Source organism: Halobacillus sp. H74 (genome assembly GCF_052246715.1).
GTDB lineage: Bacteria > Bacillota > Bacilli > Bacillales > Halobacillaceae > Halobacillus > Halobacillus litoralis_A.
Genome location: NZ_JBQQCI010000003.1, coordinates 519043 through 574706 on the forward strand (window position 1 = coordinate 519043; position 55664 = coordinate 574706).

Annotated in this window: 62 protein-coding genes, 1 tRNA gene, 1 riboswitch and 1 other annotated feature (2 of these 65 only partly in view); of the genes, 36 read left to right on the forward strand and 27 right to left on the reverse strand. The window is 42.2% G+C overall.

Annotated features, from left to right (window positions below; all coding sequences use genetic code 11):
• Window positions 1-1123, forward strand: the 3' portion of a protein-coding gene (locus tag ACTWPX_RS08930) for a M3 family oligoendopeptidase (RefSeq protein ID WP_443119422.1). Its footprint begins 653 nt before the window's first position; the window shows 1123 of its 1776 coding nt (coding positions 654-1776); its start codon lies beyond the left edge, outside the window; its stop codon occupies window positions 1121-1123.
• Window positions 1124-1164: 41 nt separating this feature from the next.
• Window positions 1165-1470 carry a 4a-hydroxytetrahydrobiopterin dehydratase gene (locus tag ACTWPX_RS08935; RefSeq protein ID WP_443119423.1) on the forward strand — a complete coding sequence of 102 codons (306 nt, stop codon included), beginning with the start codon at window positions 1165-1167 and terminating at the stop codon, window positions 1468-1470.
• A 360-nt stretch (window positions 1471-1830) separates the two neighbouring features.
• On the opposite strand, the gene ACTWPX_RS08940 is transcribed toward ACTWPX_RS08935, so the two are convergent.
• Window positions 1831-2775 (reverse strand): RluA family pseudouridine synthase, encoded by a 945-nt coding sequence (locus ACTWPX_RS08940; protein WP_443119424.1) that lies wholly within the window; start codon window positions 2773-2775, stop codon window positions 1831-1833.
• A gap of 207 nt (window positions 2776-2982) precedes the next feature.
• Between ACTWPX_RS08940 and typA the strand changes: the two genes are divergently transcribed.
• Complete coding sequence (typA, locus tag ACTWPX_RS08945) at window positions 2983-4824, forward strand: translational GTPase TypA (RefSeq protein ID WP_128524061.1); 1842 nt, start codon at window positions 2983-2985, stop codon at window positions 4822-4824.
• A 39-nt stretch (window positions 4825-4863) separates the two neighbouring features.
• On the opposite strand, the gene ACTWPX_RS08950 is transcribed toward typA, so the two are convergent.
• The 3 genes from ACTWPX_RS08950 to ACTWPX_RS08960 all read right to left on the reverse strand — a co-directional run bounded on the left by ACTWPX_RS08950 (window position 4864) and on the right by ACTWPX_RS08960 (window position 7554).
• Entirely contained in the window at window positions 4864-5625 is a 762-nt protein-coding gene (locus tag ACTWPX_RS08950) for a FixH family protein (protein ID WP_443119425.1), read from the reverse strand.
• A gap of 162 nt (window positions 5626-5787) precedes the next feature.
• Window positions 5788-6474 (reverse strand): bacillithiol biosynthesis deacetylase BshB2, encoded by a 687-nt coding sequence (gene bshB2, locus ACTWPX_RS08955; RefSeq protein ID WP_443119426.1) that lies wholly within the window; start codon window positions 6472-6474, stop codon window positions 5788-5790.
• Between the two features lie 87 nt (window positions 6475-6561).
• The gene (locus ACTWPX_RS08960) at window positions 6562-7554 is read right to left on the reverse strand and encodes a potassium channel family protein (protein ID WP_443119427.1); all 993 of its coding nucleotides are present in this window, start codon (window positions 7552-7554) and stop codon (window positions 6562-6564) included.
• Between the two features lie 132 nt (window positions 7555-7686).
• Between ACTWPX_RS08960 and nadE the strand changes: the two genes are divergently transcribed.
• The 3 genes from nadE to msrA all read left to right on the forward strand — a co-directional run bounded on the left by nadE (window position 7687) and on the right by msrA (window position 10004).
• Window positions 7687-8436, forward strand: a complete 750-nt coding sequence (nadE, locus tag ACTWPX_RS08965; protein ID WP_443119428.1) for an NAD(+) synthase — start codon at window positions 7687-7689, stop codon at window positions 8434-8436.
• A 9-nt stretch (window positions 8437-8445) separates the two neighbouring features.
• Window positions 8446-9003, forward strand: coding sequence for a cysteine hydrolase family protein (locus ACTWPX_RS08970; protein ID WP_443119429.1), 558 nt, complete (start codon window positions 8446-8448; stop codon window positions 9001-9003).
• Window positions 9004-9311: 308 nt separating this feature from the next.
• Entirely contained in the window at window positions 9312-10004 is a 693-nt protein-coding gene (gene msrA, locus ACTWPX_RS08975) for a peptide-methionine (S)-S-oxide reductase MsrA (RefSeq protein WP_443119430.1), read from the forward strand.
• Between the two features lie 309 nt (window positions 10005-10313).
• On the opposite strand, the gene ACTWPX_RS08980 is transcribed toward msrA, so the two are convergent.
• From ACTWPX_RS08980 to ACTWPX_RS08990, 3 genes are read right to left on the reverse strand one after another with little or no spacing between them, the layout of a single operon-like run.
• On the reverse strand, window positions 10314-10628 hold the full coding sequence (locus ACTWPX_RS08980; protein WP_443119431.1) for a DMT family transporter: 315 nt from the start codon (window positions 10626-10628) through the stop codon (window positions 10314-10316).
• A gap of 2 nt (window positions 10629-10630) precedes the next feature.
• Entirely contained in the window at window positions 10631-10975 is a 345-nt protein-coding gene (locus ACTWPX_RS08985) for a DMT family transporter (protein ID WP_128524051.1), read from the reverse strand.
• A gap of 3 nt (window positions 10976-10978) precedes the next feature.
• Window positions 10979-11569 carry a TetR/AcrR family transcriptional regulator gene (locus ACTWPX_RS08990; RefSeq protein ID WP_281974868.1) on the reverse strand — a complete coding sequence of 197 codons (591 nt, stop codon included), beginning with the start codon at window positions 11567-11569 and terminating at the stop codon, window positions 10979-10981.
• Between the two features lie 202 nt (window positions 11570-11771).
• Between ACTWPX_RS08990 and ACTWPX_RS08995 the strand changes: the two genes are divergently transcribed.
• A complete protein-coding gene (locus tag ACTWPX_RS08995) occupies window positions 11772-11969 on the forward strand; it encodes a hypothetical protein (protein ID WP_443119432.1) in 198 nt (65 codons plus the stop codon).
• Window positions 11970-12075: 106 nt separating this feature from the next.
• Here the strand turns inward: ACTWPX_RS08995 and ACTWPX_RS09000 are convergent, their stop codons facing one another.
• Genes ACTWPX_RS09000 through ACTWPX_RS09015 form a run of 4 tightly spaced genes read right to left on the reverse strand, consistent with a single transcriptional unit; the run spans window position 12076 to window position 16319 of the window.
• On the reverse strand, window positions 12076-12309 hold the full coding sequence (locus ACTWPX_RS09000; RefSeq protein WP_443119433.1) for a twin-arginine translocase TatA/TatE family subunit: 234 nt from the start codon (window positions 12307-12309) through the stop codon (window positions 12076-12078).
• 23 nt (window positions 12310-12332) lie between these two features.
• Window positions 12333-13766 carry an alkaline phosphatase PhoX gene (locus ACTWPX_RS09005; protein WP_443119434.1) on the reverse strand — a complete coding sequence of 478 codons (1434 nt, stop codon included), beginning with the start codon at window positions 13764-13766 and terminating at the stop codon, window positions 12333-12335.
• A gap of 36 nt (window positions 13767-13802) precedes the next feature.
• Window positions 13803-14537, reverse strand: a complete 735-nt coding sequence (gene tatC, locus ACTWPX_RS09010) for a twin-arginine translocase subunit TatC (RefSeq protein WP_443119435.1) — start codon at window positions 14535-14537, stop codon at window positions 13803-13805.
• Between the two features lie 27 nt (window positions 14538-14564).
• Window positions 14565-16319: an alkaline phosphatase D family protein gene (locus tag ACTWPX_RS09015; protein ID WP_443119436.1), complete on the reverse strand. Its 1755-nt coding sequence runs from the start codon at window positions 16317-16319 to the stop codon at window positions 14565-14567.
• Window positions 16320-16881: 562 nt separating this feature from the next.
• On the opposite strand from ACTWPX_RS09015, the gene ACTWPX_RS09020 reads away from it, so the two are divergent.
• The gene (locus ACTWPX_RS09020) at window positions 16882-17625 is read left to right on the forward strand and encodes a PAS domain-containing protein (protein ID WP_443119437.1); all 744 of its coding nucleotides are present in this window, start codon (window positions 16882-16884) and stop codon (window positions 17623-17625) included.
• A gap of 115 nt (window positions 17626-17740) precedes the next feature.
• On the opposite strand, the gene ACTWPX_RS09025 is transcribed toward ACTWPX_RS09020, so the two are convergent.
• On the reverse strand, window positions 17741-18859 hold the full coding sequence (locus ACTWPX_RS09025) for an oxidoreductase (RefSeq protein WP_443119438.1): 1119 nt from the start codon (window positions 18857-18859) through the stop codon (window positions 17741-17743).
• Between the two features lie 120 nt (window positions 18860-18979).
• Between ACTWPX_RS09025 and ACTWPX_RS09030 the strand changes: the two genes are divergently transcribed.
• Window positions 18980-21133 (forward strand): ATP-dependent helicase, encoded by a 2154-nt coding sequence (locus ACTWPX_RS09030; RefSeq protein WP_443119439.1) that lies wholly within the window; start codon window positions 18980-18982, stop codon window positions 21131-21133.
• 34 nt (window positions 21134-21167) lie between these two features.
• On the opposite strand, the gene ACTWPX_RS09035 is transcribed toward ACTWPX_RS09030, so the two are convergent.
• The gene (locus ACTWPX_RS09035; protein WP_443119440.1) at window positions 21168-21635 is read right to left on the reverse strand and encodes a hypothetical protein; all 468 of its coding nucleotides are present in this window, start codon (window positions 21633-21635) and stop codon (window positions 21168-21170) included.
• Window positions 21636-21913: 278 nt separating this feature from the next.
• On the opposite strand from ACTWPX_RS09035, the gene ACTWPX_RS09040 reads away from it, so the two are divergent.
• Entirely contained in the window at window positions 21914-22312 is a 399-nt protein-coding gene (locus ACTWPX_RS09040) for a GNAT family N-acetyltransferase (protein ID WP_443119441.1), read from the forward strand.
• Between the two features lie 89 nt (window positions 22313-22401).
• Here ACTWPX_RS09040 and ACTWPX_RS09045 read toward each other — a convergent pair whose 3' ends face one another.
• The 7 genes from ACTWPX_RS09045 to sigY form a co-directional block, all read right to left on the reverse strand.
• Window positions 22402-23172, reverse strand: a complete 771-nt coding sequence (locus ACTWPX_RS09045; RefSeq protein ID WP_443119442.1) for an SDR family NAD(P)-dependent oxidoreductase — start codon at window positions 23170-23172, stop codon at window positions 22402-22404.
• Between the two features lie 118 nt (window positions 23173-23290).
• Window positions 23291-24064 carry an ABC transporter permease gene (locus tag ACTWPX_RS09050; protein ID WP_443119443.1) on the reverse strand — a complete coding sequence of 258 codons (774 nt, stop codon included), beginning with the start codon at window positions 24062-24064 and terminating at the stop codon, window positions 23291-23293.
• Window positions 24039-24962, reverse strand: a complete 924-nt coding sequence (locus ACTWPX_RS09055) for an ABC transporter ATP-binding protein (protein ID WP_443119444.1) — start codon at window positions 24960-24962, stop codon at window positions 24039-24041. The genes ACTWPX_RS09050 and ACTWPX_RS09055 overlap by 26 nt, the downstream gene beginning before the upstream one ends.
• Complete coding sequence (locus tag ACTWPX_RS09060) at window positions 24959-25177, reverse strand: PLD nuclease N-terminal domain-containing protein (RefSeq protein WP_443119523.1); 219 nt, start codon at window positions 25175-25177, stop codon at window positions 24959-24961. Before ACTWPX_RS09060 ends, ACTWPX_RS09055 begins: the two co-directional genes overlap by 4 nt.
• Before the next feature lie 71 nt (window positions 25178-25248).
• Entirely contained in the window at window positions 25249-25458 is a 210-nt protein-coding gene (locus tag ACTWPX_RS09065) for a sigma-Y antisigma factor component (protein ID WP_443119445.1), read from the reverse strand.
• Window positions 25455-25775 carry a YxlC family protein gene (locus tag ACTWPX_RS09070; RefSeq protein ID WP_443119446.1) on the reverse strand — a complete coding sequence of 107 codons (321 nt, stop codon included), beginning with the start codon at window positions 25773-25775 and terminating at the stop codon, window positions 25455-25457. The genes ACTWPX_RS09065 and ACTWPX_RS09070 overlap by 4 nt, the downstream gene beginning before the upstream one ends.
• Window positions 25762-26289, reverse strand: a complete 528-nt coding sequence (gene sigY / locus ACTWPX_RS09075; protein ID WP_443119447.1) for an RNA polymerase sigma factor SigY — start codon at window positions 26287-26289, stop codon at window positions 25762-25764. The genes ACTWPX_RS09070 and sigY overlap by 14 nt, the downstream gene beginning before the upstream one ends.
• 366 nt (window positions 26290-26655) lie before the next feature.
• Here sigY and trpE point away from each other — a divergent pair, with 366 nt between their 5' ends.
• The 8 genes from trpE (at window position 26656) to ACTWPX_RS09115 (ending at window position 34965) form a co-directional block, all read left to right on the forward strand.
• Complete coding sequence (trpE, locus tag ACTWPX_RS09080; protein ID WP_443119448.1) at window positions 26656-28164, forward strand: anthranilate synthase component I; 1509 nt, start codon at window positions 26656-26658, stop codon at window positions 28162-28164.
• Window positions 28161-29183: an anthranilate phosphoribosyltransferase gene (gene trpD / locus ACTWPX_RS09085; RefSeq protein ID WP_443119449.1), complete on the forward strand. Its 1023-nt coding sequence runs from the start codon at window positions 28161-28163 to the stop codon at window positions 29181-29183. The genes trpE and trpD overlap by 4 nt, the downstream gene beginning before the upstream one ends.
• Window positions 29176-29940 (forward strand): indole-3-glycerol phosphate synthase TrpC, encoded by a 765-nt coding sequence (gene trpC / locus ACTWPX_RS09090; RefSeq protein WP_443119450.1) that lies wholly within the window; start codon window positions 29176-29178, stop codon window positions 29938-29940. The genes trpD and trpC overlap by 8 nt, the downstream gene beginning before the upstream one ends.
• Complete coding sequence (locus ACTWPX_RS09095) at window positions 29937-30593, forward strand: phosphoribosylanthranilate isomerase (protein ID WP_443119451.1); 657 nt, start codon at window positions 29937-29939, stop codon at window positions 30591-30593. The genes trpC and ACTWPX_RS09095 overlap by 4 nt, the downstream gene beginning before the upstream one ends.
• A complete protein-coding gene (gene trpB, locus ACTWPX_RS09100) occupies window positions 30577-31767 on the forward strand; it encodes a tryptophan synthase subunit beta (protein ID WP_443119524.1) in 1191 nt (396 codons plus the stop codon). The genes ACTWPX_RS09095 and trpB overlap by 17 nt, the downstream gene beginning before the upstream one ends.
• Before the next feature lies 1 nt (window position 31768).
• Window positions 31769-32569 (forward strand): tryptophan synthase subunit alpha, encoded by an 801-nt coding sequence (trpA, locus tag ACTWPX_RS09105; protein ID WP_443119452.1) that lies wholly within the window; start codon window positions 31769-31771, stop codon window positions 32567-32569.
• Between the two features lie 36 nt (window positions 32570-32605).
• Window positions 32606-33187, forward strand: coding sequence for an anthranilate synthase component II (locus ACTWPX_RS09110; protein ID WP_443119453.1), 582 nt, complete (start codon window positions 32606-32608; stop codon window positions 33185-33187).
• A gap of 362 nt (window positions 33188-33549) precedes the next feature.
• Window positions 33550-34965: a sodium:solute symporter family protein gene (locus ACTWPX_RS09115; protein ID WP_443119454.1), complete on the forward strand. Its 1416-nt coding sequence runs from the start codon at window positions 33550-33552 to the stop codon at window positions 34963-34965.
• 198 nt (window positions 34966-35163) lie between these two features.
• Here ACTWPX_RS09115 and ACTWPX_RS09120 read toward each other — a convergent pair.
• Window positions 35164-35236 (reverse strand) — tRNA-Ala (locus ACTWPX_RS09120).
• Between the two features lie 219 nt (window positions 35237-35455).
• Here ACTWPX_RS09120 and ACTWPX_RS09125 point away from each other — a divergent pair.
• The 5 genes from ACTWPX_RS09125 (at window position 35456) to ACTWPX_RS09145 (ending at window position 39615) form a co-directional block, all read left to right on the forward strand.
• A complete protein-coding gene (locus tag ACTWPX_RS09125) occupies window positions 35456-36496 on the forward strand; it encodes an SDR family NAD(P)-dependent oxidoreductase (protein WP_443119455.1) in 1041 nt (346 codons plus the stop codon).
• Between the two features lie 30 nt (window positions 36497-36526).
• Window positions 36527-37375 carry an alpha/beta fold hydrolase gene (locus ACTWPX_RS09130; RefSeq protein WP_443119456.1) on the forward strand — a complete coding sequence of 283 codons (849 nt, stop codon included), beginning with the start codon at window positions 36527-36529 and terminating at the stop codon, window positions 37373-37375.
• Window positions 37376-37993: 618 nt separating this feature from the next.
• Entirely contained in the window at window positions 37994-38689 is a 696-nt protein-coding gene (locus ACTWPX_RS09135; RefSeq protein WP_443119457.1) for a phosphatase PAP2 family protein, read from the forward strand.
• A gap of 55 nt (window positions 38690-38744) precedes the next feature.
• On the forward strand, window positions 38745-38912 hold the full coding sequence (locus ACTWPX_RS09140; RefSeq protein ID WP_128524000.1) for a YqaE/Pmp3 family membrane protein: 168 nt from the start codon (window positions 38745-38747) through the stop codon (window positions 38910-38912).
• Window positions 38913-39027: 115 nt separating this feature from the next.
• Entirely contained in the window at window positions 39028-39615 is a 588-nt protein-coding gene (locus ACTWPX_RS09145; RefSeq protein WP_443119458.1) for a class I SAM-dependent methyltransferase, read from the forward strand.
• 43 nt (window positions 39616-39658) lie between these two features.
• Here ACTWPX_RS09145 and queE read toward each other — a convergent pair whose 3' ends face one another.
• From queE to queC, 3 genes are read right to left on the reverse strand one after another with little or no spacing between them, the layout of a single operon-like run.
• On the reverse strand, window positions 39659-40387 hold the full coding sequence (queE, locus tag ACTWPX_RS09150; protein WP_443119459.1) for a 7-carboxy-7-deazaguanine synthase QueE: 729 nt from the start codon (window positions 40385-40387) through the stop codon (window positions 39659-39661).
• A complete protein-coding gene (gene queD, locus ACTWPX_RS09155; RefSeq protein ID WP_443119460.1) occupies window positions 40380-40847 on the reverse strand; it encodes a 6-carboxytetrahydropterin synthase QueD in 468 nt (155 codons plus the stop codon). The genes queE and queD overlap by 8 nt, the downstream gene beginning before the upstream one ends.
• Complete coding sequence (gene queC, locus ACTWPX_RS09160; RefSeq protein ID WP_443119461.1) at window positions 40847-41512, reverse strand: 7-cyano-7-deazaguanine synthase QueC; 666 nt, start codon at window positions 41510-41512, stop codon at window positions 40847-40849. The genes queD and queC overlap by 1 nt, the downstream gene beginning before the upstream one ends.
• An 82-nt stretch (window positions 41513-41594) precedes the next feature.
• Window positions 41595-41639: riboswitch (PreQ1 riboswitch) on the reverse strand.
• Between the two features lie 268 nt (window positions 41640-41907).
• Window positions 41908-42125: a binding site (T-box leader), on the forward strand.
• Window positions 42126-42177: 52 nt separating this feature from the next.
• On the opposite strand from queC, the gene ACTWPX_RS09165 reads away from it, so the two are divergent.
• The 4 genes from ACTWPX_RS09165 (at window position 42178) to ACTWPX_RS09180 (ending at window position 45570) form a co-directional block, all read left to right on the forward strand.
• Window positions 42178-43413, forward strand: a complete 1236-nt coding sequence (locus ACTWPX_RS09165) for an argininosuccinate synthase (protein ID WP_128523992.1) — start codon at window positions 42178-42180, stop codon at window positions 43411-43413.
• Window positions 43406-44779 carry an argininosuccinate lyase gene (argH, locus tag ACTWPX_RS09170; protein WP_443119462.1) on the forward strand — a complete coding sequence of 458 codons (1374 nt, stop codon included), beginning with the start codon at window positions 43406-43408 and terminating at the stop codon, window positions 44777-44779. Before ACTWPX_RS09165 ends, argH begins: the two co-directional genes overlap by 8 nt.
• Before the next feature lie 262 nt (window positions 44780-45041).
• Window positions 45042-45383: a hypothetical protein gene (locus ACTWPX_RS09175; protein WP_443119463.1), complete on the forward strand. Its 342-nt coding sequence runs from the start codon at window positions 45042-45044 to the stop codon at window positions 45381-45383.
• 22 nt (window positions 45384-45405) lie between these two features.
• Window positions 45406-45570 carry a hypothetical protein gene (locus tag ACTWPX_RS09180; RefSeq protein ID WP_443119464.1) on the forward strand — a complete coding sequence of 55 codons (165 nt, stop codon included), beginning with the start codon at window positions 45406-45408 and terminating at the stop codon, window positions 45568-45570.
• Between the two features lie 2 nt (window positions 45571-45572).
• Here ACTWPX_RS09180 and ACTWPX_RS09185 read toward each other — a convergent pair whose 3' ends face one another.
• Window positions 45573-46760 (reverse strand): M14 family metallopeptidase, encoded by a 1188-nt coding sequence (locus ACTWPX_RS09185; protein WP_443119465.1) that lies wholly within the window; start codon window positions 46758-46760, stop codon window positions 45573-45575.
• A 172-nt stretch (window positions 46761-46932) separates the two neighbouring features.
• Between ACTWPX_RS09185 and ACTWPX_RS09190 the strand changes: the two genes are divergently transcribed.
• The 6 genes from ACTWPX_RS09190 (at window position 46933) to ACTWPX_RS09215 (ending at window position 52400) form a co-directional block, all read left to right on the forward strand.
• Window positions 46933-48111 carry a DEAD/DEAH box helicase gene (locus ACTWPX_RS09190; protein WP_443119466.1) on the forward strand — a complete coding sequence of 393 codons (1179 nt, stop codon included), beginning with the start codon at window positions 46933-46935 and terminating at the stop codon, window positions 48109-48111.
• Window positions 48112-48305: 194 nt separating this feature from the next.
• Window positions 48306-48947: a class I SAM-dependent DNA methyltransferase gene (locus ACTWPX_RS09195; protein ID WP_443119467.1), complete on the forward strand. Its 642-nt coding sequence runs from the start codon at window positions 48306-48308 to the stop codon at window positions 48945-48947.
• A 4-nt stretch (window positions 48948-48951) separates the two neighbouring features.
• Window positions 48952-49413 carry an S-ribosylhomocysteine lyase gene (locus ACTWPX_RS09200; protein ID WP_443119468.1) on the forward strand — a complete coding sequence of 154 codons (462 nt, stop codon included), beginning with the start codon at window positions 48952-48954 and terminating at the stop codon, window positions 49411-49413.
• Window positions 49414-49431: 18 nt separating this feature from the next.
• Window positions 49432-50349 carry a PLP-dependent cysteine synthase family protein gene (locus ACTWPX_RS09205; protein ID WP_443119469.1) on the forward strand — a complete coding sequence of 306 codons (918 nt, stop codon included), beginning with the start codon at window positions 49432-49434 and terminating at the stop codon, window positions 50347-50349.
• Window positions 50350-50353: 4 nt separating this feature from the next.
• On the forward strand, window positions 50354-51490 hold the full coding sequence (locus ACTWPX_RS09210; RefSeq protein ID WP_443119470.1) for a bifunctional cystathionine gamma-lyase/homocysteine desulfhydrase: 1137 nt from the start codon (window positions 50354-50356) through the stop codon (window positions 51488-51490).
• Window positions 51491-51716: 226 nt separating this feature from the next.
• Complete coding sequence (locus ACTWPX_RS09215) at window positions 51717-52400, forward strand: TraR/DksA C4-type zinc finger protein (RefSeq protein ID WP_443119471.1); 684 nt, start codon at window positions 51717-51719, stop codon at window positions 52398-52400.
• Between the two features lie 45 nt (window positions 52401-52445).
• On the opposite strand, the gene ACTWPX_RS09220 is transcribed toward ACTWPX_RS09215, so the two are convergent.
• Both ACTWPX_RS09220 and ACTWPX_RS09225 read right to left on the reverse strand, forming a co-directional pair.
• Complete coding sequence (locus ACTWPX_RS09220) at window positions 52446-52805, reverse strand: Lin0512 family protein (RefSeq protein WP_443119472.1); 360 nt, start codon at window positions 52803-52805, stop codon at window positions 52446-52448.
• A gap of 72 nt (window positions 52806-52877) precedes the next feature.
• Window positions 52878-53237: a Lin0512 family protein gene (locus ACTWPX_RS09225; protein WP_443119473.1), complete on the reverse strand. Its 360-nt coding sequence runs from the start codon at window positions 53235-53237 to the stop codon at window positions 52878-52880.
• 195 nt (window positions 53238-53432) lie between these two features.
• Here ACTWPX_RS09225 and ACTWPX_RS09230 point away from each other — a divergent pair, with 195 nt between their 5' ends.
• The 3 genes in view from ACTWPX_RS09230 to ACTWPX_RS09240 are tightly spaced (at most 18 nt apart) and all read left to right on the forward strand, a layout consistent with a single transcriptional unit that may run on beyond the window.
• A complete protein-coding gene (locus ACTWPX_RS09230) occupies window positions 53433-54221 on the forward strand; it encodes an ABC transporter ATP-binding protein (RefSeq protein ID WP_443119474.1) in 789 nt (262 codons plus the stop codon).
• On the forward strand, window positions 54205-54963 hold the full coding sequence (locus ACTWPX_RS09235; protein ID WP_443119475.1) for an ABC transporter permease: 759 nt from the start codon (window positions 54205-54207) through the stop codon (window positions 54961-54963). Before ACTWPX_RS09230 ends, ACTWPX_RS09235 begins: the two co-directional genes overlap by 17 nt.
• Window positions 54964-54981: 18 nt before the next feature.
• On the forward strand, window positions 54982-55664 hold the 5' portion of the coding sequence (locus ACTWPX_RS09240; RefSeq protein ID WP_443119476.1) for an aliphatic sulfonate ABC transporter substrate-binding protein. The gene runs 319 nt beyond the window's last position; the window shows 683 of its 1002 coding nt (coding positions 1-683); it begins with the start codon at window positions 54982-54984; the stop codon falls past the right edge of the window.

Genomic DNA, 55664 nt, shown 5'->3' on the forward strand with positions numbered 1-55664 from the left:
AGGAGAAGCGGATCTTTTCAGTGAAACGTTGAATCATTTATCCGGCTTCCGTCTTCAGACGTATAAGCATCGAAATTGGGAGAATATATTGAAAGAGCCACTCGACTATAATCGTATGAGTGAACAGACATTGAATGCAATGTGGGACACGATTACAGATTACAAAAAACATTACATTCCTTATATGAAGAAGAAAGCTCAGAAGCTTGGTTTGAATCAATTAAGCTTTTATGATGTAGAAGCACCTTTGGGAGACACAGAAAATACGATGAGCTTCCAAGAGGGAGCAGAATTCATCATTAAACAGTTCCGGCAGTTCAGTCCTAAAATGGCCGATTTTGCAGAAATGGCATTTGAAAAGAGTTGGATTGAAGCTGAAGACCGGCCGGGAAAGCAGCCCGGTGGTTTCTGTACAAGCTTTCCGGATAGTGGAGAGACTCGCATTTTCATGACTTATTCCGGAAGCCCTTCTAGTGTTGCTACTCTAGCGCATGAACTGGGACATGCTTATCATCAGCACGTGATGACCCAGCTTCCTGTTTTGAATCAGGGGTATGCAATGAATGTGGCGGAAACAGCCTCCACTTTTGCAGAAATGATTGTTGCTGATGCAGCAGTCAAACATGCAGCAAATGAGGCGGAAAAAATGAGCTTACTGGAAGATAAAGTACAGCGAAGTGTAGCTTTCTTTATGAATATACATGCCCGCTTCTTATTTGAATCTCGCTTTTATGAAGAGCGTGAGGAGGGTGTGGTTTCTGCGGAGCGGCTTAATGAATTAATGATAGAGGCTCAAAAAGAGGCCTATGTAGAAACGTTAGATGAGTACGACCCTACTTTCTGGGCTTCAAAACTCCATTTTCATATTACGGATGTACCTTTTTATAACTTCCCTTACACGTTCGGTTACTTATTCAGTATGGGTATTTACGCAAAAGCTTTGGAAGTGGGAGCCGATTTCGAAAATCAATATATTGCCTTACTTCAGGATACTGGCAGGATGTCTGTTGAAGAGCTGGCAGAAAAACATTTGGGTGTCGATCTTAAGAAAACGGATCTTTGGGAGCATGCCCTGAAGCTTTGTTTGGCTGACCTTAATGAATTTATGGAGTTAAGCGAATAGATATTAGATTAAAATATAGTCTGGTAAAGGAGTGACTGAAGGTGGAAGAAGAACGTATTCCAGAAGAGGTGAAGCAGGAGAAGGTCTCACAATTGGATGGGTGGAAGTTGACAGAAGAAAAATTCATCGTGAAGCGCTACAGGTTTCGTAAGTTCCTGACGGGCATTCAATTTGTCAATTCAATCGCTGAATACTCTGAGGACATTCAACACCATCCATTTATAAGCATTGATTACAAAATGGTCACATTGAAGCTGACTTCCTGGAATGCCAAAGGGCTGACTGAACTGGACCTTCAATGTGCAGTGAAATACGATGACCTTTATCATTCCTTTAAAGAAACGTAATACAAACGAGGCTGTGACAAAAGGATTTTTTCCGTTAGAAAACCCGAACGAAAATTCGTTCGGGTTTACTCTTGATATATTCCACCCTATTGTTCGTCTTTTCCAGTGGCAGTTAGTGTTGTCCCAGCCCGTTATTATAGGAGTCGAATGCGTAAGTGCCTCGAAAGCCTCGACAAGCTTAAGAACAATCTTATTGTGAAGTGGACTTTCTTCACAATAAGAATGGACTTAAGACCTCGAGAGGCTAGGCACTGAAGCTGGAAGGAGTCGAATGTGTAAGTGCCTCGAAAGCCTCGACAAGCTTAAGAACAATCTTATTGTGAAGTGGACTTTCGAACGACCACTCCACACATATTGTACTTAAATTCCTGTATTCTCATCTCCCAATTCTTCTATTTGTTCACTTGTGAAGAAGGGTGAATCCGATGAAGGCTTTGCCAAACATTTGATTTCTTTTTCTGTAAAAGGGTGAATCAATGTCAATCTTGCTGCATGTAGAGCTTGATTGTAATCAAAACTGCCTTTACCCCCATACATCTTATCACCGACTAAAGGATGCCCGATATGACTTAAATGGACGCGAATCTGATGGGTTCTCCCTGTTTGTAATTGCAGTTTTATGAGAGAAGCCTGATGGGCAGGGTCATAAGTGATCACCTCATAGTGAGTGACAGCAGGCTGACCTCCTCCAGAAACACGTCTGCGAACGGGATGGTGACGGTCTTTTCCGATCGGTTGGTCGATTTCACCCCGTTTTGGTTTTACTTTCCCTTGAGCCAAAGCGATATAAGTGCGTTTTATTTTTCTCTCTTGCAATTCTTTGCCAAGCATTGCAATCGCCAAATCGTGTTTAGCAAATAGAATCGCCCCAGATGTATCACGGTCCAGTCTGTGGACATATTTAGGTGTCGATTCGATTCCATTCATCAGAAAATAGAAGGCGACGCCGTTGACTAGAGTGTCATGATCATCTGGAGTATTCGGGTGAGTGAAAATGCCCGCAGGTTTATTGACGACAAGAAGGTGGTCATCTTCATATATGACGTCAATGTCCATATAGGTCGGAGTTACCTCTAAGGGTTGCGGACGGAATAAACGGATACGCAGGGTGTCTCCCTCTTTCACTTTTGCTGACTTCCAATGAGGGTTTTCATTATTAAGTGTAACTTCCCGATTTGAACGGAAACTGTGCATCAATTTCCGGGGGACGTTCCATTCCTTTTTTAGTATTTTTTCAATGGTGTAACCATTCCATTTTTCAGGAATTTGGACTTCCAGCCAATCTCCGGTACGTTTTGTTTTCATCTCTACACCTAACTTCCATTAAATTACTGAATATCCGGTCCAATAAAAGGCCATATTGTTACCAGATATGAACTGTCACTTATTGTACTCTCAATGCCCTCAGGTACGCAATGAGAAGAAGAGTATGGAAACTGGTATCGACAGAACGAGAACTATGTTATAATAGAAGGGTTGAATAATTTGTGATACGAAAGAGGTGTGTGCTTCATGCAACACAGAGATGATATTCGTAATATAGCGATCATCGCGCACGTTGACCACGGGAAAACAACCTTGGTCGACCAAATGCTTCACTATTCAGGAACATTCCGTGATAATGAGCATGTCGATGAGCGCGCTATGGACTCTAATGATTTGGAAAAAGAACGTGGCATAACAATTTTGGCTAAAAATACCGCGATCAATTACAATGATGCGCGTATCAATATTTTAGATACACCAGGTCACGCTGACTTTGGTGGCGAAGTGGAACGGATTCTGAAAATGGTTGACGGTGTACTTCTTGTCGTGGATGCATATGAAGGATGTATGCCACAGACACGCTTTGTCTTGAAAAAGGCACTCGAGCAAAAGCTTACACCAGTAGTTGTCCTGAACAAGATCGACCGTCCGAATGCTCGCCCGAACGAAGTAGTGGATGAAGTGTTGGATCTGTTCATTGAACTAGGTGCCGATGATGAGCAATTGGAATTCCCAGTTGTTTATGCTTCCGCATTGAACGGAACATCAGGAGATGAGCCGGAAGATCAGCAGGATACGATGGATCCGATCTTTAAATTGATCATGAACAACATCCCTGCGCCTGTAGATACGAAAGAAGACCCTCTGCAGTTCCAGGTAACATTGCTTGATTATAATGACTACCTTGGACGAATCGGCGTCGGACGGGTATTCAATGGTTCAATTAAAGTGGGTCAGCAGGTATCGTTAATGAAGAAGGATGGATCAGTTAAAAACTTCCGTGTTTCGAAATTGTTCGGTTTCATTGGCTTGAAACGTGTGGAAATTCAAGAAGCAAAAGCTGGAGATATCATTGCCTTGGCGGGAATGGAAGATATCAATGTTGGAGAAACCGTTTGTCTTCCGGATCATCAGGCAGCAATGGAAATTCCGCGTATTGATGAGCCGACACTTCAAATGACTTTCTTAGTGAACAACAGTCCATTTGCTGGGCGCGAAGGAAAGTATGTGACTTCCCGTCAAATTGAAGAACGTCTGATGACACAGTTGGAGACAGATGTCAGTCTTCGTGTAGATCCGACAGATTCTCCTGATGCTTTCACTGTTTCAGGACGTGGGGAATTGCACTTATCCATCCTTGTGGAGAACATGCGTCGTGAAGGGTTTGAACTTCAACTATCCAAACCGAAAGTCATCTTGAAAGAAATTGATGGCCAAATGTGTGAACCTGTAGAACGTGTGCAAATCGATACACCTGAAGATTATCAGGGAGCTGTGATGGAATCCATCGGTTACCGTAAAGGTGAAATGCAGGATATGGTCAATGATGGAAATGGTCAAGTACGCCTTGAATTCATTGTACCTTCTCGTGGTTTGATCGGGTACTCTACAGAATTCATGACTCAAACAAGAGGTTATGGCATCTTAAATCACACGTTTGATGGTTATGCGCCATTAACTAAAGGCCAAGTCGGTGGACGTCGTGAAGGGGTTCTCGTTTCCTTGGATAAAGGGAAATCTTCCACATACGGGATCATGAACCTGGAAGATCGAGGTACAATCTTTGTCGAGCCAGGAACAGAAGTGTATGAAGGAATGATCGTCGGAGAACACAACCGTGAAAACGACCTTACTGTAAACATCACAAAAGAAAAACACCTGACAAATATTCGTTCAGCTAACAAAGACACAACGAATACAATCAAGAAGACACGTCAAATGACGCTTGAACAAGCGATTGAATATCTTGATGACGATGAGTATTGCGAAGTTACACCAGAAAGTGTACGTCTTCGGAAGAAATACTTGAATAAAAATGAACGCGAAAAAATGGCGAAGAAGCAAAAGCTTCAAAACGCTGATGTATAAGTAAAAAGTGTCCGCTCCTATTTAGGAGCGGACACTTTTTTATTCTGTTACTTCTATAGTCTTCTCTTTATGGCCATGAATCTCTTCGTCTGGTTTTTCGTAGTGGGTATTAATGGTGTATGTGCCTGGCTCAGAGAAATTGTGGGAGGTCTTGTACATCCCGGGCTCGACTTCTTCAGCGTCAATATATAAGTGTTTCTCCATATGATCAGCACTGATTTCAAATTTCACCAACCCTTTTGTGAAAGGTTCTTCCATGTGGTTGATGTGAACGACTAGTGGAGATTTTTCACCTGCTTTGAACTTTTGTTCTGTCTCTAAGTGAACCATGAACTTCCCGCTTTCCTCAGAATGGGAATGTTCACTTGCCTCGCTGTCTTTACCGACCAACACTTCACTCTTAGGCATCGTGTGAAGGTCATCTACTTGTGTATGGGCGATGACCTGATAGTTACCTTCTTCATCAAAGGTATGGGTGATTTCATAAACACCATCATCTATATGCTCCGCTTCAATCGTCTGGGAGGAATCCTGTGAGTCACCTTTATTCCAGATTTCAAATTTCACATATTCCGCATCTGGAACAGGCTCGTCCCCTTGGGTCACTTCCGCTTTAATGGTGGTCTCTTCCCCGACAGGCACAGGCTGGTGATCGAAGCTGACCATTACTTCCGGTGTTTCAGGAACTTCATTATTTTGAGTGTCCTGTTCATCTGCTTTTGATGTATCATTTTTATCTTCACCGCATGCTGTCATTATCATTGAGATTAGTAAAAGGGCAAAAAATCCAAATTTCTTCATAATTCATCTCCTTAAAACAAACATCTTGATTATAGAATAACATGCTCAGTTTTGACAGAGAGATCATTTTTTAGACAGGTTTGTGACAATATTATTCAGTTATTCATACCAGTTGTTACATCGTGTTTATAAAAAAGAGGTGAGACTCTTTTGAGTCCACCTCTATGTGATAAGGTCACGATCCCAGTCATACGTATAAAATCTCTCTGCTGTCACCCATTTCATCGCCTCTGGGTCCTTCGCTTTAATACCTTCTTCTAACATTTCTAGCATACGCGCAGTCTGGGAAATATGAGCACGCATGGCATTCAATTTTTCTTCCTGCACTTTTTGAATATCATGAATGACGTCAGGTTCCCCCAGGTTTTCTTCTGTATCATTTGCAAAAGCGACTGCGTGAAACTTCGGTCGCTCAGATTCCTTCATGTCCCTGATTGCACTAACTACTGCCCGGGCAGTTGCTTCGTGGTCCGGATGAACAGCATACCCTGGGTAAAAGCTGATGACAAGGGAAGGGTTCAATTCGTCGATTAAATCACGAACCATATTTTTCATTTGGATATCATCTTCAAATTCAAGGGTTTTGTCCCGTAACCCCATCATCCGTAAATCTTCAATCCCCATGGCCTCGGATGCTTTGACCAACTCCTTCTTTCTGATCTCAGGGAGCGACTCACGGGTTGCAAAAGGCGGCATACCTAAGTTTCTTCCCATTTCGCCGAGAGTAAGGCAGGCATATGTGAGGGGGGTGCCTTGTTTTATATATGATGCAATAGTTCCTGAAACCCCGAAAGCTTCATCATCGGGATGCGGGAATATCACGAGCACATGGTTTTCTTTTTCGATCATTGAATTTCACTCCTTGAAGAGGAAGTTTATTTCTCCATTATTGCGTAAATCTTTACAAATGAAAAGCCATTTGTTTGGCAGTGAAATTCAGTCATTTTCATTGAAGAATCTTTGTAATTCTTGTGTTTCACCGAACATGACAAAAACATCATTCCTGTGAACCTCATCATCTTCTGATGGATTGCTCATGAAGCTGCCATTCCGTTGGATGCCTAGTAAGGATATTCCGAATTCTTGCTTTAAGGAAAGTTCGGAGACCTTATTATAGCAGAGTGAACTGGTCGCTTTGATGACATATTCCTCAATTTGATAACGGTTGGATTCAGCGTGGATGAGTGAGTCGACATAGTGCATACTGACAGGCTTGATTAATGACAAAGCCATTCTACGTCCGCCGAGGTCTGATGGATTAACGACATGGTCCGCTCCGGCCCGTTTCAGTTTATCGATGGTTTCTCCATTTTCTGCACGAGCAATTACCTCTGCTTCCTCATTTAATCCTTTTGCAGTAAGTGTGATGAAAACGTTTGTAGCATCGTTGGAAGTTGTTGCTAAGAGTCCTTTAGCGCGATCTATTCCGGCTTTTTGTAATACATCATTATGTTTTGCATCTCCTATCAGGTAGGGGACATCCTCTGGTATTCTTTCTAGTGATTCATCATCGGTTTCGATGATGACGATCTTAGATCCATGGTCATTTAGTTCTTTGAGGACTTGTTCTCCAACTCGTTCATATCCGCAAATAATGTAATGGTCTTTCATCTTCTCTAATTGTTTCATTCTCTTCTTCCTTTCCCATTTCTTTGATAATCGTCCCTCAATCATGGATGCAGCAATATACGTCAGAATATAGGTGGTGAATCCCATCGTGATTGGAATCAGTACCATAGCCAAAACCTTCCCCATCGTTTGTGAAGGAACATAATCCCCATAGCCAAGCGCTAAAACAGAGACCACTGTCATCCACAAACTATCGAAGAAGGGCAGCTTTTCGATTTGCATAAAACCTATGACTGTGATCAGTATTAAAAGGATTAAGATTAAAGTGAATTGGTAAAGCCTTTTATGATTTTGATACATTGAGGTTTGCCTCGCTTTCGATATTGTTTAAGTAAATTAACCGAAATTTGTGGGGAGTAAACGAAAATGTTTATCTATTCCAAAGAAAAGGAAAGTATTCATTAGATTGTAAAAGGAAGGGAGTACATTGAAATGGAAGAAAGAATTCAATATTTGACGGAATGGTTACAGGTAAAAGCGAAGGAAGCAGGAGCAGATGGCTTACTTGTAGGCATTAGTGGAGGCATAGATTCAGCTGTTGTTTCATATTTGATTAAACGCGCCTTCCCGAATCAATCGTTAGGCGTGATTCTACCGATCGATCAGGGTGTTGAGGATCAAACGGACGCTCTGACACTTGTAGAAGGCGCTGATCTGGATTATGTAGGCATAGAGCTTACGGATGCATACGAAACTACTTATTCTACTATAAAAAATCGTTTGGATGTAAAAGGAGATTGGAACGATGAAAAGTCTCAACTCGGTGGAGCGAACCTTCAAGCGAGGCTTAGGATGAGTACCCTTTATGCTGTAGGAAATAATTATAACTATCTAGTCGTGGGTACGGATAACGCAGCAGAAGATTACACAGGGTATTTCACCAAGTATGGAGATGGTGGCGTTGACTTAGTCCCGCTCATTAATTTGAGGAAAGAAGAAGTCAGGGAAATGGCAAAAGTATTAGGCGTACCGGATTCAATCATCCATAAAAAGCCGAGTGCGGAGTTATGGGAAGGCCAGACCGATGAAGAAGAACTGGGCATGTCCTACGACACCATTGATGCCTATCTTAGAGGAGTGACTATTGACCCTGAAGATGAAAGAAATTTGAAAGAACGTCATGAGAAAACTGCGCACAAACGTCAAATACCGGCAGGGCCAGACAAGTTCAAAGGAGCGTGAGATATCGGAATGAAACAGGATACAGCGCTGATCATCATAGATATGATCAACAAAATGGATTTCAATGGGGGAGAATATTTATTAGAACATACCCTCCCAATGACAGAACGACTTCATTCTTTCAAAAAGGAATTGAAAGAGGAAGGATTACCGGTCATCTATGTAAATGATAATTTTGAGTTATGGCAAGATAATGTTTCTGATTTAATTGATGAATGCAAAAAGGGAAGAGGTAAACCAGTCATTGAACAAATCCTTCCTGATGAAGATGACTACTTTATCATAAAGCCAAAACACTCCGGCTTTTTCGGTACACAATTAAGTATACTTTTGGAACACCTTGAAGTCCGTAATTTAATTTTGACAGGCATAGCTGGGGATATCTGTGTGCTTTTCACAGCGAATGATGCCTACATGAGAGAATATGATATTTGGGTCCCAGAGGATTGCGTAGCGTCTGAGCAGGAGGACGATAATGAAAATGCTTTGAAAATCATTAGGCGTTCCATGTTTGCGGAAACAGGGAAAAGTACGGAGGTAGACCGGAATGAAGTATTTTCCCATTAACATGAGGTATACAATTCGTGGTGGGAATGTAAAGAATGAAGAACTTTCATACTATCTGACTAAAAGTCCGCAATAGGCTGGAACAGCTTGTTGTGGACTTTTGTGCTAGTCTGATATTTAAAAATATGAGCATGCGGGTGCCTGCACGACTCGTTTTTACCGGTCCGTAGTAGCGATGACATACGCAGAACTTTAGCATATAACCACCTTAAATCACCTCACCTTTTAAAATGAAGGAGAGAGAAAATACAGACCGTAAAGATGAATCGACATGCTATCATTAATAGGTAGAAAGCGAGGTGGAATGAGTGAGTAAACGTATGAAGTGGTTGATCGTGATTACTGCTTTCATTTTTGTCGGCATTGTTGGCATTCCTGAAGCCTATTCATACTTGACGAAACGCAACTATGAAAGTGAAGCAGTCACCTCAGATGAGATCCCTGATGGACATGAAGTCGCTACCTTGGCTGGGGGGTGCTTTTGGTGTATGGAACCGCCGTTTGAGAAGTTGAAAGGTATCCAGGGAGTAGTTTCAGGTTATACAGGTGGGGAAATAGAAAATCCAACGTATGAGGAAGTGTCTTCAGGAAAAACGGGGCACATAGAAGCCGTGCAAGTTTATTATGATCCGAATGTCATCAGCTATGAGCAAATTCTGGAGGTGTTCTGGAGGCAGATTAATCCAACAGATGACGAAGGGCAGTTCGTAGATCGTGGTTTTCAGTACACGACGGCAATCTTTTACCATTCAGAAGAACAAAAGGAGGCCGCTGAACAATCAAAGCAGGAATTGGCTTCTTCTGAGCGTTTTGAGCAAGAAATCGTCACTCCGATAGATAAAGCTGAAAAATTCTATCGTGCTGAAGAATATCACCAGGATTATTATAAGAAAAATGAGTGGCGTTACGACTATTATCGCGGCAATTCCGGGCGAGATGAATTTCTTGAGGAAACATGGGGAGACGATCGTCAACTTGAACTTCCAAAGAAACAGAAATGAATAAAACCCCTTCACTGGATTTAGCAAAGGGGTTTATCAGTTCCGAAAATAGTATTAATATTTCTCTGTTTCTTGAGGTATTGAAGGATTTGCATCCATATCCATATTGGTGTAACCGACATAGCCGAAACTAACAACAATCAACATAAGAATAACTAGTAGAATTCTTCTCATTTCATTTCCTCCATCAATATATAAACAAACGTTTTAATCGTTAAGCACCAATCCATATCGATTGGTGTCGAAAATTGTAGATTATTTATTTCATTTTACTTATTCAATGTCCAAAATTCAAGAAAAAACTGGTATTTATGAAACCATTTTCAGTCCAATTACCCCCGCAATGATGCACGTAATAAAAGCAATCTTCTTTCTGTTCGTTTTTTCCTTAAAGAAAAAGATACCCAGTAGTACAGTGCCTGCTGAGCCAATACCTGTCCAGATTGCATAGGCCGTACCGATTGGCAGCTCATTTAAAGACAGGGATAAGAAGTAAAAGCTGACCCCGCCTGCTAATATAGCGAATACAGCGGGGGCCCGTTTCTGGAAGCCATCAGATAGCTTCAGGAAAAACATAGCTGTCATTTCACCTGCTCCTGCTAACAATAGAAATACCCAAGCCATACTTAACCCTCCTGTCCTATTTCTTCCGTCGTCGTTTCAGACATTTTTAATCCAAGGATACCAATAATTAAAAGGACAATAAAAAAGACCTTTCCAGCTCCGCCGCCGTCGCCAAGAAATGTCATCCCGATGATTGCTGTGCCTACCGCTCCGATTCCAGTGAAAATCGCGTAGCCTGTGCCAACTTCAATTCCCCTCAATGCCTTCGTGAAAAAAACAAAGCTGATGAAAATACAAATAATCGTTAAAGTTGAATAAAAGGGGTGGGTGAACCCTTCAGACAACTTCAACCCAACGGCCCATCCGATTTCAAAAAGAGCACCAAAAAACAAATAAATCCATGCCATGTCTTAGTCCTCCTCACTTGGAATCTTTATTCCCAGCCAAAAAATATGCCAACTGGCTTGCTGCCTTTTTTCAAATACCTCATGATCATAGAAGTTTTCTTCTAAGAACAATCCGTCGATTAACGTATAAAAAGCAGACGTCAACGTATCTGTAGATAAAGGGCGGATAATCTTTTCAGAAATCCCTTTTTCAAAAACAGGACGTATTGTTTCGGTCATACAATCTTCCACCATCAAAAAGACTTTCTTTATCTCATCTCTGAATTCATCAGGCGGAAAGAAAGTGACACGTTTAAAGAACATTCCTTCTGTAGAGTTTGCCATGTGGTCCAAGTAGATTTGATATATATGGCGTAACTGCTCTGCTACAGATTGCTCGCTGGATAAGTGAGCTTGAGAAGTCATATACTCTTTTTCGCGATCCGCTACATGGTAAAGCACACTCAGAAAGATCGCTTCTTTATTGTCAAAATGATTATAAAGGGAGGGTTTTTTAATGCCTACAGCATCCGCTATATTTGCAAGGGTAGTATTTTCGTATCCATGATGGGCAAAGAGATTCAAACTCTCCTCGATAATGGTTTCTCTAGTCATATGATCACCTTCTTCTTTTCTGAAAAACTAACTAACGTTTGTTAGTCTATTGTATCATGGACATTTTCTGTTGTCCATAAGATGATTTTTCGACATGTTTAGCCAAGAAAACTTAAGGGAATAGATAAAAATAGCTAAGTTTTCAATTGATTTGCGGCATAATCGTATTTCATTAAAATAAATACAGAAGGGGATTGAATCGGTGAATCATTATAGACTGGATCGGTATGAAGGGGCCTATGCGATTTTGGTTGAAGAATCCGAACATAACAATGAACTTTCTGTCTTGAAAGAGCGTTTGATTGCATTCGTAAAACCTGGTGACTGCCTGGAAATTCAATTTGATACGATTGGAAATCTAAAGCATGTTGCGATTATCCCTAAAATGGAAAAAGCATAAGAAAAGGTGCGTCAGCGGCTCAGTGTTATGAACCGTTGACGCACTTTTTCTTTTTTATAAAAGGACAAACGTCCAGAGAATCTTCTGGACGTTTGTTGTAAACATATCAACTTCCTGCATTCTCCTTTTCTTCTTCCTCAACTTTCAGCTTTTGGTCTTCCTCAGAAGACTGACTTTTTTCCTCGTTGTTGCTATGCATCAAGTCATTGGTTGCATTCTTGAATTCTTTTAATGTACTTCCGAACGCGCGGCCGATTTCCGGTAATTTGGATGGTCCGAAAATGATCAACGCGATGACCAGTACGAGTACCAAACCTGGAATTCCAATATTCGATAACATATCATCACCTCTTCTTTCTCGATTTATAAGATTGGCATACCATGGCGTTCGAATGCAGCTGCTTCTAAATCAGACATCCCTTGAACCTCTGCAAAAGCCGATAGTTTGTCCGACACTTTCGGTGCATAAGGGGCAGGGGGAGCGGCATGGCCCATCAGTCTCCTGCGTGCGGCATTCTTTCTTGCGAATGGCCCCCAGATCGCAAATGTCATACCGGGAGACTGTATGTTGATGAAGAATGTTTTTCCGTCCGTAGAAAACGTAGGTCCTGCAAGTTCTGAGCTGTTCACTTTGTTTTCAGCAAACACGTAGGTTCCTCCTTCAGGGGTCATGCCGATCACCCGGTCGACACCACCGCCATCTTCTGCAATCCATAAGTCTCCCCAAGGAGTAATGCAAATGTTATCCGGCATTTCTAAATCGTTTTGAGAGGTAGATTCATAGAATAGTTCAAGTGTATTTGACGCCGGAATATAGCGATAGACTCGGCCAAGGTTTTTGTCTCCCGCAGATGTATCATCAAACCAGAAAACGCCGCCTTCGAAATAAGCCCCTTCCAAACGACTGAATGCGATACATCCTTTGTTACCGGCATCCAATGTCGGCTTTTCAGGATCGACATTTTTCCAAACAATGCCGAACTTTTGGCCGGTATGGAATTCACTCATTTCATCTGTACTCAACTCTTCGACGGCAGCTGCTTGCAGTGTACCCCCTTTTTGCAAAGCACCGATTTTTTGACTGCGATCGTACGGAAGGAAACGGTACAGATAGCTCGGACCGGCATCTTCTGTCAGGTAAACGATGCCTGTCGCCGGATCGATCGCTGTCGCTTCATGTGAAAAGGCACCCATATCCCGGATCGGAGTCTTGGAAATTTTGTTCTCGGGATTTTTTGGATCGACTTCAAAAACGTAGCCGTGCCCTTCTTCCAGTGTTTCTTCACAAGTGAGCCAGGTGCCCCAAGGCGTTGCGCCACCTGCGCAGTTTCGGATGGTCCCGGATGAAGAGACATATTCCTTGGTAACTTTACGATTAGGACCGACGACCAAGGACGTCGTTCCACCCGTTTCTTCCTTTCGATAAGGGTTTTTTCCGATGACTGGATATTTGCTGTTTCCGCTCAGTTCATGGTTTCTTACTAAAACGGTCGAATTGTTGGGACCTGAAAAGGCAGCCATGCCATCAAACTTCTCAGGAATCGGTCGACCATCAGAAAGTTTCCCGCCTTCTTCTGAAATGATGCGGTATTGGAATCCGCGGGGAAGGTCCATCACTCCACCTGGATCTTTGATAAGGGGACCATAGCCTCCTGTTGCCTTGTTGTTTTTAGCGGTGCCGGCAAAAACTTTGCTTTCGCTAAACGACATTAACCCAGTAGTGCCAAGAGCAAGGGCTGCCGTGCTGATCCCGCTTGCTTTGAGAAAAGCTCTTCGGTTCATCTGGTTTTTATTCATTCTTACAACCTCCTTAAGGTGTTATGAAAATGATGTTCACGCAACACTTGAATCAGTGTCCGGCGCTGTCTGACGCCTTTTATACGCCAATACGGAACATGTGACACTGATTTCATATAAAACGAGTAAAGGGACAATGACGAGTACGTCGGAAAGGAAATCTGGTGGTGTGATCAATACTGAAATCACAATCAAAAGAAAATAAGAGATCTTCCTTGATCTTTTCAGATTGGTTGGATTCAAGATTCCGAGCACAGTCAAGAACACAAGAATCAATGGCATCTCAAACAAAAGACCGAAAGGGACGGTCATATTTAACATGAAGCGGAAGTATTTTTCCGCTGTGAACATCGTTTGGAATTGACCTTCAGATAGGGCAGTCAAGAAGTTAAGGACGATCGGGAACAGCAAAAAATACCCGAATGCAATTCCGAAAAGGAACAAAAAGAACAAGGCTGGGATGAAACGCAGCGTTACTGTTCTTTCCTTTTGACTCAAGCCTGGTGATACGAAGCGCCAGATTTGATAGGCGGCGACGGGGATGGTCGCTGCTAAGGAGAAAACTGCAGCAATCATCAAATAGACCCATAGAATATCACTTGGCCCAAGAATCGCAAGCTTCATCTCTAAATCTTTGATCAGCCACTCGTAAATAGGTTTGACAAACACGAGTCCCGCGATTAGAAAGCTGAAAAAGGCGAGGGCCGTCTTAATGGCTCGTCCCCGCAATTCATCCAAATGACCGATGATCTCCACATGGCGCTCTTCCATTTCATCAGCCTCCTTTGACGAACCATGCTAGTACAGTTGTTTCTTTTTCCCTTTTTGGGATTGTTTCTCATGGGCTCGGGAGTGAGCTTTATGGCGGTCTTCTTCCACCTCGGAAGATTTTTGTTTTCCTTGGGGTATAACAGTTGCCGCTACTTCTTTCAGGCCATCTGCTTCTTTTTCATAGGCAAAAGACGCTCGTGTGGAAATATCAGCCCCCGGTTGAGTGACAAAAGGGACCACCCGATAATCGGTCTTCCACTGGGTGGGAGTGACATGACATCGGACGTATCCTCTATAATCATTGAAAAATTTTATATGTTCATTTTGGGCAAGGATGCGGTCGGTGTCGGCTCGTTTGTCCGATCCGTTTCCACCTGAAGTGATCGACGTCCCAACGAACTCAGCTCCTAGGATTTGAGAAGTCAGTTCATCAAAGTCTGCAAGGAGGTTGGATGCCCAGTTGGCATGCACATCCCCTGTCAATACGATCAGGTTATTCTGGTTTTTCTTACGGGCAAAATCAATAATTCGTTCTCTTGCAGGTGTGTATCCATCCCAGCCGTCCATGCTGTACAATGGCTGGTCCCGACTAGGTCCATAATTTCTTTTGGCGAAGAAAATTTGCTGGGCGAGTACATTCCAGGAGGAGTTCGAACGTTCGAGATGGTCGCACACCCAGTTTTCTTGTTCGTTACCCAATAGAGTACGCTCTGGGTTTAGAGATTCTTCCGTTTGCGGCGAGCTCTTATCTTCATTCGCTTGGTCCGAACGATATTGACGTGTATCCAAAACCAAGAAATTAGCTAAATTTCCATAGGAAAACTGACGGTACAACTGCATATCTTCTCCGTGCGGCATTGACGATTGCCTTAGAGGCATGTGTTCATAATAGGCTTGGTAAGCGGCAACTCGGCGTTTGACAAACTCCTCGATGGATTGTCCTTTTTCAGGGATCCGATCTGCATAATTATTCTCTACTTCATGGTCATCCCATGTAACAACCCAGGGAAATGCAGCATGGGCCGATTGTAAATCGTGATCTGAACGGTATTGGGCGTGTCGGTTGCGGTAGTCTTCCAGAGTTCGGATTTCGGGTCCTTTGTGCGACCGTACGTTACCTGTACTCGCGACATACTCATCTGGACCGTATTCATAAATGTAATCTCCTAGGTGAAACACAAGGTCAAGGTCTTCTTTGGCCATATGTTTGTAAGCGGTATAGTATCCATGCTCATACTGCTGACAGGAAGCAAAAGCAAAAGCTAAACTTGAAACATCAGCATCTGGATGAGGAAGCGTTTTTGTTTTCCCAATTGGGCTGAAATCTTTTCCGACTTTGAAGCGGTAGTAAAACTCAGTGTTGGCTTCAAGATTCCAAACTTCTGCATGAACTGAATGGGCGAGGGACGGGCTGGCCTTTTCCGTTCCGCGCTGGACGATTTGACGGAAATGTTGATCTTTGGCTACTTCCCATTTGACAGCAATCTTCCGGTCCGGCATGCCACCGCCGTTCAGTGGGTCTGTTGCAAGACGTGTCCAAATAACAACACTGTCTGAAAGCGGATCTCCGGAGGCCACTCCAAGTGAAAACGGATACTCCTGGAATTCAACATCATCCGCATGAACCGCCATTCCGCCCATCGACTGAGCGATGACCATCCCTAAAGAAAGGCCTGCAATCTTTCCTGCTCCTTGAAGAAACCCTCTCCGGTCCACACCTTTATGTAAGGTTTCTTCATTGAGATTCTGAATCCAATCTTGCATCGTCTTGTCTTTTGCCATTGATGGATGCTCCTTTCTGGATCTTTATCAAATGAAACATCCCCCATTATAAAGAGACTCTTTTAATTTGTTGTAAATAGATGTAAATGAAGGATAGATAAGCGGGGTGGAATTGACTAGGAAAATTGAGCGTTTAAAGTCTGAATAACAAATAATTAAGACGTTTCATAGCAAAATGTACCATTTATTTGTGGTCGGTCAGACTCATTTTTTTTAACATTTACGAAATAAAAACTACATAATTAAATGAAGATGATGCTTATTATTTAATGATTTTTAATACAGCAACTGAATGCCTAACTATTCACATAATGTCAATTGCTGTTTTCTTACTTTTTTGCCATCTGCCGGATCAACGATTCCCGCTCTTCAAATCGACGATAATAAAAAAACTCCAAAAAGTTGAATATCCAACCACTGAAATACTTAATTTTCTTTCATAATTCAAACTTAAGTATAAATGTTCATAATTTTTAGAAAATAATGTCGAATCTTCTTGATTTTATAGTAATTAGGCTCATAATAATAGTAAGAGCTTCGACAAGTACGAGGGGGGACGAAGATGCTGTTACGAAATGCAATGGATCTTTTGGACGAGGGTGTATTGATCTGTGATGAAGAGTTCACAGTCACTTATGTCAACCCAGCCTATTTGAAAATGTTTCAATTACAGGATGTACGCATTGTTGGAGAGAATCTTCATGATATTTATCCGGATCTTGCACCAGAGAAAAAAGTAATTACAAAATCAAAAGAAGAGAAAGACGAAGTAACTATTGAAGGAATGGACTTTCATTGGAAAGGCAAAGACATGGTACTGCAGTTGTACACGAAACGATTTTCACATGAAGGGCAAACATTCATTTTGACGAGAATATTCGATATTACCGAGCAGGCACAAAGAGAAAAACAGCTCGTCCATATGATTGAAGAGATGACAGCAAATGTAGTAATGATAGCCAAAGGATACGCCCTATTGCCATTGCAGCCGATTCTAAGGGAAGAACAAAGGCACATTCTATTAGAGAGAGTTCCAGTTTTGTGCCAAGAACAAAATGTGGGCCGTCTTGCGATCCAATTTTCTGGTATCACGGTGATCGATCAAGAGTGGGCGGTGTTATTGAAAAATTTAATGATGAGTTTAAAACTTTTAGGAATTGAAGTTGTCCTGGCCGGCATGCGTCCACAAGTCGTCATGCAGTTCACTCAGAATAACATCCAGTTGGAAGGCGTCCGGACTTTTATGAATATACAGCAGGCCACGAAATACTTTTTAGAGAATGGTTTGAAACCAAGGTTTGAGTGAATCCTTTAAAAGCCCCTGTCCGTTTAATACGACCAGGGGCTTTTAAAATGAAGGGATTCGTATATTTCAGTTGCTTCTGTCATTCAGGTTATATTCCCGCTCTTATAAATAGCACTCATTTTCTAAGAAGTTCTTTCGTCAGTTCGTGACTTTTAATATCCGCTTGCGGGAGCATGATGGACTTGAAATCAAAAGGTTCTAGTGGTTTACCTTCACGGATCCGATTTGGAGCATCTGGGTTCACCAAAGCACTTGTACCCAAACTGATGAAATCTGCCTCATTTTTCTCTAATAGAGAGGATGCTTTCTGAGGGGATTCAAGTTTTCCGTTTGCTATGACAGGTAAACTGCTGAAAGTTTTAGCGGCTGCCGCCATAGATAGTGATCCTTCGCCAAACCCGGACTGTGTAACATCTTCATCGGTAACGTGAATAAAATCGAGTGGGGCATTGCCAAGTTCTCCAAAAATCGTCCGTGCATCTGTTTCACCTAACGCCCAACGGTGGTCCCCATCGGAAGCTTTGCCCTGGGAAATCCGAATACCGACAATATAATCTTCCCCTACGGCTTTTCTTACTTCTTCAATCACTTCCAATACATATCTAATGCGATTCTGAGTCGTTCCACCGTATTCATCTTCCCTTTGGTTAAAGTAGTCGGTCAGAAATTGGTCGAGCAAATATCCATTAGCTCCATGAATTTCGATTCCGTCAAATCCTGCTTCTTTTGCAAGTAATGCAGATTTGGCGAAGGACTTCTTAACAGTCTCCATATCCTCATGAGTCATTTTTCTTGGAGTTGGGAAAGGGCCATTGCCGCCATAAAAAGCAAGCTGGTCATTCTTTGGAGCTACTTCAGAAGGTCCGATTGAATGGCTTCGGTGCGGATTCCCTTGAGACTGTGCCCCAGCATGCATGATTTGAGCAATAAAAATGGCGCCGTGTGCCTGGACGTTTCGGACGATTGGTTTCCACGCATCCCTATGATTTTCATTGGCCATTCCGGGTTGGTTATCATACCCTTGTGAATACTCCTCGTCTGGATAGATCCCTTCACTGATGATGGCACTGAATCCACCCTTGGCATAACGCTCATAGTATTGTTTCATTCGTTCATTCGCTAATCCATTATTTACAGCACTCACTCTTGTCATGGGCGCAACGATATACCGGTTCTTAAATAGCTTATCTTTTAATTTCTTCTCTTCAAAAAGTATGTTGAAATCTTTATTCATATCATTCATCTCCTTCTGTTTTCTCATAACCGTTCTATTGCTCAGATAAACAGATCAGGCAGGTTTCGTTGGACATGGATGTGCTATAATACAAACAAATGTTCTTGGAAGGTGAGTTTTATGGAAGAACTATTGAACGGTTTGAACGACGCTCAACAAGAAGCAGTGGTCTCCACAGAAGGCTATGTTCGTGTTATTGCCGGAGCAGGGTCAGGTAAGACGCGTGCATTGACACACCGTTATGCTTTTATTGTCAATGAGCTGGGTATCGATCCTTCAAATATGTTGTCCGTCACGTTTACGAATAAAGCTGCTCATGAAATGCGAAGACGGGTGAAGAAATTGATCGGCGGTGAACAAGATACAGGTTTCATTACAACCTATCATGGGTTTTGTGTGAGGGTTCTTCGCGAAGATATCCACCGGTTATTTTACCCGAAAAACTTTGTGATCTTAGATGTTGAGGATCAAAAAGTCTTGTTACGTGAGATCTTTGAAGATATGGGCTTAAAGATGAATGACAAAACATTTAAAAGGATACTGGACAAAGTCGGATTGTTGAAAGGGAATACCCATTACGTCCAGCAAATGATACTACGAGGGGAAATGCCGGCTGTTGAAGAAGCTGGAGATCTCGATAGTCAGATCATTCAATATTACTTGAAAAAGCAGAAACGGGTGTATGGCCTCGACTTTGATGATTTGCTTAATTTTGTGTTTGTTTTATTTGAACAATATAAAGAAGTACTTGAAAAGTGGCAGGACCGTCTTTACTATCTGCAAGTCGATGAGTTTCAGGATAGCAGCTTCAAACAGTTTGAACTAGTTAAAATGCTTTCAGAAAAGCACGGAAACTTGTTCGTGGTCGGGGATCCTGACCAGACGATCTATGAATGGCGGGGAGCAGATCCGAAGTATATGGTAGATTTTGAAGAATACTTTCCAGAAGCTCAAACGGTTTTATTGAAAGAGAATTATCGTTCCACTCCGGAAATCTTATCCCTCGGCAACGCTTTGATCCAGAATAATTATTTCCGTGTAGATAAAGATATGACACCGATCAATCCTCCTGGAGTGAAGGTAATTCATTATCACGGTAAAGATGAGATCCAGGAATCGAAATGGATTGTTCAGCAGATGAAAAGGATCGTAGAACAAAATCAAGCTCGATTAAGTGAGATTGCCGTTTTATACAGAGCCAATTATTTATCTCGTTTTATCGAACAGGAATTGATTGCTGAGAATATCGAGTACACGATTTATGGCGGGTTTAAATTTTTCGATCGGATGGAAATCAAAGATGCGCTAGCCCATTTACGTTTGATTGCAGTTGGAGATGACTTATCTTTTAATAGAATCGTCAATGTCCCGAAAAGACAGATCGGGAAAAAAAGAATGAGCTTTATCAGACGAAAGGCCGAAGAAGATCGCTTATCCCTGTATCAGACCTTGAAGAAATATTCTGATCACGAACGGTTACAACGTACAGGTGCTGAATCATTCATCAATGCGATTGAATCTTTGAGAGAGAAAAGGAAATCAAAGAAGGTTTCTGAGCTTCTTCAAGAGGCATTACAAGTGACGGGTTATGAAGCATACAGAAGAGAAGATGGGGACCAACAGCGATTGGACAACCTTGCTGAACTGTTGCATTCAATCGTCCAATATGAGCAGACTCTAGGAGAAACGATTGACCTGGAGGAGTACTTGCAGATGTTATCTCTTTATACAGATGATGATAGAGAAGATCAAATGGATTCAATTAAGCTGATGACCATCCATACAGCAAAAGGGTTGGAGTTCCCCTATGTATTCTTGATTGGTGTGACTGAGAGTGTGCTTCCGAATGTACGAGCATTAAGGCAGCGTAAAGAGCGGGCCTTGGAGGAAGAACGGAGGCTGGCTTATGTTGCTGTCACCAGGGCAGAACGTGAACTTTATTTGACAGAGTCGGAAGGGTTTCAAAATGGAGGGCAAAAGAAATATCCATCCCGCTTCATTTTTGAGGTGGAAGATGAATTAATTGATCGAATCGGTGAAATAGACGAAGGGTTGATGGATGAAGCGAAAGAATTCATCAAAGCATCCCACCATATGGATATAGCATCACCAGCGAGCCACTATGAAAAGGGAACCCGGGTGAAGCACCCGGTCTTTGGGGAAGGTGCGATTGAAGATATTGATGAAAAGAAAAATAACTATTTGATTTTTTTCGATCAATTGAAGTCGCCGAGGCCAATCAGTCGAAACTTCAAGAAATTAGAGAAACTATGATATATAAAAGCCGTCACAAACACTGTGACGGCTTTTAAATACTGTTGGCAATATTCATAGCATTTTCTGTACGTTCTTCCTCAGATCCATGATATTCGATTTGATAAATGACATCTGCTTCACTTTCATACCATTCAATATAAACATAGTCTTCTTTCTCCTGTACCCCAGCAACAGCTCCGGAGTTCAACGGAATCTGCAGTTCGGATTCTTGAAGAATGTTATCTGGATTGAAAAGGGTTGTGACCAGGACGTTTTCTGAGTTACTAGACTCATAAATGACTTCCACCTGCTCTTCAGAAGTGGTAGCTTTTACGCTGGCCACCTCAAAGGGTATTTCATCTGGGAGACCGACTTTTTCTTGCTCTTCCTTAGAGAGTGCTTCGATCGGATCGGCAAAAGAATCAGGATGAGCTTCTTTTAAATCTTCCAAACCCAGGTCTTGAGAAGAACAAGCGATTAAGAATAAGAAAGCTATGAATATAAAAGTACGTTTGACCATTATTTACAACTCCTCGAATCTATGAAAACTTCCGTACACATTTTACCACACTTTTTTACGTAAGGCTCTGATCTATAGGGTTTTATTTTAAGAGTGAAAGAGACATGTTTCCTAGTTGGTTGTGATAGGTATATAAAAAATATTTTTTTACGTATAAAGTGAAACATACACAGTGATAGATTCGTACAAAGGGGAAGAGATAAAAAAACACTTAACAATACAGGCAGGGTTACGGTAGTAAGGGGATAAAAATTCATCAGGAAGAAAGGTAGGATCATATGGAAGATATCCAAATCCGCTCATTTCTGGAACATGATATTTACGCCGTACAGCAATTGAACAAAAAAGAGGGATGGAATACTCTCGTCCAACGGGAGGAGGAAACCCTGTGTGCATGGTTGAATTCTGAACCCGCATTGATAGCACTTTCAGAAGGTGAGATCATCGGTTATCTCAGGGGGCTGACAGACGGAACGGTTACACTGTATATTTGTGAATTGCTCGTCAAAGAAGATTACCGGAGCAGAGGGGTTGCTGAACACCTGATCCGGACCGCACATGAATGTTTTCCGAGTACTCGTGTGGAGATGTTAGCATCAAGCGACTCCGAAGGTTATTATGCCGACCGTGGCTACCGTGCTTTTCATGGATTCCGGAAGTCTGCAGAAGAAATCTGAAAAACCAATGACCATGGGATGCCCTGGTCATTGGTTTTTTGTATTAATAATCAGACTCTGTGGAAGTTGGCTGACAGGATCGCCACTGGTCAGCTGTCGATGTAATGAGCAAATTTAGCTGAAACGGATCTTGGGAGCCATTTAGATAGATAAGCCATGCTTTGGTTGGCTGTCCCAGGAATGATGACTCTTTTTCCTTTGACAAAGCCCAAAAATCCGGCTTTTGCTACTGATTCCGAGGACATTGTACTGTTGACGAGTTTTGTATGCTCTGCTTTAGCTGTTTTGAAAAAGTTTGTATCCGTAGCTCCTGGACAGAGGGTAGAGATGGTAACACTTGTATCTTTTAATTCTTCTACTAGCGCTTCTGATAAGGAGAGTACGTAAGCCTTTGATGCATAATAGACAGACATCTTCGGTCCGGGTTGAAAAGCGGCTGTACTTGCAACGTTCAGGACACCTTTAGGAATAGAACGGAAACGTGCAGCCTTGATTTCAGGCAAGAATAAGTGGGTGAGCTCTGTCAGTGCATTTACGTTCACTTGCAGCATTTTTTGTTGATCTAAGAGGGGGAGCTCTTCAAAATAGCCGTTTAAACCGAATCCGGCGTTATTCACCAATACGCTAACTGTCAGACCAAGCTCTTTTACTTTGTCATAAACAATTTCAGCTGCGCCGGGCTCTGACAAATCTTGGGGGATGATTGTAACGGGGTGTCCCTCAAGCTCTGTTTTTAGTTGTAGCAGCTTCTCTTCAGTTCGGGCTACGACGATTAAGTTATAACCGGATTTTGCGAAAAGTTTAGCTAATTCATAACCGATGCCGCCAGAGGCGCCAGTGATCAGTGCAGTAGGTTTCATCAATACCTCTCCTTTAATCTGGATTGATAACAGTCTATACCCTATAGTAAGGCAGTACAAATCAACCACCTCAGGTCATCCATATTATGGATGACCTGAGGTGGTATAAAATGGGATTTTATGCGATTTCTTTGTGCTTTAATGTGTAAGTTGCGCCAAAGAGTAAGGCGATGATAACCACTGCCGTGATCAAACTTGTGAACATTAGGTTACTTTCCATTTCTCCATTTTGAAGAATGCCCGGGAGGTAGGATGTAATCATCGCTGGACTCCATTCAAGGAGATGAGAAAAAACACTTGTCAATAAATTCATTAAGATGACTGTACTGATCGTCAAAAATAAAACCAATCCTGGTGATTTAGTCAAGGCATTCATGAACAGGCTGATACTTACGATCAACATGATCCAAAGGCTGTAAAATAGAAAGGCAGTCAGCATGCCGGAAAAAGAGAGAGGATCAAATAAGAGATTCACATAATACCAACTAGCTAAAAGTCCTAATAAGATAGAAGTGAGAATCAAGGTCATATGAGCTGCCCATTTCGCAGTCGTATAGAAGTGATAAGGAATGGGTTTGACAAGAACAAGCTCTGCGACTCCACTTTTTCGTTCCCCTGAAATCGTCCCCATCGTGATTAATGCTATAACCAGCACACCAAGCATATTCAATTGAGATATACTCATCATGAGCACATCAGAGGGGCGGGGTGTCGGCATGTCGATCGTTGCGCCATCTGGAAGTCCGCCCGTAGCTTCAAGAATTTGAGGGAGGTAGTAGGTCGATAAGGGATCGATGATGCTGAGCAATATGAAGACTAAAGGGACCCATATCCACTTGAAATTCCTTGCCGATTCTAATAATTCTTTATTGTAAATGGTCAGCCATTGCATATTCGTTCACCACCTTCATAAATAAATCTTCAAGGGACGTCCGGCCTACCTCGAATTGTAAGAGAGGCCATTTCTCCCTCGCTGCCAGTGTTAAGATTTCGTCTCTGGCATCGAGTGTGTTCTTCACATAAACCTGTAAGACCTGTTTGTTATATTCCGTTTTAGTGACAACTTCAAGCTTGTCTAATTGCTTCTGGTAATTATCAGGATTATCGGCAAACCTCAGTGAAATTTTGTCTACCTGATGTCTTTCTTTCACATTTTCGAGAGGTCCTGACTCAATGATAGACCCTTCATGCATCAGCAGGATTTCGTCACTTGCTTCCTCTGCATCACTGAGAATATGAGTGGAGTAAAGGAGGGTGGTTTCCTGCTTCAATTCCTCCATTAAATCCAATACATCTCTTCTCCCTAAAGGGTCCAGCGCAGAGACTGGTTCATCCAGCATTAAGACTTTCGGTTTATGAATCATCGCTTGGGCTATACCTAACCTCTGTTTCATCCCTCCAGAGTATTTAGCAATACGGCGGTTTTTGACTGCATCAATCCCAACTCGTTTCAATAATTGATCCGCCTGCTGAAGTGCATCCTTCTTTGAGAGACGGGCAAGGCGTGCCACATAAATAAGGAACTCTCTCCCTGTCATCCACCCATGATACTGGGGATGCTGTGGTAAGTAACCGATATGGTGTCGTATGTCTTCGTCCTTACTTCCCTCTAGCTGTACATCTCCGCTTGAAGGTGTGATGAGTCCGGCCATCATTCTTAAGGTAGTTGTTTTTCCGGCCCCGTTAGGTCCAAGGAGAGCAACGCATTTCCCGGGAGATAACTGAAATGATATATCATTGACAGCTGCGTGTTTATCGTATGATTTCACTAAACTTTTAACACTGATCATGAATCTACCCTCCTTCCGAAAATGAAATATGCGATTGGGCCAAGTGTGTTGACGAACAGGATAATCAGTACCCACATCCATTTAGGCCCGTTCGTTGCATCGGTACGCAGTAAGCTGATGAGTGCTGTAATCATCAATATTAATTGAATGATCAAGAGAGGAGCGATAATCGCCAGGTTGTCTTGAATAAATTGAATGGCAGTTTGTGTCATCATCATGATTGAACCTCCTTCATAGTTAAATAATTTTGAAGTACTAACTTACTCTCTGATCCGTGTGACAATAATCAAAGGTTTTTACGCCAGGCTGTTTTTGTCAAAATGAAAAAGACGATACTTGGGACAGGGAACTGAATCAAGCCGACGATTCCCCAGAGCCATGGGACTTTTCCTCTCTTCTTAGCTTTGAGGAATAAAACAGAACTTTGGGTGATGAGAATCATACCGATAAGGATGAACCCCCACAGTGGTATTTCTTCTGGTCCATAATGTTTCATTGTCGCGACGCCACCGTTCTAGAAGTTTCTTTAATAAAATAAAGCAGGACCACAAGAGTGGAGAGGACTTGGGTTCCAATAAATAATAAAGGGGTGTACATTACACTTATTGCTAGGGAACTGAGAAAAACAACGGCTATGATCCATAAACACGTCATCTCTATCCATAATCTCTTGTACCAGGCTTCGGTTTGTTTTTGCACCATATTTTCAAAAAAGTGAATGGATGGTTCTTTGATATCCATTTGTTCGTCAGTATGTGTTGCTGTTTTCTTCAATATTTGTTCGATGTCCCTGGTTTTATCATGTTTCTTCATGACGGCGCAGCTCCTTTCGCAATTTTTCTAATCCATAATGTACCCGTGATTTCAGCGTTCCAGCTTTAACTTTCGTCATACGTGCAATCTCCTCGTATTCGTAACCGTAATAATGCTTCAATACGATAGGGATGCGGTGCTGATCTTCCAGCTTCCATAAAGCTTCCTGTACGTCATGCCAATCATGATTGGAGGGTATGGGTGGTGGTTCTCGTCTAAGACGTTCCCTTTCCTGCTGTTCAAAATCCAGCTTTCGTTTCTGTTTTCTTTGCATATCCAAATACGTGTGAGTAGCAATTTGGATAACCCATGTCGAGAAACTGGCTTGCCCTTTATATTGGTGGATTTTTTGTATCACTTTGGCGAGGGTTTCCTGCGTGACATCATAGGCCACTTGTTCATCCCCGCTCATTTTCCATAAGTATTTGACCACAAAGCTGTAGTGCTCTTTCAACAGCTTTGCTAACGCTTGCTGGTCTCCATGCTGGGCACGTGTTATTTCCTTTCGATCCATAATCATTCCTCATTTCCGACTTACTCATAAGACGTATGAGTGACGCATTTCGTTCAAATGAATTTATTATTTCGGTATAACCAGCTTTCATTCCTAGTATCTTTGAGTTAAAGAATAGTGGAAGTGGACTGGTTGACATTATTGTCTGAATTTTATAGACTATTAGAAAGCATTTTAAAGAGCAGTAGAATAGTTGAGAAGAGAATGAGTTGAGTTGAGGTACCAGGATGAGCAGAGTAGAGTGAGCGAGGGATCATCAGACGAAGGAGCTGTTTGATTGCCTAGCCTTTTTATACCCATTTTTCACCCACTCGTTTTAATCCTCAACGTCTCATTCTCCATAATTCTATATGGAGAGGTGAGCACATGACTACTTATGAATCATTTAAAAGCGATGCCGAGACGTATCGCACCATCCCGATTACTCAATCCTTTTATACAGATACATTGACACCGATTCACATGTTTCACGCCCTGAATGATGAAGCGGTCTATATGTTAGAGAGCCAGGATCCGGAGTCGCCCTGGTCTAATTTTTCCTTCATTGGTTTAGATCCGATGATTGAAATCAAGGAAAAGAATCAGACGTTCTCAATTACTGATTTCCATTATAATTCTACCGAAAAAACGACATCCTTCGAAGCAGCTTTTCAAAAAGTTGTCGAAGACCTGCAAGTGAAGCAAGCAGATGTGGACTTACCATTTAAAGGCGGAGGCGTCGGCTACATCAGTTATGATGCGATATCTGATTATGAGCCTGTACCAAGAGCTCCGGAAGATGCACTGGATTTAGCTAATTACCACTTATTATTTTGCCAGACGTTAATTGCTTATCATCATAAAACGAAAGAGACGACCATTCTTTCATTTGCGAGAATGGGCAGACACCAAAATTCAAGAGACGTTTTCAACAGCACAAATGATCGAATCAAAGATATTCAAAAAAGGTTGATGAATTCAAAGGATTTGCCTGACTTGATGCTCCCTGGCGATTTGAATCAAAAGGAAACCGTACAATTTGGAAGTAATTATGAGCCTGATCAATATAAAGCGGACGTAGAAAAAATCAAAGAGTACATTCGTGCAGGTGACATTTTTCAAGCGGTGTTGTCGCAGCGGTTCCATACAGTTACGGAGCGGAGCGGTTTTGAATTGTACCGCGTGTTAAGGAATGTCAATCCATCACCATATATGTTCTTTTTGCAAATGAATAATCTGGAAGTGATTGGTAGCTCTCCCGAACGTTTATTGGAAGTTCAAGACGGGAGACTTGAAATCCATCCCATAGCAGGGACAAGGAAAAGAGGAAAGACTCTCGAGGAAGACAATGCTCTAGCAGAGGAATTACTGGCTGATGAAAAAGAATTAGCAGAACATCGGATGCTAGTAGATCTTGCGCGGAACGATATCGGCCGCGTTGCCGAGTATGGAACAGTCGATGTAAGCGAATATATGACGATCGGACGTTTTTCGAAGGTTATGCATATCATCAGTAAAGTGACTGGAGTATTGAAAGAAGAGGTGTCACCGATTGATGCGCTCATTTCTTCTTTTCCTGCAGGGACCTTATCCGGAGCGCCGAAAGTCAGAGCAATGCAAATTCTGAGAGAGCTTGAACCTACGCCAAGGAATCTTTATGGTGGAGGGATCTTATATTTAGGATTTGATGGAAATATAGATTCTTGTATAACTATCCGGACCATGACACTTGTCGGAAAAGATTTATATATCCAGGCCGGAGCTGGGATTGTCGCCGATTCTGATCCAGAAGCAGAGTTTCAGGAAACATTGAATAAAGCAAGTGCACTAAAGAGAACGATTCAACTAGCTGAGCAAGTTTTTGAGAAGAGCGGAGAAGGAGTGGAGACGAGATGAAAAATACACTGAGCAAAGTCGTATCCGGGGAAATGATTAGTGAGCAGGAAGCCTTCGAAACGATGGATTCGATTATGAAGGGTGAAACGACTACCGGCCAGTTGATGAGTATGTTGAGTGTCATGCGATATCGTGGAGAAACAGTTGCAGAAATGACAGGATTTGTCCGTGCTATGAGACAAAATATGACTAAGCTTGATATCGAAGACCCGACGATTGTAGATACATGTGGTACAGGGGGCGACGGTGCTTCTACTTTCAATATATCCACAGCCGTATCCATTGTGTTAGCGAGTATGGGAGTAAAGGTAGCCAAACATGGAAATCGGAAAGTTTCCTCTAGAAGTGGAAGTGCCGATGTATTGGAATCTCTGGGCATTCCGATTGATACGACCCCGGAAGAAGGAGCAAAAGCTTTGAGGGACAAAGGGATGACTTTCATGTATGCTCCACTTTACCACCAGGCAATGAAGCATGCGGGACCTGCCAGGCAAGAACTGGGGTTTCGTACAGTCTTTAATCTGTTGGGGCCGATGTCCAATCCGGCCAATGCTAAACGGCAATTAATTGGGATTTATGATACAGCATATGCTGAGAAAATGGCCGAAACCCTTCATAAGTTAGGTTCTACTCATGTTTTGTTAGCAACAGGAAGAGATGGTTTAGATGAAATCACGATGACAGGTGAAACCGATTTGGTGGAAATGAGAGATGGTAAGATTACTAGATTTACCGTAAGTCCTGAAGAATTCGGGTTATCCCGCGGACGTTTAGAGGATATCCGAATCACGGAAACCGGACAAAGTGCAAAGATCATTAAGGACGTTCTTTATGGGAAGGCGAATGAAAGTGCGCATACAATCGTGGTTATGAATGCGGCAGCAGGCCTTTACGTAGCAGGGAAAGCAGCTGACCTTCGTGAAGGTGTCCACCAAGTAGAAAAAGCTATTCGTGAAGGAGTGGCTAAAGACTATTTTGAGTCCATCATAATGGAGAAGGAGAATCGCCAATATGCTTGAAACCATCTTAGCAGTTAAGAAACAAGAAATAGAAAGACTTTTTTTGCCTGAGGAACACACTTTCACCCATCGTTCTCTTTTCAGCTCTTTAAAGTCTTCTCCTTATAAAGCTGGGTTAATTGCAGAAGTGAAGAAAGCCTCGCCTTCTAAAGGAATTATCCGAGAAGATTTCAATCCTGTTCGGATTGCTCATGATTATAATCATGCTGGAGTTCAGGCCATTTCTGTTTTGACAGACCAGCACTTTTTCCAGGGGCACAGGGACTACCTGACAGACATCAAACAAGTCGTTGATGTACCGGTATTGAGAAAAGATTTTATCATCGACTCGCTTCAAATTGCTGAGAGTGCTTATATAGGAGCGGATGCTATTTTACTTATAGGGGAAGCGTTAGAAGCTGAGAAGCTCCACGAATTGTACCTTCAAGCTTATGAACTGGGGATGGAAGTGTTGGTCGAGGTTCATAGTGAGGAGACATTAGAAAAAATACTTGCTCATTTCACTCCCCGTATTCTAGGAATCAATAATCGCAATCTTCATACGTTCGAAACTAAGTTGTCGCAAACAGAACGGATGGCTGAACTAGCACCGAAAGAATCTCTGGTGGTTTCAGAAAGTGGCATTTCTACACATGAAGATTTAGAGACAGTCGCTGGTTATGGTGCGGAAGGAATTCTGGTCGGGGAGTCGTTGATGAGGCAGCAGAATATTAAACAGGCAGTACGGGCTTTGTTGGAAGGAGTGAACGTATCATGAAAGAACCCATCGTGAAATTATGCGGCAATCACTCTCTATCCGATGTTGCAAAAACGACATCCTCAGATGCGTCACACCTTGGCTTCATTTTTGTCAGAAAAACGAAGCGGTACGTGCGTCCGGAATATGTCAGGCGCTGGGTGAAGAAAATCCGTCCCAAACAAAAACTGGTGGGCGTATTCATTGATCCGACATTAGAAGAGGTTGAAGAAGTACTCCACTTTGTTTCATTAGATGTCATTCAACTGCACGGGAACGAAACAGTCTCGCAGCTTTTAAGAATAAAAGAAGCATTCGGCTTACCAGTCTGGAAAGTGATTCATCACAGAAATGAAGGCATTCAACAAATGGAAGTGTTTCGCGGTGTTGCAGACGGGTACGTCATTGATTCTAAAGTACAAGGGGCGTCGGGTGGTACAGGTGTACGGTTCGATTGGGAGGCTGTCCCCATGTACAGGGACGCAGCTTATCAACAGGGGGTACCTTGTCTCATTGCAGGAGGAATCAAACCGCAAAACATAGCTGAACTGCTTAAATATAAACCGGAAGGCATCGACCTATCGAGTGGCATTGAAGAAAATGATGGGAAAGATATCAGTAAAATCCAAGCAATTATGAAAGAGGTGGAGCGGAATGTTGCAAGTATTTCCTGATTTTAAAGGACGTTATGGTGATTTCGGTGGAAAGTATGTACCTGAAACATTGATGGGGCCTTTACAAGAGTTAGAAGAATCTCTGGACGAGGCTATGAGCGACCCTGACTTCTTAAAAGAATACCATCATGTATTGAAAGAGTACGCTGGACGCCCTACCTCATTATCGTATGCTGATAAACTCAGTGGTCACCTTGGGGGTGCCAAGATTTATTTGAAACGTGAAGACTTGAACCATACAGGTGCTCATAAATTGAACAACGCCATTGGACAAGCTTTGCTGGCAAAACGCATGGGTAAAGAGAAAATCATTGCAGAAACAGGCGCAGGACAACATGGAGTGGCTTCTGCTACTGTTGCAGCAAAGTTCGGACTGAAGTGTAAAGTGTTTATGGGAGAGGAAGATATCCGCAGGCAGGAACTTAACGTTTTCCGCATGAAACTATTAGGGGCAGACGTCGTATCGGTATCAAGTGGTAATGGGACGCTCAAAGATGCCACTAATGAAGCGATCCGCTATTGGGTTGCGAACTGTGAAGATCATTTTTACTTAATTGGTTCCGTTGTCGGCCCCCACCCATACCCGCGTATGGTGCGGGATTTTCAACGTGTCATCGGTGATGAATCCAGGAAGCAATTTTTAGAAGTGGAAAACGAGCTTCCTGATCGAATATATGCTTGTGTCGGTGGAGGAAGTAATGCGATGGGGATTTTTTACCCTTTCTTAGATGATGGAAGTGAACTGGTCGGGGTAGAAGCGGCTGGTAAAGGAATCGATACCCCAGAACATGCAGCAACCCTGTCTAAAGGGACGCCTGGAGTGATCCACGGTTCAATGACTTATTTAATGCAGGATGAAAACGGTCAAATTACAGAGCCTTACTCCATCTCTGCCGGCCTCGACTACCCTGGCATAGGTCCAGAGCATGCCCATTTGTTCAAAACGAAAAAAGTTCGCTATGAAGCAATTACAGACGAAGAAGCGTTGAATGCATTGAAGTTACTGACAGAAAAAGAAGGAATCATCCCCGCTATTGAAAGTGCCCACGCCCTTGCTCAAGCATTCAAAGAAGCAGGGAATATGTCGGCAGATAAAACGATTTTGATTAATTTGTCGGGTCGTGGTGATAAAGATATGGCGACCTTGATGGAACATTTTCAGGAGGAGGTTTAACATGTTGACGAAAACACCTTTCCAAGGAAAACTGACCAAAACAAAAAATTTGTTCATTCCTTTTATCGTGGCTGGCGACCCGACTCCTGAATATACGATCCAGTTCGCTTTACGTTTGCAAGCAGAGGGAGCGGATGTTTTAGAGTTAGGTGTTCCTTACTCTGATCCGCTTGCAGACGGACCGACCATCCAACGTGCAGCTAAACGTGCTTTGAATGCGGGAATGTCACTCCGCAAAGCCATCGAGTTGGTGCCTGAATTGCGAAAACACGGTGTGGAGATTCCTATTGTTATTTTCACGTATTATAATCCAGTCTTACAAATCGGTCATGAGGAATTTTTCGAGTTATTAGACTACAACGGTGTGGAAGGATTATTAATTCCTGACCTCCCATATGAAGAGAGTGAAGAAATTCGGGAACAGTCGGAGCAGGCAGACATTGAGTTCATTTCTCTCGTGGCACCGAATTCAGACCGAAGAATCAAACAGATTGCTGAACATGCCAAGGGCTTTCTTTACTGCGTTTCAGCTCTGGGTGTAACGGGGGAGCGTAAGGAGATGTCTGCAGAAACTTTGTCCTTCATTGAAAAAGTAAAAGAACATAGCTCTGTACCTGTTGCGGTCGGCTTTGGAATCTCTACGAATGAACATGTGAAACTTGTGCGTGAACATGCTGATGGTGTGATTGTCGGTAGTAAAATCATCCGTTTAATAGAAGATGAACTGAACCATATTGAGAATGGAGAAGGTGACAAGGCCCTTGGGAACTTTTCCAAAGGGGTGAACAATCTCGTTCAATAGCTTTTTCAAAAGTAGAGCAGAGGGGAGTGGAGCAGAGTGATTTATATGATTGATCACTATGATTCTTTCACTTATAACATCGTCCAATATTTGGGGGAGCTAGGGGAAGAAGTCATTGTGCGGAGAAATGATGAAGTGAGATTAGAAGAGATAGAGGAAATTGATCCGGATTTGATATTTTTATCGCCGGGACCCTGTTCGCCAGATGAAACAGGAATCACTCTAAAAGTAATTGAAACATTTAAAGAGAAGAAGCCGATATTCGGTGTTTGTTTAGGACATCAAGCGATTGCACAAGTTTTTGGTGGAAATGTTGTACGCGCTGAAAAGCTCATGCACGGAAAGTCCTCACGTATCTTTCATGATGGGAGAGGAATCTATGAAGGAATCAACAACCCTATGGAAGCGATGCGTTATCATTCCCTCATCGTGGAGTTGAAGGATCTTCCTGAGTGTTTTGAAGTAACAGCCGCTACTATTGAAGGTGAAATCATGGGCATCCGTCATGAATACTTACCGATTGAAGGTGTACAATTTCACCCTGAGTCGATTGGTACGAATGATGGCAAGCAATTGCTGCAAAACGTAATCGAAAATCGGATGAAGGCACTAATTTAAGAAAGAGACGGAAACCTATTAATAGGTTTCCGTCTCTTTTAGTTAGGTCTTAAGAACTAATTTAACTACAAAATTCTGTCGGGAAATCATTGATTTATTTGAAATTTCATAACAGTAATGCAATTCTTGTAAGTGTTGCGGTTATCGCTTTCATAAAAGATTGTGAAAAAATGTAAGACTTGAAAAACGCTTGTAAATGATGCTTTTAAGAGGCGAAAAAAGCATTTTCACAATTCGATAATCTATGTTAATTTAGATAACGTTGTGTTCAAAGGGAAAGAAAATGCATCGGCCGGTGTTTTCACAAGGAAGCAAACCCAGGACTCAGCAAACAAAAAACATCAGGAGATGATTTAGTAGTTATGGAATTGCAACAAGATCCAACTCTGCTTTGGTTTATAGCAATCTATGGAATAATTATGATAGGTATTGGTATTTTTATGTCGAAGAAGGTGGCCGGCAGTGAAGATTTCGTATTAGCCGGTAAAAGTTTAGGGCCTTTCGTTTTGATGGGGACCCTTCTTGCTACCTGGACAGGAAGTGGAAGTATTTCTGGTGGAGAAACGTCAATGGCGTTTACATATGGAATTCTACCTTCCTTGATGATGATGCTCCCAACGTTAGTCGGAATTATCATTCTTTATGTTGTCGCTCCAAAGATCCGGGAGTATGGAAAATTCACCGTAGCCGGAATTCTGGAAGCGAAGTATGGTCGTACATCCCGTAACATTGCGAGTGTCATTATCATCCTTGCTTATGTAGGAATCGTATCTTATCAAATGAAAGGCTTCGGATTCATCCTTAATTTAACGACTGGTATGACAGTACAAACAGGTACAGTAATCGGTGCCGCAATGATTATTTTCCTTGCGATGATCGGCGGTCTTCGTTCTGTATCTCAAACGGACGCGATCAGTGGTTTTCTAATGGTTGGTGGATTGATCATCACTGTACCGACAATCATTTTTGTTGCGGGTGGATGGAGCGAAATCGTCGCTAACGTCCCAGAATCCCACATGAGTGCTACGGGTGGTTTGACAACCATCCAAATGATCGGTTATTTGATGCCTTCCTTATTCTTATTATTAGGTGACCAAAACATGTACCAGCGTCTTGCCTCATCAAAAGGGAACAAATCAGCTAAACGGGCTCAACTTGGATGGTTGATTGCGATGCTCATCATATCGCCATCCATTTCTGTTATCGCTTTTGCTTCCCGTTCGATCTTCCCGGACATTGATCCTGGGATGGCTTTGATGGCCACGACGGTAGCAATGCCTATAGCGGTCGGTGGTATTCTTTTAGCAGCTGCAGCTTCATTCATCATTACTACAGGAAACTCTTATTTGCTATCAGCAGCTACCAACTTGACCTATGACCTTTATGGTAAATATGTAAATAAAGACGCTTCAGATAAAAAGCTATTAGGAATGACGAGAATCTTCATTGTAGCCCTTGGTCTATTCGCATTCTTGATCATAAGTTACTTCCCAACAGTCTTAAGTGTACAGATGTACGCTTACACGGTATACGGCGCAGGGCTGACGCCTGCAGTTCTGGCTGTTTTCTTCTGGAAACGTGTCAATGCAGTCGGCGGTGTTTCTTCAATGGTAGCAGGTGTAGTAGCTACATTGACTTGGGAGATCATCCTGCAGCAGCCGTTTGAAGTTAACAGTGTAGTAGTCGCAGTACCTGTGGCTGTCATCGTCTTAATTGTAGCCACACTATTGACGACGAAGAACGGTAATCAGACGAATCAAGTAACTTCCAATGCTTAATTAAGGAATAAGGGAACCTCCCGGGCATCTGTATTGATACCCGGGAGGTTTTTTGATGTTGAGTTGTTATAGATACCATTCGAAAATTCATTTCCACTGTCAGTTACTAAAAACGAGCAGTTTCGCAGGTATTTTGATAGAGAGAACACAAAAAACACCCTTTCCGTGAAACCACAGAAAAAGGGTGTTTTTAGGAAGTGGAGCATATCGGGCTCGAACCGATGACCTCTTCGCTGCCAGCGAAGCGCTCTCCCAGCTGAGCTAATGCCCCATAAGATTTGCGGACAATTTCTATTTTATATAGAGCACGAAAAAAAATCAAGGGGAAAATAATCTACCTCCCACTTTAAATTGATTTTCCACTGGTTATGTTTGGAAAGGCATACTTAAGGGTGCTTTCTATCCTTGAAATGTGTTAAAATTTTGCTATGTGCAAAAGTCTTTACAAGTGTAAAATTTTAGCAAATAGATATCTGGGTGGGAAAACATCATGAATATACTTTTAACCGGTGTGACTGGATTTGTAGGCAAGAGGTTGACCATGCGTTTACTACAAGAAGGCCATGCTGTTTATGCCATAGTTAGAAATGAAGAAAAAGCCAATCATTTAATAGACTCCGTTCCGAAGCATTTAAGGGAAACGCTATATTTATTCATGGGTGACATTGGAGAACCCAGAGCAGGCCTGGATGATGAGAAGGTACTAGAATTGAAGGGAAAGATCGATACCGTTTACCATATGGCGGCTTATCTGTCTTTCAATGATGGAGAAAAAGAGAAAACTTACCATGTGAATGTCGAAGGTACAAGACAACTGTTAGAACTCGCGAAAGAGATTGAAGTGGATAACTTTTCTCATGTAAGTACTGCTTATACGTTAGGCAATCAAGTACATGCCACAGAAGAATTACATTCCATGGAACAATCATTTGTGAATGAATATGAAAAAAGTAAATGTCAGGCCGAACATCTCGTTTATACCTATAGGGACAGTTTTAATGTGAATATTTACCGCCCCTCCATTATTGTAGGAGACTCAAAAACAGGAGAAGCTGAAACAACGTTTGCTTTATATGGTGTGATGAGAAGCTTTGAAATTCTTCAAAAACGAATGGAAAGACAAAAAGATACACCACTCAAGAAGGTCAAGTTTTTGTGCAACAGTGATACGGCGCAGAATCTGGTGCCTGTAGATTATGTGGTGGATGTATTAGTGCTGGGGTTGAACCATGCGAAAAGGAATGAAATCTATCATATTACAAACTCCCATCCGCCGACGAATCAAATGGTGTTCGAGACGTTAAAAAATAACCTTCGCTTCAACCAGGTCGAGTTGGTGCCTACATCTTTTGAAGGGGAATTAACAGAACAAGAGGCGAAGTTCAATGAACCTATGAAAGTCTTCCATCAGTATTTGAACAGGACATTAACATTTGACGATTCAAACACCCAGCAATTGTTGAAAGAAAGTAATAATCTACCTCTCGACTTCAATGAAGAGGTACTTAATACGATCATTTCCGGGCGTTAGGGTCAATGTAAAGGGTGTAATAAGACAACTATGATAACTATGATGAAGGGAAAAGGGATTCCCTTGAACTATGAAGCCCATATCAATGATAGACGTAAAGAATGGATTGTGTTTTTTCACGGGTTTGGTGGAAATCATACCATTTTCAATAGGCAGATCAGTCATTTTAAGGAAGATTATAACCTCCTGTTTGTCGATCTGCCTGGACATGGGAAATCACCGGATTTCACCGGGGAAGAAAATGTCCTGGCGTTTACGAGTAAGAAAGTGATAGAACTCCTTGATCAAGTGGGTGTACGACAAGCTCACTTGGTTGGTGTTTCATTGGGGACGATCGTCATGCAGGATATAGCCACTAAGTTTCCCGAACGGATCAAATCCATGGTATTATCAGGCGCTGTCGGGAAATGGTTGTGGTGGGGAGAGGCACTCGGAAAATTCACACTGACCTTCCCAGTCCGATCATTATTACCTTATATGATTCCATTTGTGACCTTCGCCTATATTGTCTTACCAAAGAAGAATCATAAAAAATCAAGGGATGTATTCATAAAGGAAGCACTAAAGCTTGGTAAAAGCTCCTATATCAATTGGTTATTCACGGTGAAGGACGCCCATATGATATACAGAACATTGAGAAAGCAAGGAAATCGAATCCCCAAACTGTATATATCCGGCGAAGAGGATCATATGTTCTTGAAGGGGATTACCACACACGTGCGCAAAGAAAAGGAAGCAGAATTACTGATTTTAAAAGAATGTGGGCATGTATGTAATATCGAAAAGTACCCTCAATTTAATCAGCATGCATTGAAATTCTTTGAAAGCATTGATAACGAAGTTCTTAAAAGAAAGCTTGAAGCTTCTTCTGGATTGTAGGATAAAAAAACCAGTTTAAAAAGATTCCGCTGAAAAAGACTTCTCAATATAGAGGAGCTGTTAATGTTTGTTTTTGTTTCTCACGAATCGTTTGTCGGTGGTGCTGTTCCCTCATGTGTCACCACAGAATGCTCCTCGTGGAAACAACAGCGGCCCATCTAAAAAAGTGATTTTTTATTTAAAAACAAAGAAAAGCATTCTTTTTCTTGTACATTGAAAGAAGCCAGGTTGAACGATGAAATCGTCCAACCTGGCTTCTTTATTTGATGCATAACTCAAAAAGTTGCAGTTCTTCAGTGACCTCTTTAAAAACCGTGTTTTTTATATGGACTGAACAAGCCACTTGGAAATATAAAGTTCATCCACCCCTTACGAATTTTCCGCTTGAAAAGATAGGTGTTTCATCGTTTTACAGCCAATCGAATCTTCGTATGATGAATCAATCTGAGGCTGCCCTTCATGTATATTTCTGTATTTTGGTATATATTAGGTGTGAATATAGGTTTTGGGTGGGAGGGTGAAGTGGTATAAAGTCCAACGGGGTCCGAAATAGTTTTACATACTTATAAATAGGGGAACCATCTTTAACGGCGGTTATGCAAGGTAAGGAGGAAGCGGATGTTATTTTCAGGGACAAAGATTAGTGATCTTTCAAAAGCCTCTCTCATTTTAATATTGGCAGGCTTTGCCATCATAGGAGGGGCGGTTTACTTTTTCACAGAACTTGCTGCAGATGTACTGGAAAAGGAAAAATTCTTCATTGATCGCACGGCTGCTGATTTTGTTAAGTCGATCAGTACTCCTTGGCTGGATACTGCTTGGGGCTGGATCACGGAATTAGGGTCAGTGCTGGTACTCACCATTGCTTCAGTGGCAGTGCTCATCTATTTATTCTTCTTTTCCCCATACAGCCGTTGGGTGGCCATATACTTCATGGTCAACATGATTGGTATCAGTTCATTGACAAAGCTGTTGAAGATTACTTTCGAACGAAAAAGGCCAGAAGTGCTTGCGGAGCATGATGGAACAGGGTTCAGCTTCCCGAGTGGCCACTCAACAGGATCCATTGTATTTTATGGATTTATTATCTATTTGTTTGTTATCAGTCCATTAAAAAAACAATGGAAATGGTTGATCAACATCACTTTAGGATCGTTAATTCTATTGATCGGTCTTTCGCGTGTTTACTTAGGCGTTCATTACTTCACAGATATTGCTGCAGGATTTTTATTCGGTCTCGCTTGGCTGTTCGTCTGTATTGTAGCACTGGAAATCACTATTTGGCATCAACGGCGCCGCCAAATGAAGTTATAAAACTTGGAAAAGAGGGAATAGTCAGGAATAGATACTATAAAGGAGTGAAGCATCGATGTTATACATCTTAGTGATATTCTTACCTCCTTTGGCTGTCCTTTTCACAGGAAAGCCGATGAAGGCATTATTGAATTTGATTTTGACGATGTTGTTTTATGTGCCGGGTGCAGTCCATGCTGCCGTGGTCGTGAAAGGACACTATGATCAAAAGAAGCGAATATAAAGGTCGGGCGGATCCATCAGGGATCCGCCCGTTTTCATTTCTTTGCCAAAACGCTGAAACAATATAATAGTAACGGTCATATATTATCCTATGTTTGAAAAATAGGGGGATAGTAATGACAAATGATCATCACAGGTCGAAAGATGAAATACATGATTACTGGGTGAACAATAGCTTTCCAGACCGATACAAAAATAAGGTTGAACGCAGTGAATTTCTTACACCACATGTGAAGAAGTACGTAGACAAAGATGCTAAAGTTCTTGAAATCGGCTGTAATGTCGGCAGGAACTTAAATCATCTTTTTGAACATGGATATGAACAACTATCCGGGATTGATATAAGTGAAGAAGCGCTGCAAGAATTGAAAAAAAGCTTTCCAAAACTGGCGGATAAAGCTGACCTTAACAATGCTCCTGTAGAAGATTTCATCCCTACACTTCAAGATGGCCAATTTGACTTGGTGTTCACAATGGCTGTGCTTGAACATATTCATCCTGATAGCGAATGGATCTTCAACGAGATTGTTCGAATAACTTCTGGTTATTTGATTATAGTGGAAGCAGAAAACTACAATCATTGGAGGGTTTTTCCGAGAAAATACAAAGAGATCTTTACTGGTTTAGGAATGCAGCAAGTATATGAAATGCCATGTGAAGCGGCAGGATTGAAAAAGTACACAATGAGGGTTTTTAAAAAATAGGAAGAGGGGCTCTGTAACTGAGAGCTCCTCTTCTTATTGCAGCTTATACCCCGCGTTTATTTCCCCATACAAGTGCATGTACCTGAGGAAGGACACGGACCCGGTTCAGTTTTGAAGAAGCAACCACTTGATCGATCAGCCATTCATACTGAGTAAGTAAATGACTCGCCAGTGAACTTGATTCATTCTCTTCTAAATCATCGTTTCCGACTTGAAGGAAAAAGGGTACTTCGGGATAACGCTGGTGAACATCTTCCGCATAACCTAAATCTTCTTGATTGAAAATGACGACTTTTAAACTTGTATGTGGTAAACGGCCTCCTTCGCGTAAACGGAATAGGATATCATCAAGTACCATCCAGTTCGTCTCCATTTTAGAACTTGGCGGTTTCGGTGATATCGTCAGGTCATCGATGTCCAAAAACCAATCCTGCCAGCGGCTTCCTTGTGTTTCAAGAGCCACTTCTATCCCTTCTTCATGTAGTGGTTCAATCAATTCATGAAGGTTCTTTAATAATGCTGGATTACCGCCTGATATCGTGACGTGATCAAATTGGCTGCCACCTTCTTCAATCAAACGGGAAACAATTTCTTCAGAAGTCAGTCGTTCGATATCTTCTTTTGCACTGCCATCCCATGTAAAAGCAGAGTCGCACCAAGCGCAGCTGTAATCGCAGCCAGCGGTGCGGACAAACATGGTTTTCCTACCGACGACCATCCCTTCTCCTTGAATGGTCGGTCCGAAAATTTCCAGGACAGGGAACTTATTCATGGGTCATCCACTCCCTTCGTGCTTCTGCAAAGCTTGTAGGGGTTTCATACAATTTAACAAACTCCACTCGGCAATCTTTTTTGTCGGCCGCAAGTGATTCTTCCATTTTCTCATAAATCCATACGACCATATTTTCGGCTGTTGTGTTCATATTTGGCAATGTATCGTTCAAGTATCGATGATCGAGATGGATTTCAATTTGTTCTTTCCAAATTTTCTTGATCTCACCGAAATCGATGACGAGACCGATGTCGTCGACAAAGCCGCTAATTCCAAAAATCACTTTGTAGGTATGCCCATGGAGGTTTTTACATTTACCTTCATAACAGTGGAGATGGTGGGCAGCGTCAAAGGAAAATTCTTTGCTGACCATTACACGCTTTTGATGGTATTTAAGCTCCTGGCGCTTGATGTCCTGATCGATTTTTTGTAGGTTTTCCACAATTGTAAAACCATACATTATTGATTCACCTCTTTCTGCGCTACATATGTCTCAAGACCATTTCGTCGCAATTGACAAGCAGGGCATTCGCCGCAACCATCGCCACGGATCCCGTTGTAACAGGTCAGCGTCTTTTCCCGGACATAATTGAAAGCATCCAGCTGATCTGCCATTTCCCATGTTTGAGCCTTGTCTAGCCACATCAAAGGGGTGTGGACGACGAAATCATCTTCCATGGACAAGTTCAATGTTACATTCAATGATTTGATGAAAATGTCCCGGCAGTCCGGGTATCCACTGAAATCTGTTTCGCACACGCCTGTCACCACGTGTTTAGCACCGATTTGTCTTGCCAGGATAGTTGCGAAAGATAAGAAAAGAAGGTTACGCCCAGGAACAAATGTGGAAGGTAATTCACCGTCTTCACCGTCTTTCACTTCGATATCATTACGAGTCAAGGCGTTAGGAGCCAATTGGTTTAATAACGACATATCGAGGACATGATGTCGAACATCCATTTCCCCAGCAATTTCTCTGGCTACTTCAATCTCTTCCTTATGTCGTTGGTTATAGTCGAAAGTGACGACTTCAACATCATCGAATTTCTTCATTGCCCAAAAAAGGCAGGTCGTGCTATCTTGACCGCCGCTGAAGACAACGACAGCTTTATTGTTTTTTTCCATAAAAAAATTCTCCTTTGTGATTAAAAAGAGAATTCTGCACACCCAAAACTACAAAAAACCGTACCTAAGGCAAGGTACAGTTCCATCCTTAGTTTTTTATAGAGGGTGTCGCTAGAACCTCTCCTGCTTGATAGCAGACTTTATTTTTTTCCTTTTTCAAGTTTAACATGGAAGGGCAGAAAAAAGGAAGATGGATTGTTCTTAAATGAAGTCCTGATGGATTGTTTCAAAGAATAAAATCTTATTTTTGATGACTTCTTTAAAAGAAAGTACGCATGAAATGGGTCTTATTCTTGGGGGGCTTTCTTTTAAACTAAGTTTCTATAAAATTATTTTGAAATCCCTGTTGACTTATGATCTCAGTTTTGTATAATTATAAACAATATATAATAAATATACATTCATTGATGAAGAGAGTACGTATGGAGGAGACCAAAGCGAGCCGGGGTCGGTGGAAGCCTGGTGGTCGATACATACGGAAACGCACTTCTGAGAAGTTCGGTGAACGCGAGTAGCCTGGACCGGGAACCCCCGTTATCAGTTTCGAGTTGGTCTATATCAGTAGACAATGAGAGTGGCACCGCGGATGATAAATACGAAATCCGTCTCTTACATGAATAGGAGACGGATTTTTTTAATGGACAAAAATAAGGAGGAATTTTGACATGGCAAAACCAAAAGTAGTATTAGCTTATTCAGGTGGATTAGATACATCGATTTCAGTAAAATGGATTCAAGAAAAGTATGGGTATGATGTGATTGCTCTCGGTCTTGACGTCGGAGAAGGAAAAGATCTTGAGTCAATTCGTCAAAAGGCACTGGATGTAGGAGCGATCAAAGCGATCATGGTCAATGCGAAAGAGTTGTTGGCAGAGGAATACTTGATACCTGCACTAAAAGCGAATGCTCTATATGAAGGGAAATACCCTTTGTCTTCTGCATTGTCCCGCCCGTTGATTTCTAAACTTCTTGTTGAAGTAGCGGAACAGGAAGGAGCTGTGGCTGTAGCACATGGTTGTACAGGAAAAGGAAATGATCAGGTTCGTTTTGAAGTATCGATCCAGGCATTGAATCCGGAACTTGAAGTGATTGCACCGGTCCGTGAATGGGGAATGACACGTGACGAACAAATCGTTTATGCAGAAGAAAACGGAATTCCTATCCCGGTCAATTTGGAAAATCCATTTTCAATCGATGCTAATATATGGGGGCGTGCTTGTGAAGCAGGGGTGTTAGAAGATCCGTGGAAAGAGGCGCCGGAAGCTGCTTATGCGTGGACGAATCCGATTGAGAAGACACCAGACACCCCTGAAACCATAGAAATCGATTTTGTGGAAGGTAAGCCCGTCGGGTTGAATGGCGAAAAGATGGAGCTCGTTCCATTGATTGAGCATTTGAATGAGCTTGGAGGCACACATGGAATCGGCAGAATCGACCATACTGAAAATCGTCTCGTCGGTATCAAATCGAGGGAAGTGTATGAAAACCCTGCTGCAATGATATTGATCAATGCCCATAAAGAACTGGAGTTTTTGACTTTAACGAGAGAGGTTTCCCAATACAAAGTCAATGTCGATCAGCAGCTTGCGAAAATCATTTACGATGGTCTATGGTATTCTCCTTTACAGCCAGCACTTTCAGCTTTTGTTGATTCCACACAGCAAGTAGTAACAGGTACAGTGAAAGTGAAACTGTTCAAAGGACATCACACAGTCATCGGTAAAAAGTCACCGGTCAGCTTATATAACGAAGAACTCTCTACGTATTCAAAAGAAGACGCCTTTGATCACAACGCAGCTGTCGGATTCATCAAACTTTGGGGTCTGCCAACGAAAGTTCATGCTGATGTGCATAAAGGAGAGAGCCTCCTCGATAAAACAGTGGTGAGCGCTCATGAGTAAATTGTGGGGCGGTCGTTTTACAAAACCGACAAACAAACTGGTGGAAGAGTACACTTCTTCCATCAGTTTCGATCAAAAATTAGCCCTGCAGGATATCCAAGGAAGTATGGCTCATGTGGATATGCTTGGGTCCTGCGATATCATCACCGTGGATGAAGTAAAGCAAATTAAAGATGGGTTGCTTACTATCGAGGAGAAAGTGAAAAGTGGAGAAGTCACTTTCTCAGTGGAACATGAAGATATTCATATGAATATCGAAAAGCTCTTAATTGATGAAATTGGTGGTGTCGGTGGAAAACTCCATACAGGTAGAAGCAGGAATGATCAAGTGGCGACTGATATGCATTTGTATTTACGTGAAAAGACGAAAGGTTTAATTGAACTATTGGAAGCCGTTCAATCCTCCTTGGTCGAACAAGCGGAAACTCATGTAGAAACGATTCTTCCTGGTTATACCCACCTGCAACGGGCTCAGCCTGTATCCTTCGCTCATCACCTGCTTGCTTACTTTTGGATGTTCGAGCGTGACAAAGAACGTTTGCAGGACAGTTTGAAGCGTGTGAATTGGTCCCCATTGGGAGCTGCCGCCTTAGCTGGGACTCCATACCCGATCGATCGCCAAATGACCTCAGATGCGCTAGGGTTCGATCAACCCTATCCTAATTCGTTGGATGCGGTGAGTGATCGTGATTTTATACTTGAGTTTTTATCAGTTTCTTCTATATTAATTACACACATCTCACGGTTATCTGAAGAATTGATTTTGTGGGGTAGTCAGGAATTCCAATTCATTGAACTGGATGATGCCTTCTGTACAGGCTCAAGTATTATGCCACAAAAGAAAAACCCGGACGTTCCCGAACTTCTTCGTGGCAAGACAGGAAGGATTTACGGTCATCTGATGGGACTTTTAACTTTATTGAAAGGACTCCCACTTGCTTACAATAAGGATATGCAAGAGGATAAAGAAGGCATGTTCGATACGGTAGAAACACTGGAAGGCGCACTTTCCCTTCTTGCACCGATGCTTGCCTCCATGGAAGTGAAAGGTGACCAGATGAAAAATGCTGTCAAAGAAGATTACTCGAACGCAACAGATATTGCCGATTATTTAACGGTCAAAGGGCTGCCGTTCCGTGAAGCGCATGAGGTGATTGGGAAGGTTGTACTTTACGCGATTGAACATGATAAATATTTACTTGATCTCACTTTAGAAGAATATCAAGAATTCTCGGCGCTTTTCGAAGGTGATATTTATGAAAAACTGGCTCCGCACCAGGTGGTTGCAGCAAGGAACAGTGAAGGTGGAACAGGGTTCAAACAAGTCTTTAACCAAGTTGCATTAGCTAAAGAGCATCTCTCCTAAGGAGGTGCTCTTTATTTATTTGGCACTTTTAAACGTCCATGTGATCCCGTTAAAGTGCAGTATACTGGAAGACTCGATTCCGAGACATTGGGTGGGAGAAGGGGCGTTTGGGAACTTCCCCGCGGAAAGCGAGCCATTTCCAAGACCCCATTTATCCACGCAAAATCAACGAAACCGACCTTCCAAATATGGGGGAATGTTTGAAAATCTTTGTGAAGGCTAATATAACAGTACCACTTTTTTTAGAGAGGGATTGAAGAATATGGCTAAATTCGTCCAAGCGTATTTTAAAACAGAAAACAATGCAGAAAGTGCAAAGACAGATCTGCAAAAGCTGAGTGTCAATCAGGAAATGGTTGAAGCGATTCCTGAAGATACAGATTTGACTCCCATCGTGCCTTTAGCAGGGTCTACCAATTCCGGAGGAGGGACCTTCAATTTCACAGAGGTCATTTCTCCTAAACACGATCAGGATGGAGCGCTTTCGGATAAAAGACACTTGACCCATGTATTACACTTTACTATTAAAGAAGAAGAGTATGAACGAGCTCTCAAGATTGTTAAAGATCACGAAGGACATATGAAACGTACAGACTTTGAATAAATGAAAATCCCGGAGGGGCGATATGCCAGCTTCGGGATTTTCATTTGATGAATATACGATGCCAATGGATGGAGTTTGTAATTCCAGAATGCTGGTCCCAGGCCGCCTGAATAAGAATCGAATTAGCTTTGGTCGTCTTAGTGGTGGGGCTGGCAATGCAGGAATCTTCCGCCACTTCTGCTTTTGATTTTACATATATAGGCTCGCCAAAAAGATTCCGATGGTTTCCTGATAAATTTCATCATATTGACTGAGAGGCAATGGATTTACACCTCGCCCAAGTTCTACAGTGAATCCTGGGTTGCGAAAATCCTGAATGAACCAGTCTTTGTATCCGGAAAAACTATCTACATATCGGATTGGTTCATATCCGCTCACTCGGCCGAATTCATTCACGATTGTCATTGATCTTGGAGGTTCTAACCCTTCATACCCCCAATAGATCACTTCACCCTGTGTGTGGAAAGCGAGCATTTTTTCAAAGTTTCGTGCTCCTGCAAGTTCTGCCATCGCTACCGTTTCTGGTTCTGTAAGTGGTTGATATCCAGGGAAGTCACGGGGAGCGGGTTCTGTCGGTTTTCGCGCTGCATCCACCTCCCACTTAGCAGGGTACTGATTGTTTAAATCGACCCCGCGTATATTGGCTTTCCAATCAGAGAAATCAGTGTTCCCTTGATTGATTCTTAGAGCTTGTTCCCCAAACTCCCCCTCTGGCGGACCGTTAATTACGAGGTCTACCCCATCGGGATCGACCATTGGTACGATAGAGATGGTCACTTGATTGTAAAAGGGGTTGATTTCTAAACCACGGATATTTTCTCTATTCGTCAGCGCCAATAGGTAATCGTTCAGAAATTGCATGATGACCGCTGAGGTGATCCATTCATTTGCATGAAAAGAGCCATTCCAATGCACCACTTTGGGTCCTCTTCCGATCTGTAATTCAACCAGTTCTTTCCCCATCACACTCCGGCCGATGGTCTCTCTTCGGACGAAAGGGTAGATCTCATTCAATTCATTTATGTCATTCATAAGTACTTGGAAGTCATATGGCCGGTTCCCATTCACGACACGGTACGTTACTTGGACAGGGATGAGAACCTGTTGGCCAATTTGAAGCTGCCTGGGATTCAGATCAGGATTCAAAAGAGCTAGAGTATCGATGGAAACTCTTCTTTCACTAGCGATTTTCCAGAATGTATCGCCGGACTGTATTTTATAAGAACTCGTTTGATAACCAGGAATTTTTATCGTTTGTCCGATCATAAGTGAAGTAGGACTGACTTGCGGGTTAGAATCAATAATTAAATTTAATGGTATATTGAAGAGGTTGGCATAATACCAAAGTGTATCACCACTTCTTACTTTTATGTTCAATGGATGTCCTCCTTTACGATGTCCTTTTTATAACTATATGGACGAAGGCAGGGAGGCATGAAGCCATTTTCTAAAAACGTTTAGAAGCGGATATACAAAGAGCTGCACATAAATGTATTTTTTCAGTTACAATAAGGGTTAATGTATTTAAAAAGGAAGTAGTGATCGATATATGAAACCGTTCGAACAATTAGGAGTGCCACAGCACTTATCAGAAAAACTTAAACATCAAGGAATTGTGACCCCGACTCCTATCCAGGAGCAATCGATTCCTGCATTAATGGAAGGGCAGGACGTTATCGCACAGGCACAAACCGGAACAGGAAAGACCTTCGCCTTTTTATTGCCGATTTTGAAGAATATTAATATAGAGAGCCCGCATGTACAAGGGGTCATCATCACGCCTACGAGGGAACTGGCACTTCAAATCACGCATGAGGTGACGAAATTGAAACCGGATAATGCTCACGTGTTGGCGGTTTATGGTGGACAAGATGTCGCCAAGCAAGCAAACAAGCTGGACGGCAAAGCACATATTGTCATCGCGACCCCTGGACGTATGCTGGATCATTTGCGTCGCGGGACTGTGAGCCTTGGACACGTTCGTCATCTGGTTCTAGATGAAGCGGATCAAATGTTGGAGGCGGGCTTTCTTCCTGATGTCCAGGAAATTTTGGATCAAACCTCTCCAGATCGCCAGACCATGTTATTCTCAGCGACCATTACTCAACAAGTCCAAAACCTGGGTAAGAAAATCACCAAAAATCCAAAGCGGATTGTGGTTAAAGAAGAAAAGGTGACCGTGTCTAACATCAAGCAACTGCTTTATGAAACAACAGACAGGGCAAAACAGGATACTCTCTTGCAAATCATGAGCGAACATCGTCCATTCTTAGCCGTGATCTTCTGCCGCACAAAGCGGCGTGCTAAAAAGTTGAATGATGCTATGGTTGCAAAGGGGTATGAGGTGGATGAGCTTCACGGTGATCTCTCGCAGGCTAAACGGGAAAAAGTGATGCAGCGTTTCCGTGACGCAAAAATCCAATATTTAGTTGCGACAGATGTAGCAGCAAGAGGACTTGACGTCGAAGGGATCACGCACGTGTTCAATTATGATATCCCTCAGGATGCAGATAGTTATATTCACCGGATCGGACGTACAGGACGAGCGGGAGGCAAAGGCATAGCGATTACGTTTGCTGCTCCTAAAGATAAACAAGCTCTCCAAGTCATCGAGAATAAAATCGATCAAAAAATAGAAAGACGCAAAGTAAAGGACCTTTCCCCAGGAAAAAGCAAAAATGACGAGAGGCCGCAGCCTAAGAAGAAATATAATAAACGAAGAAGGTAGCTTGAATATCAGCTCGGAGTTCATTCGCTCCGGGCTTTTTTTAATGCCCTAATCGTTAAAATATCCAAAATTCATCAGGAAAATAAGTCTAAAGCCTATACCATTGAGCAATCTTCTTAAATATGATACATTAATAAATGTATAATTCCGAGTTCACTGATAGGAATTATAAATAATGAGGAGAGATGAAGCTAATGGGGATCGAATTCGTCGACCTATTTAACCAATGGGCGAGTTCATATGATGATACAGTAGCTGGCAAAGATCCTGAATATCGGGAAGTATTTGAAGGGTACGATGAAATGTTGGAGCGTTTAGCAAAACTTTCCATATCCCCTGTTATGGAATTCGGGGTAGGGACGGCTAATCTGACACGGAAGATGGTCGACCAAGACAAAGTCGTTCTTGGTATCGAGCCTTCGTCGGAAATGCGGAGGATCGCCAAAGTCAAATGTCCGGAAGCTGCCATATATGATGGGAATTTTTTAGAATACCCTCATCTGCTAAGCCCGATCCGTTCAATTGTCAGCTCTTTCGCTTTTCATCATCTGACAACAGAGGAAAAAGAGGCTGCAATAAAAAGTTTTCATGGACGTTTAGAAAAAGAGGGGCAAGTCATCTTCATCGACACCCTTTTTGAAAATAAAGATCACAAACAATCACTGGTTAAAAACGCTGAAAAGAGTGGTTTCTTAAATTTAGCTCAAGATTTGCAGGAAGAATACTATGCCTATCTAGAAGAATTAAAAGAGATGTTTAAAAACCAGGGTTTCATGGTGAATTTTGAACAATTGAACAAATACGCCTGGCTCATTCAGGCAAAAAAAGGAGAATGATTACATGCCTAAAATGAATGTAGAAAGTTTTAACCTGGATCACACGAAAGTGAAAGCTCCCTATGTACGTCTTGTCGGAGTTACTGAAGGAGATCATGGTGATAAAATATATAAGTATGACCTTCGGATCAAACAGCCGAACCAAGAACATATGAACATGCCGGCATTACACTCTCTTGAACACCTGATGGCGGAAAATAGCCGTAACCATCATGAGCGGATCATCGATATCGGCCCGATGGGATGCCAGACAGGATTTTATTTGGCTGTATTAAATGATGACAGTTACGATAACGTTTTGAATGTCATTGAAAATACGTTGAAAGACGTCCTTGAAGCAAAAGAGGTACCTGCTTGCAATGAAGTACAATGTGGTTTCGCAGCTAGCCACAGCCTTGAAGGCGCAAAAGAGCTTGCAAGAGAGTTATTGAATCAGCGTGACGAATGGACGGAAGTTTTTCAATAAACGGGAGATGAGAATGTAATGAGTTACGTGAAGAATATACAATCATTGATTGGTCAAACACCTATGATCGAACTCACTCATTCAGCAATCCCGAATCAAGCTAGAATTTTTGCTAAGCTTGAATTCATGAACCCAGGTGGTAGTATCAAAGACCGCCTGGGTTTAAAACTGATTGAGGACGCGCTGCAGAGAAGAGTATTGAAACCAGGTGGGACCATTATCGAAGCAACAGCAGGGAACACCGGGATTGGAATAGCCCTTGCAGCGATAGGTAAAGGATTTCGTGTGATATTCGTCACACCTGAAAAATTCAGTCAGGAAAAACAAACCCTGATGCGTGCACTGGGTGCAGAAGTCGTCAACACGCCGACGGAAAAAGGGATGAAAGGTGCGATTGATAAAGCTGATGAGCTTTGTCATACAATAAAAGACTCATTCAGTCCCTCCCAGTTCAATAATCAAGCAAACCCTGATGCTTATTATGAAACGCTCGGACCGGAGATTTACAGTGATTTAAATGAAGACATAGATATTTTCATCGCAGGCGCAGGGACGGGAGGAACGTTCATGGGCGCCGCTCGTTATTTGAAAGAGCAGGATGAAGCCATTAAAACGGTCATCGTCGAACCGGAAGGCTCTATTTTGAATGGCGGGAATGCCGGGCCGCATCGTACGGAAGGAATTGGTATGGAATTCCTCCCGTTTTATATGAACAGCCAATATTTTGACGCCATTCACACGATTTCAGATGAAGCGGCATTCAGGCGTGTAAAAGAACTTGCCATGAATGAAGGGTTGCTGGTGGCAAGTTCATCCGGATCCGTTTTTGAAGCAGCTTTAAGAGAAGCGGAACAAGCGGAACCAGGAACGCGGATTGTCACTATTTTTCCAGATAGTAGTGAACGTTATTTAAGTCAAGGAATATACGAGGAGTGAAGAAATGAGGAAAAAAACACAGCTGATTCATGGTGGAATTACGGGTGACGAAAAGACGGGGGCAGTCAGTGTTCCCATATATCAAGTAAGTACGTATGCCCAAGACGGTGTTGGCCAGCACCGGGGGTATGAGTATTCACGGACCGGAAATCCTACTCGATTCGCTTTGGAAGAGTTAATCAAAGAACTGGAAGGCGGCCACCGCGGATTTGCTTTCGGTTCTGGTATGGCAGCCATCACTGCTGTTTTGATGACATTCAATCATGGCGATCATGTCATCTTCACCGACGATGTTTATGGCGGGACTTACAGACTTGTTTCAAAAGTGATCAACCGCTTTGGTTTAGAGGCAAGTTTTGTTGATACAAGTGATGGGAAAAATATTGAAGAAGCAATCACCGAGAAGACGAAGGCCATTTTCGTTGAAACACCAACGAATCCATTATTGAAAATCACGGATTTGAAAGAAGTGTCTTTGCTTGCTGAGAAACACGATTTAACTTTCATCGTGGATAACACGTTCAGCACCCCGTACTGGCAGAATCCAATCGATTTAGGGGCAGATATCGTGGTGCATAGTGCAACGAAATATCTTGGTGGACATAGTGATGTTGTTGCCGGTCTTGTTGTCGTCAATTCTGAGCAGCTTGCTGAAGACGTACATTTTGTGCTCAATTCTTCTGGCGGAATTCTAGGCCCCCAAGATTCTTGGCTGCTCATGAGAGGGATAAAGACTTTGGGGATTCGCATGGAAGAAATTGAAGCAAACACACGTAATTTTGTGGAATTTTTGACCAGTCTCCCAGAGGTGTCTAATATTTACTACCCCGGCCTTGAAGAGCACAAAGGTAGTGAGGTCCATCAGAAACAGGCACGAGGAAATGGCGGTATGATCAGTTTCGATGTCGGCAGTGGAGAAAAAGCAGACCAGGTTCTCCGCAACGTCCGTTACTTTACATTAGCTGAAAGCCTGGGCGCAGTGGAAAGTCTGATTTCAGTGCCTGCTATGATGACTCATGCCTCTATACCTAAGGAGCGGCGAGCAGGTCTAGGCATCACAGATGGCCTCGTCCGGGTTTCAATCGGTCTTGAAGATATCGAGGATTTGAAAGAAGATTTCCTGCAAGCGCTAAGAAAATAAAAAAATTTATAAGTAGTTCAGGTTTGGGAGACAAGAAATTTCTCCTATCTGAACTGCTTTTTTTATGGTTCATTGTTTAAGTCTACATAATAAGACTTATTTAACTGAGTGGAACTCAAAGGGACTTGAGCGTTTCTGCTTCCCATTACTTTGCATGTGGTTTTGTGTATATCACCAGAAGGTTAGTCCAAACTAAAAAGGAAAATCAATCAGAGGTGGAATACCAATGGATTACACACATTATAAAAAGCAATTGGAAGAGCGTAAATATGAAATAGAACAACGTTTAATTGAAAATAATGCCTTTGGTCTTGAGCGTGGATTTGCAAGTGATATGTCCTCAGGAGAACTTTCGCAATACGATAATCATCCTGCAGATTCAGGGACTGAACTATATGAAAGAGAAAAAGATATAGCATTATTAGGACATTTAAAGGAAGAGCTCTCAGATATCGAGTATTCTTTGCAACAAATGAGTCAAGGAACTTACGGTGTTTGTGAAAAGACGGGTCAAACGATTTCTGAAGAACGTTTAAGGGCTGTACCTACAGCACGGACAATTGCAGAAATGTCATCGAATCAAGAGATATCTAAAGACCGACCTATTGAAGAAGAAGTTCTTTCAGATCTTGAAAATAATTATGGGCGTGACACAGAAGACCCTGCGTACAATGAACAGAATGCTTATGAACAAGTAGCTTCCTTCAATCAAAGCAGCATGACATATGACGGTTCATCTCTGATGGATAATCAGGATGGGGTTGGATATGCAGAAGCATTTGAGCCATTCGTATCAACGGATATCCACGGTTATAGAGGTTCTGATCATGTCAATTTCGAGCGTAACGAGCATTATGATCAATATATGGATCGTGCGGATGAGGCAGAAGAATCTGAAGACCGTGAATAAATGAATGAAAGCGAAAAGAAGCCTGAGGAATCCCTCAGGCTTCTTTTAATAGCCGACTTCAATTGCCGCATTTACGATGTACATCAAATCATTCTTATCTTCTTTTTCTTCTAATAATATTCCACTCGTCGTCAACATCCCACCATCAACCACATTAATAGTGACTTCTCCATAAGGAATGGCCGACCGGATTTCTTCATAATCTAATTTCTCATGATCACACGGAAGGGCGAGCTTCACGTTAATTTTCATGTTGTCGAGGGACTGATCTGGAAGAACTGAACGGATTCCCGGCATCGAGTTCGTATGTATTGCATTTTTGATAGCGCGCACGGAAGCTTTCGTTACGTTTTGTCCATGTACGTCGGTCCCCATTCCAGTTTGGATGAACATCATTTGATCCATTTTCATTCCACCTTTCTTTTCTTCATTATCGTAACACAATAAAGGTCAGGGAGCTTCTCCCTGACCTTTAAATTAATAACCGACTTCGATTGAAGCGTTTACGATATACATTTGGTCATTATGATCGTCTTCTTCATTTAAGACTACTCCGCTGGTTGTACGCATACCGCCATCTACCAGCTTGATTTCCACATCTCCATAAGGGACAGCTTCTTTTATTTTCTTATGGTTCAACTCATCATGGTCACAAGGTATAGCTAGTTTCACGTGGGTTTTCATATTATCCAAAGACTCGTCAGGTAAAGCCTGTTGAATCCCTGGCATGGAGTTAGAATGAATGGCATTTTCAACAGCACGCACACTTGCTTTCGTAACATTTTGACCGTGAACGTCAATGCCAGTTCCAGTTTGAATGAAAATGATCTCCTTCATAAGATAACCACCTTTCTTTTGTGTGAAGACTCATATTTTGTTTAACACAAATGGCCAAGTTTGAAACGTAACAATTAGTAACGAAAGTAATAGCGGTATTTATTGACACATTATTCAGAACAAATGTATAATCTAATACTATAATCATAAAGCACAGTAATTCGATAGGAATTATAATATTAAGGGGGTGGGGGCTTGTTTTTAGAGTTGAACAACGTAGGAAAAACCTTCAATGGAGGGGGAGAAGAAAGCTTCGAAGTCTTTTCTGATATTGATTTGGGTATAGAAGAAAATCAGTTCGTTTCTTTACTTGGTCCTTCGGGTTGCGGGAAATCCACCCTGCTTTCAATGGTAGCTGGTCTTGAAGAGGTCACTTCAGGTTCCATCGTATTGGAAGGGGAAACGATAAAGAAAGCCGGACCCGATCGAGGGATGGTGTTCCAGCAACCATCGCTATTTCCCTGGTTGAACGTTAAGGAAAATGTGCTCTTTCCTCTGAAAAGTAGTTGGCCTAAAAAAGAAGCCGAAGAACGTGTGGACCGTTTTTTACAAATGGTTCATTTAAGTCGTTTCAAAAAAAACTATACACATGAACTATCAGGTGGAATGCAGCAGAGGGTGGCTATTGCCAGAGCGCTCGCGATGGATCCGAAAGTACTCTTGATGGATGAACCTTTTGGAGCTTTGGATGAGCAGACAAGACATATCTTACATGATGAATTGATGAAGATTTGGCAGGAAACGCAGAAAACGATCTTATTTGTTACTCATAGTATACAAGAAGCTATAAAGTTATCGGATCGAGTAGTAGTGATGGGGACTCGTCCCGGTAAGGTGATCGCTGATTTCAAGATTGATCTTCCTAGACCAAGGAGAAGAGAAGATCCTGATGTCATCGAGCTGGAAAGGAAAGTAATGAATTTGCTTGAAACCGAGATCAATAAAGTGTTGAAGGAAGAGCTCAGTCATGAATTCAGCCATTAAAAGGATAGGATTTTTAGTCGTAGTCGTTGGTATTTGGCAACTGGTCTTTGCTTTAGGGGTGTTTGAAGATATTGTGTTTCCTTCTCCAATGAAAGTAGGCGGAGCTCTCTTTGAGGGATTTGCTGATGGAGATTTCATAAAAGCATTAGGCGCAAGTTTCCGACATTTATTTATGGGGTTATCGCTTGCCATCCTGTTCGGTACGGTGATTGGAGTATTACTCGGGAAATCTAAACAATCTGACGAAACTGCCGGGATGTATTTAATCGCTTTACAAAGTATCCCTAGTATCGTATGGGTACCTTTAGCAATTATGCTCTTTGGTTTCTCCGAATTCGCGGTTGTTTTTGTTGTTGTATTAGGGGGGACATTTGTTATGGCCCTTAATGTACGTACAGCGATCCACAGTGTGCCCCCACACCTCATCCGGGCTGCTAGAACGATGGGAACGAATGGGATCCCTCTTTTTTTCAGAGTAGAGATTCCATCAAGCATTCCTTATTTCATGACAGGACTTCGTTTAGCTTGGGCTTTCAGTTGGAGAGCCCTTATGGCCGGTGAACTGTTGAGTAATGGTCCTGGGTTAGGCTACTCGCTAAGGTATGCACAGGATTATGCACGAATGGATCAAGTGATTGCCATTATTATTATTATTGGAGTCATTGGTGCTGTTGTTGATCAAATCGTCTTTTCCAAGCTTGAGAAAAATGTGATGAAGCGCTGGGGTTTACTTAAAACATAGAAACGGAGATGAGAAAATATGAAAAAGTGGTTATCAATCGTCACTTTAGCTTTACTTAGCTTGGTATTAGCGGCATGCGGAAGTGATGCAGGTGCCAATTCTGACGGAGAAAATACAGACGAAATAACAATTGGTTATTTTCCTAATATCAATCACGTTGCCGGAATGGTAGCAGAGAAACAAGACCTTTATTCAGAAACCCTTCCTGATGGAACCAAAGTGAATTACCAGTACTTCCCTGATGGTTCCTCATTTATGACAGCAGTCGAAACAGGAGATATCCAAGGGGGGCTTGTCGGTCCAGGACCAGCCATGAACCACTTTACCAGTGGAGCTAAGATCAATGTCGTTGCAGCTGGTTCTACAGGTGGGACTGTGATCATGGCGAGAGAAGGAGCAGGCATTAGCTCACCGGAAGATTTAGCAGGCAAGACATTTATCTCTCCACGAGTCGGATGTACCCATGATGTTCAATTTGAAACGATGATGCATGAAGAGTATGGGATGACTTCCGATCGTATTGGTGGGGAAATGAAGCATGTCACAGGGAAACCTGCTACGTATGCAAGCTTATTTGAAGCGGGAAATGTGGATGTTGCTACAGTACCTGAACCATGGGCTTCCTCTATTGAAGAACAAGGAAAGGGTAAAGTCCTCGTAGATACACCAGATGTAGCTTATGGTGAAACATTGCCTGCTGC

What these genes read in the sequence shown, in the direction of transcription:
- ACTWPX_RS09125 (WP_443119455.1), top strand. Translation starts at nt 35,456, where the DNA reads ATGAATATACTTTTAACCGGTGTGACTGGATTTGTAGGCAAGAGGTTG.
- ACTWPX_RS09235 (WP_443119475.1), top strand. Translation starts at nt 54,205, where the DNA reads ATGAATTCAGCCATTAAAAGGATAGGATTTTTAGTCGTAGTCGTTGGT.
- ACTWPX_RS09000 (WP_443119433.1), bottom strand. Translation starts at nt 12,309, where the DNA reads ATGTTATCGAATATTGGAATTCCAGGTTTGGTACTCGTACTGGTCATC.
- ACTWPX_RS09220 (WP_443119472.1), bottom strand. Translation starts at nt 52,805, where the DNA reads ATGGATCAAATGATGTTCATCCAAACTGGAATGGGGACCGACGTACAT.
- ACTWPX_RS09225 (WP_443119473.1), bottom strand. Translation starts at nt 53,237, where the DNA reads ATGAAGGAGATCATTTTCATTCAAACTGGAACTGGCATTGACGTTCAC.
- argH (WP_443119462.1), top strand. Translation starts at nt 43,406, where the DNA reads ATGAGTAAATTGTGGGGCGGTCGTTTTACAAAACCGACAAACAAACTG.
- nadE (WP_443119428.1), top strand. Translation starts at nt 7,687, where the DNA reads ATGGAAGAAAGAATTCAATATTTGACGGAATGGTTACAGGTAAAAGCG.
- trpC (WP_443119450.1), top strand. Translation starts at nt 29,176, where the DNA reads ATGCTTGAAACCATCTTAGCAGTTAAGAAACAAGAAATAGAAAGACTT.
- ACTWPX_RS09190 (WP_443119466.1), top strand. Translation starts at nt 46,933, where the DNA reads ATGAAACCGTTCGAACAATTAGGAGTGCCACAGCACTTATCAGAAAAA.
- queD (WP_443119460.1), bottom strand. Translation starts at nt 40,847, where the DNA reads ATGTATGGTTTTACAATTGTGGAAAACCTACAAAAAATCGATCAGGAC.
- ACTWPX_RS08980 (WP_443119431.1), bottom strand. Translation starts at nt 10,628, where the DNA reads ATGGCTTGGGTATTTCTATTGTTAGCAGGAGCAGGTGAAATGACAGCT.
- trpE (WP_443119448.1), top strand. Translation starts at nt 26,656, where the DNA reads ATGACTACTTATGAATCATTTAAAAGCGATGCCGAGACGTATCGCACC.
- queC (WP_443119461.1), bottom strand. Translation starts at nt 41,512, where the DNA reads ATGGAAAAAAACAATAAAGCTGTCGTTGTCTTCAGCGGCGGTCAAGAT.
- ACTWPX_RS09145 (WP_443119458.1), top strand. Translation starts at nt 39,028, where the DNA reads ATGACAAATGATCATCACAGGTCGAAAGATGAAATACATGATTACTGG.
- ACTWPX_RS09015 (WP_443119436.1), bottom strand. Translation starts at nt 16,319, where the DNA reads ATGGCAAAAGACAAGACGATGCAAGATTGGATTCAGAATCTCAATGAA.
- ACTWPX_RS09070 (WP_443119446.1), bottom strand. Translation starts at nt 25,775, where the DNA reads ATGAAGAAACATGATAAAACCAGGGACATCGAACAAATATTGAAGAAA.
- ACTWPX_RS08985 (WP_128524051.1), bottom strand. Translation starts at nt 10,975, where the DNA reads ATGGCATGGATTTATTTGTTTTTTGGTGCTCTTTTTGAAATCGGATGG.
- ACTWPX_RS08940 (WP_443119424.1), bottom strand. Translation starts at nt 2,775, where the DNA reads ATGAAAACAAAACGTACCGGAGATTGGCTGGAAGTCCAAATTCCTGAA.
- ACTWPX_RS09065 (WP_443119445.1), bottom strand. Translation starts at nt 25,458, where the DNA reads ATGAAACATTATGGACCAGAAGAAATACCACTGTGGGGGTTCATCCTT.
- ACTWPX_RS09140 (WP_128524000.1), top strand. Translation starts at nt 38,745, where the DNA reads ATGTTATACATCTTAGTGATATTCTTACCTCCTTTGGCTGTCCTTTTC.
- typA (WP_128524061.1), top strand. Translation starts at nt 2,983, where the DNA reads ATGCAACACAGAGATGATATTCGTAATATAGCGATCATCGCGCACGTT.
- ACTWPX_RS09130 (WP_443119456.1), top strand. Translation starts at nt 36,527, where the DNA reads ATGATAACTATGATGAAGGGAAAAGGGATTCCCTTGAACTATGAAGCC.
- ACTWPX_RS09005 (WP_443119434.1), bottom strand. Translation starts at nt 13,766, where the DNA reads ATGAATAAAAACCAGATGAACCGAAGAGCTTTTCTCAAAGCAAGCGGG.
- ACTWPX_RS08950 (WP_443119425.1), bottom strand. Translation starts at nt 5,625, where the DNA reads ATGAAGAAATTTGGATTTTTTGCCCTTTTACTAATCTCAATGATAATG.
- ACTWPX_RS09180 (WP_443119464.1), top strand. Translation starts at nt 45,406, where the DNA reads ATGCCAGCTTCGGGATTTTCATTTGATGAATATACGATGCCAATGGAT.
- ACTWPX_RS09035 (WP_443119440.1), bottom strand. Translation starts at nt 21,635, where the DNA reads ATGGTCAAACGTACTTTTATATTCATAGCTTTCTTATTCTTAATCGCT.
- tatC (WP_443119435.1), bottom strand. Translation starts at nt 14,537, where the DNA reads ATGGAAGAGCGCCATGTGGAGATCATCGGTCATTTGGATGAATTGCGG.
- ACTWPX_RS09020 (WP_443119437.1), top strand. Translation starts at nt 16,882, where the DNA reads ATGCTGTTACGAAATGCAATGGATCTTTTGGACGAGGGTGTATTGATC.
- ACTWPX_RS09115 (WP_443119454.1), top strand. Translation starts at nt 33,550, where the DNA reads ATGGAATTGCAACAAGATCCAACTCTGCTTTGGTTTATAGCAATCTAT.
- ACTWPX_RS09045 (WP_443119442.1), bottom strand. Translation starts at nt 23,172, where the DNA reads ATGAAACCTACTGCACTGATCACTGGCGCCTCTGGCGGCATCGGTTAT.
- ACTWPX_RS09195 (WP_443119467.1), top strand. Translation starts at nt 48,306, where the DNA reads ATGGGGATCGAATTCGTCGACCTATTTAACCAATGGGCGAGTTCATAT.
- ACTWPX_RS09200 (WP_443119468.1), top strand. Translation starts at nt 48,952, where the DNA reads ATGCCTAAAATGAATGTAGAAAGTTTTAACCTGGATCACACGAAAGTG.
- ACTWPX_RS09055 (WP_443119444.1), bottom strand. Translation starts at nt 24,962, where the DNA reads ATGATCAGTGTTAAAAGTTTAGTGAAATCATACGATAAACACGCAGCT.
- ACTWPX_RS09050 (WP_443119443.1), bottom strand. Translation starts at nt 24,064, where the DNA reads ATGCAATGGCTGACCATTTACAATAAAGAATTATTAGAATCGGCAAGG.
- queE (WP_443119459.1), bottom strand. Translation starts at nt 40,387, where the DNA reads ATGAATAAGTTCCCTGTCCTGGAAATTTTCGGACCGACCATTCAAGGA.
- ACTWPX_RS09040 (WP_443119441.1), top strand. Translation starts at nt 21,914, where the DNA reads ATGGAAGATATCCAAATCCGCTCATTTCTGGAACATGATATTTACGCC.
- ACTWPX_RS09210 (WP_443119470.1), top strand. Translation starts at nt 50,354, where the DNA reads ATGAGGAAAAAAACACAGCTGATTCATGGTGGAATTACGGGTGACGAA.
- ACTWPX_RS08960 (WP_443119427.1), bottom strand. Translation starts at nt 7,554, where the DNA reads ATGTATCAAAATCATAAAAGGCTTTACCAATTCACTTTAATCTTAATC.
- ACTWPX_RS09175 (WP_443119463.1), top strand. Translation starts at nt 45,042, where the DNA reads ATGGCTAAATTCGTCCAAGCGTATTTTAAAACAGAAAACAATGCAGAA.
- ACTWPX_RS09165 (WP_128523992.1), top strand. Translation starts at nt 42,178, where the DNA reads ATGGCAAAACCAAAAGTAGTATTAGCTTATTCAGGTGGATTAGATACA.
- sigY (WP_443119447.1), bottom strand. Translation starts at nt 26,289, where the DNA reads ATGGATCGAAAGGAAATAACACGTGCCCAGCATGGAGACCAGCAAGCG.
- trpD (WP_443119449.1), top strand. Translation starts at nt 28,161, where the DNA reads ATGAAAAATACACTGAGCAAAGTCGTATCCGGGGAAATGATTAGTGAG.
- trpA (WP_443119452.1), top strand. Translation starts at nt 31,769, where the DNA reads ATGTTGACGAAAACACCTTTCCAAGGAAAACTGACCAAAACAAAAAAT.
- ACTWPX_RS08970 (WP_443119429.1), top strand. Translation starts at nt 8,446, where the DNA reads ATGAAACAGGATACAGCGCTGATCATCATAGATATGATCAACAAAATG.
- ACTWPX_RS09135 (WP_443119457.1), top strand. Translation starts at nt 37,994, where the DNA reads ATGTTATTTTCAGGGACAAAGATTAGTGATCTTTCAAAAGCCTCTCTC.
- ACTWPX_RS09205 (WP_443119469.1), top strand. Translation starts at nt 49,432, where the DNA reads ATGAGTTACGTGAAGAATATACAATCATTGATTGGTCAAACACCTATG.
- ACTWPX_RS08990 (WP_281974868.1), bottom strand. Translation starts at nt 11,569, where the DNA reads ATGACTAGAGAAACCATTATCGAGGAGAGTTTGAATCTCTTTGCCCAT.
- ACTWPX_RS09095 (WP_443119451.1), top strand. Translation starts at nt 29,937, where the DNA reads ATGAAAGAACCCATCGTGAAATTATGCGGCAATCACTCTCTATCCGAT.
- ACTWPX_RS09025 (WP_443119438.1), bottom strand. Translation starts at nt 18,859, where the DNA reads ATGAATAAAGATTTCAACATACTTTTTGAAGAGAAGAAATTAAAAGAT.
- ACTWPX_RS09215 (WP_443119471.1), top strand. Translation starts at nt 51,717, where the DNA reads ATGGATTACACACATTATAAAAAGCAATTGGAAGAGCGTAAATATGAA.
- bshB2 (WP_443119426.1), bottom strand. Translation starts at nt 6,474, where the DNA reads ATGATCGAAAAAGAAAACCATGTGCTCGTGATATTCCCGCATCCCGAT.
- ACTWPX_RS09060 (WP_443119523.1), bottom strand. Translation starts at nt 25,177, where the DNA reads ATGATGACACAAACTGCCATTCAATTTATTCAAGACAACCTGGCGATT.
- ACTWPX_RS09030 (WP_443119439.1), top strand. Translation starts at nt 18,980, where the DNA reads ATGGAAGAACTATTGAACGGTTTGAACGACGCTCAACAAGAAGCAGTG.